Annotated in this window: 32 protein-coding genes and 5 pseudogenes (1 of these 37 cut by a window edge); 16 read left to right on the top strand and 21 right to left on the bottom strand. The window is 44.9% G+C overall.

Going from position 1 to position 56,208, the window contains the following annotated elements; translation table 11 throughout:
- Nucleotides 1-329 precede the first annotated feature (329 nt).
- Entirely contained in the window at nucleotides 330-581 is a 252-nt protein-coding gene (locus ABF638_RS03905) for a hypothetical protein (protein WP_435020441.1), read from the top strand.
- On the opposite strand, the gene ABF638_RS03900 is transcribed toward ABF638_RS03905, so the two are convergent.
- The 7 genes and pseudogenes from ABF638_RS03900 to ABF638_RS03870 form a co-directional block, all read right to left on the bottom strand.
- Nucleotides 574-1,692 (bottom strand): M48 family peptidase, encoded by a 1,119-nt coding sequence (locus tag ABF638_RS03900; protein WP_435020439.1) that lies wholly within the window; start codon nucleotides 1,690-1,692, stop codon nucleotides 574-576. The two genes, ABF638_RS03905 and ABF638_RS03900, sit on opposite strands and share 8 nt — an antisense overlap.
- 62 nt (nucleotides 1,693-1,754) lie before the next feature.
- Nucleotides 1,755-3,107 carry a cytochrome P450 gene (locus ABF638_RS03895; protein ID WP_435020437.1) on the bottom strand — a complete coding sequence of 451 codons (1,353 nt, stop codon included), beginning with the start codon at nucleotides 3,105-3,107 and terminating at the stop codon, nucleotides 1,755-1,757.
- Between the two features lie 117 nt (nucleotides 3,108-3,224).
- A pseudogene (locus tag ABF638_RS03890) lies at nucleotides 3,225-3,709 on the bottom strand (transposase); the annotation flags it as partial.
- 404 nt (nucleotides 3,710-4,113) lie between these two features.
- Nucleotides 4,114-4,623, bottom strand: coding sequence for a hypothetical protein (locus tag ABF638_RS03885; RefSeq protein WP_435020435.1), 510 nt, complete (start codon nucleotides 4,621-4,623; stop codon nucleotides 4,114-4,116).
- Between the two features lie 29 nt (nucleotides 4,624-4,652).
- Nucleotides 4,653-5,567: a homoserine kinase gene (gene thrB / locus ABF638_RS03880; RefSeq protein ID WP_435020433.1), complete on the bottom strand. Its 915-nt coding sequence runs from the start codon at nucleotides 5,565-5,567 to the stop codon at nucleotides 4,653-4,655.
- 248 nt (nucleotides 5,568-5,815) lie between these two features.
- Nucleotides 5,816-7,504 (bottom strand): NAD(P)H-quinone oxidoreductase subunit 4, encoded by a 1,689-nt coding sequence (locus tag ABF638_RS03875; RefSeq protein ID WP_435020431.1) that lies wholly within the window; start codon nucleotides 7,502-7,504, stop codon nucleotides 5,816-5,818.
- A 427-nt stretch (nucleotides 7,505-7,931) separates the two neighbouring features.
- Nucleotides 7,932-8,651, bottom strand: coding sequence for a response regulator (locus ABF638_RS03870; RefSeq protein WP_069073764.1), 720 nt, complete (start codon nucleotides 8,649-8,651; stop codon nucleotides 7,932-7,934).
- 547 nt (nucleotides 8,652-9,198) lie between these two features.
- Here ABF638_RS03870 and ABF638_RS03865 point away from each other — a divergent pair.
- From ABF638_RS03865 to opcA, 5 genes are all read left to right on the top strand, one after another.
- Nucleotides 9,199-10,293, top strand: a complete 1,095-nt coding sequence (locus ABF638_RS03865; protein ID WP_435020429.1) for a hybrid sensor histidine kinase/response regulator — start codon at nucleotides 9,199-9,201, stop codon at nucleotides 10,291-10,293.
- Nucleotides 10,294-10,547: 254 nt separating this feature from the next.
- Nucleotides 10,548-11,597, top strand: a complete 1,050-nt coding sequence (fbp, locus tag ABF638_RS03860) for a class 1 fructose-bisphosphatase (RefSeq protein ID WP_181931171.1) — start codon at nucleotides 10,548-10,550, stop codon at nucleotides 11,595-11,597.
- A 293-nt stretch (nucleotides 11,598-11,890) separates the two neighbouring features.
- Nucleotides 11,891-13,036 carry a transaldolase gene (tal, locus tag ABF638_RS03855; protein ID WP_435020427.1) on the top strand — a complete coding sequence of 382 codons (1,146 nt, stop codon included), beginning with the start codon at nucleotides 11,891-11,893 and terminating at the stop codon, nucleotides 13,034-13,036.
- Between the two features lie 140 nt (nucleotides 13,037-13,176).
- Nucleotides 13,177-14,706 (top strand): glucose-6-phosphate dehydrogenase, encoded by a 1,530-nt coding sequence (zwf, locus tag ABF638_RS03850; RefSeq protein ID WP_069073762.1) that lies wholly within the window; start codon nucleotides 13,177-13,179, stop codon nucleotides 14,704-14,706.
- Between the two features lie 110 nt (nucleotides 14,707-14,816).
- Nucleotides 14,817-16,190, top strand: coding sequence for a glucose-6-phosphate dehydrogenase assembly protein OpcA (gene opcA, locus ABF638_RS03845; protein ID WP_435020424.1), 1,374 nt, complete (start codon nucleotides 14,817-14,819; stop codon nucleotides 16,188-16,190).
- A 709-nt stretch (nucleotides 16,191-16,899) separates the two neighbouring features.
- Here opcA and ABF638_RS03840 read toward each other — a convergent pair.
- Nucleotides 16,900-17,547 carry a response regulator gene (locus ABF638_RS03840; RefSeq protein WP_435020422.1) on the bottom strand — a complete coding sequence of 216 codons (648 nt, stop codon included), beginning with the start codon at nucleotides 17,545-17,547 and terminating at the stop codon, nucleotides 16,900-16,902.
- Nucleotides 17,548-17,844: 297 nt separating this feature from the next.
- The gene (locus tag ABF638_RS03835; RefSeq protein WP_435020420.1) at nucleotides 17,845-19,224 is read right to left on the bottom strand and encodes a histidine kinase; all 1,380 of its coding nucleotides are present in this window, start codon (nucleotides 19,222-19,224) and stop codon (nucleotides 17,845-17,847) included.
- A 391-nt stretch (nucleotides 19,225-19,615) separates the two neighbouring features.
- Here ABF638_RS03835 and ABF638_RS03830 point away from each other — a divergent pair, with 391 nt between their 5' ends.
- The 5 genes from ABF638_RS03830 to ABF638_RS03810 all read left to right on the top strand — a co-directional run bounded on the left by ABF638_RS03830 (nucleotide 19,616) and on the right by ABF638_RS03810 (nucleotide 28,695).
- Nucleotides 19,616-20,452, top strand: coding sequence for a sulfotransferase family protein (locus tag ABF638_RS03830; RefSeq protein ID WP_435020418.1), 837 nt, complete (start codon nucleotides 19,616-19,618; stop codon nucleotides 20,450-20,452).
- A 232-nt stretch (nucleotides 20,453-20,684) separates the two neighbouring features.
- The gene (locus ABF638_RS03825; protein ID WP_435020416.1) at nucleotides 20,685-21,191 is read left to right on the top strand and encodes a CAP family protein; all 507 of its coding nucleotides are present in this window, start codon (nucleotides 20,685-20,687) and stop codon (nucleotides 21,189-21,191) included.
- Between the two features lie 140 nt (nucleotides 21,192-21,331).
- Nucleotides 21,332-23,002: a TIGR03032 family protein gene (locus ABF638_RS03820; protein ID WP_435020414.1), complete on the top strand. Its 1,671-nt coding sequence runs from the start codon at nucleotides 21,332-21,334 to the stop codon at nucleotides 23,000-23,002.
- 97 nt (nucleotides 23,003-23,099) lie between these two features.
- Nucleotides 23,100-26,591: an FG-GAP-like repeat-containing protein gene (locus ABF638_RS03815; RefSeq protein WP_435020412.1), complete on the top strand. Its 3,492-nt coding sequence runs from the start codon at nucleotides 23,100-23,102 to the stop codon at nucleotides 26,589-26,591.
- A gap of 508 nt (nucleotides 26,592-27,099) precedes the next feature.
- Complete coding sequence (locus tag ABF638_RS03810) at nucleotides 27,100-28,695, top strand: calcium-binding protein (protein ID WP_435020410.1); 1,596 nt, start codon at nucleotides 27,100-27,102, stop codon at nucleotides 28,693-28,695.
- Nucleotides 28,696-29,286: 591 nt separating this feature from the next.
- Here the strand turns inward: ABF638_RS03810 and ABF638_RS03805 are convergent.
- Nucleotides 29,287-29,547 (bottom strand): annotated as a pseudogene (locus tag ABF638_RS03805) (DinB/UmuC family translesion DNA polymerase); the annotation flags it as partial.
- A 199-nt stretch (nucleotides 29,548-29,746) separates the two neighbouring features.
- On the opposite strand from ABF638_RS03805, the pseudogene ABF638_RS03800 reads away from it, so the two are divergent.
- The 3 genes and pseudogenes from ABF638_RS03800 to ABF638_RS03790 form a co-directional block, all read left to right on the top strand.
- Nucleotides 29,747-29,863: pseudogene (locus ABF638_RS03800) on the top strand (transposase); the annotation flags it as partial.
- A gap of 75 nt (nucleotides 29,864-29,938) precedes the next feature.
- A pseudogene (locus tag ABF638_RS03795) lies at nucleotides 29,939-30,037 on the top strand (IS5/IS1182 family transposase); the annotation flags it as partial.
- A gap of 292 nt (nucleotides 30,038-30,329) precedes the next feature.
- The gene (locus ABF638_RS03790; protein ID WP_435020408.1) at nucleotides 30,330-31,949 is read left to right on the top strand and encodes a tetratricopeptide repeat protein; all 1,620 of its coding nucleotides are present in this window, start codon (nucleotides 30,330-30,332) and stop codon (nucleotides 31,947-31,949) included.
- A gap of 185 nt (nucleotides 31,950-32,134) precedes the next feature.
- On the opposite strand, the gene ABF638_RS03785 is transcribed toward ABF638_RS03790, so the two are convergent.
- Both ABF638_RS03785 and ABF638_RS03780 read right to left on the bottom strand, forming a co-directional pair.
- Nucleotides 32,135-32,800 carry a pentapeptide repeat-containing protein gene (locus ABF638_RS03785; RefSeq protein WP_435020406.1) on the bottom strand — a complete coding sequence of 222 codons (666 nt, stop codon included), beginning with the start codon at nucleotides 32,798-32,800 and terminating at the stop codon, nucleotides 32,135-32,137.
- 224 nt (nucleotides 32,801-33,024) lie between these two features.
- Entirely contained in the window at nucleotides 33,025-34,419 is a 1,395-nt protein-coding gene (locus ABF638_RS03780) for a TldD/PmbA family protein (RefSeq protein ID WP_435020404.1), read from the bottom strand.
- A gap of 347 nt (nucleotides 34,420-34,766) precedes the next feature.
- On the opposite strand from ABF638_RS03780, the gene ABF638_RS03775 reads away from it, so the two are divergent.
- Complete coding sequence (locus tag ABF638_RS03775) at nucleotides 34,767-35,087, top strand: RNA recognition motif domain-containing protein (protein ID WP_069073773.1); 321 nt, start codon at nucleotides 34,767-34,769, stop codon at nucleotides 35,085-35,087.
- A 215-nt stretch (nucleotides 35,088-35,302) separates the two neighbouring features.
- Nucleotides 35,303-35,494, top strand: coding sequence for a 30S ribosomal protein S21 (rpsU, locus tag ABF638_RS03770; RefSeq protein WP_069073774.1), 192 nt, complete (start codon nucleotides 35,303-35,305; stop codon nucleotides 35,492-35,494).
- 108 nt (nucleotides 35,495-35,602) lie between these two features.
- Here rpsU and ABF638_RS03765 read toward each other — a convergent pair whose 3' ends face one another.
- From ABF638_RS03765 to ABF638_RS03725, 9 genes and pseudogenes are all read right to left on the bottom strand, one after another.
- Nucleotides 35,603-36,904: a hybrid sensor histidine kinase/response regulator gene (locus ABF638_RS03765; protein WP_435020401.1), complete on the bottom strand. Its 1,302-nt coding sequence runs from the start codon at nucleotides 36,902-36,904 to the stop codon at nucleotides 35,603-35,605.
- The gene (locus ABF638_RS03760) at nucleotides 36,901-39,732 is read right to left on the bottom strand and encodes a CHASE2 domain-containing protein (protein ID WP_435020399.1); all 2,832 of its coding nucleotides are present in this window, start codon (nucleotides 39,730-39,732) and stop codon (nucleotides 36,901-36,903) included. Before ABF638_RS03760 ends, ABF638_RS03765 begins: the two co-directional genes overlap by 4 nt.
- Before the next feature lie 153 nt (nucleotides 39,733-39,885).
- A complete protein-coding gene (locus tag ABF638_RS03755) occupies nucleotides 39,886-40,806 on the bottom strand; it encodes a DUF928 domain-containing protein (protein ID WP_435020397.1) in 921 nt (306 codons plus the stop codon).
- A 190-nt stretch (nucleotides 40,807-40,996) separates the two neighbouring features.
- A complete protein-coding gene (locus tag ABF638_RS03750) occupies nucleotides 40,997-43,663 on the bottom strand; it encodes a CHAT domain-containing protein (protein ID WP_435020395.1) in 2,667 nt (888 codons plus the stop codon).
- 86 nt (nucleotides 43,664-43,749) lie between these two features.
- A complete protein-coding gene (locus tag ABF638_RS03745) occupies nucleotides 43,750-46,524 on the bottom strand; it encodes a filamentous hemagglutinin N-terminal domain-containing protein (RefSeq protein WP_435020393.1) in 2,775 nt (924 codons plus the stop codon).
- A 126-nt stretch (nucleotides 46,525-46,650) separates the two neighbouring features.
- Nucleotides 46,651-49,077 (bottom strand): filamentous hemagglutinin N-terminal domain-containing protein, encoded by a 2,427-nt coding sequence (locus tag ABF638_RS03740; RefSeq protein ID WP_435020445.1) that lies wholly within the window; start codon nucleotides 49,075-49,077, stop codon nucleotides 46,651-46,653.
- Nucleotides 49,078-49,395: 318 nt separating this feature from the next.
- Nucleotides 49,396-51,867 carry a filamentous hemagglutinin N-terminal domain-containing protein gene (locus tag ABF638_RS03735; RefSeq protein WP_435020391.1) on the bottom strand — a complete coding sequence of 824 codons (2,472 nt, stop codon included), beginning with the start codon at nucleotides 51,865-51,867 and terminating at the stop codon, nucleotides 49,396-49,398.
- Nucleotides 51,868-51,996: 129 nt separating this feature from the next.
- Nucleotides 51,997-54,918, bottom strand: coding sequence for a filamentous hemagglutinin N-terminal domain-containing protein (locus ABF638_RS03730; RefSeq protein WP_435020389.1), 2,922 nt, complete (start codon nucleotides 54,916-54,918; stop codon nucleotides 51,997-51,999).
- Nucleotides 54,919-54,939: 21 nt separating this feature from the next.
- A pseudogene (locus ABF638_RS03725) lies at nucleotides 54,940-56,208 on the bottom strand (filamentous hemagglutinin N-terminal domain-containing protein) (it continues 1,185 nt past the right edge of the window).

The raw sequence follows: 56,208 nt of genomic DNA, 5'->3' as shown, positions 1-56,208 counted from the left end.
GAGTTGCGTAGGGCAATACTTAGGACAATTCTGTACTCTACAATATTTTCAATTAAAACAAGGCTTAATTTAACCGATAGGTTCACCCACTTGGAAAAGATATTGGACAAAGACAATTTTTTGTGGCAAGAGCTTTTCAAGCTGTTCTTGTGTTTGCTTGGGAGTTTATTTTTTGCTTGGTTAATTCAAATAATCATATTGTATTTGTCAACTAAATATTGCAAGCCGATAAAAAAGATGGAATTATACAATGAGAATTACTAATATTTACGTCAAAAACAATTGCTTAGTATTTTGTACGGATTATGGATGTAAGTCAGTTTATCCTTTTGTCAAATATTGTTATAGATACAGGCTTATCAATAGATTCCCTCTCTCCCAATAACCTGACAGAATCGAGAGTAAAAGCAATTATTGAAGCTGAAGGCGAACAAATATCAATAGTCGAAAGAAAAGATCCAATCGGTAGGCTAGAAAATGCCGAAAATTGCCTTGATGTTGATTATAACGAAGTTTCTCATAGCTGCGTTTATTATAATTCTTGGCAAGTCAATGATATCCTAAATCAAGTTTTTACTTAAAGAAAAATTCAGATGTTTCAATTCTTGTTAATTTGTCTAACCATCTTGATGCTTCGTTATAAAATTTGAACTGGTTTTCACTAATACGAAACTCTTTAGTGTGAACCATTCTTCTTCCTTTAACCCACTTCGTGCCGTGGTACTTGTGCAACAATTCATGATACAACACAAACTCAACTACGAACCCAGGTACTTTCGCATCATCTAGGGTCAAACTCATCACTATTCTGTCTCTGGCTGACTCGTAGTGTCCGAATTTACGGTAAGTGTTAACTCGGCTCCATGCTAAACGTGGTTTGGCAAGACTTGCTGCGAAATATTCATGATTGACTTTATCAAATAACTCATTTAGATTATAAAACTTGCCTTGCGGATTTTCTGCAACTACCTCGGCAATCAAATCAAGCTCTAACAATACAGCAATGTATTCTTCTGTACTAGCAAATGACCTGATGAGTCGTGTATTATCTTGACTCTTGCCAAAAAGAGCAGATTCCACTAACGCTTGCAAAACTGCTTTTGGTGCATTTATAAACCCCTCACTAATTATAATCTTCGCTGTGCTAGCAGACTTTCTAACCTGATATAGCCCAGCTAAATTAGTTATTTCAATCATTAGTTTAAATGATTTTTGACCATGTATACCAAGAAGTTGTTTAGCACTTTCCAACAAATAGCCAGTAGTTTTCAGGTGAAGTTGTAGATATTGTTCATCTGTCAAAAACTTGACCCATGAGTAGATTTTACGGGATAAAGTAGTCAGATTTGATGGCGTTGCTTGTTGATGAGAACAGATGTTTTCAATTTTTGTTGCTGTTTGAATTAAAGTCTGATTTAGTTGTTGTATTTGAGTGTAATCATAATTAAGATTTGAAGATAAAGTAAAAATTTCCTGTAATATGCTGTTTTGTTGAACTTTAATATTTTTTAAACTAATACTCTTAACGCTCATTTGATTTTTATAACTATCAGGAATATGCCAGTTCTTACACCTCAATATTACTATTTCGTCTGAGGCAATGATTCCTTGTAAGATGCGCCGCAGTGGACTGAATGGATGGGGTGATTTTTCGGAACAGATTGCGATCGCTAAAAGGTCAGTTCCTCCCAAGCAAAAAAAACTAACTTTTATCCAGAATGACTTTCAAAATTTATAGAATCGCTCTTATGTCCTTACAATCTGTGTATTCGTTTTTTAATCATCATCCGAACTCCACCTTCAGGAGCAAGGGTAAACCCACGTCTTTGCAATTTAAGAGGTTTATTTTCCACCAATGCAAGTTGATAATTAGATAAAATGGTTGCCAAGACTAACTTCATTTCTAACAAAGCTAGGGCATATCCTAAACATCGCCGACTTCCACCACCAAAAGGAATGAACTCCCAAGGGGAATACTGCCGTCCTAAAAAACGTTCCGGATTAAATTGTTGAGGATTAGGATACAAATCTTCCCGATAATGCAGGAGGTAGATACTTGCCATTAAAGTTGTGTCAGGAGGAAACTGGTATCCTGCAATATTTATGGATGATTTGGTAATGCGTGGGAAAAGCCCTGGAATGACTGGATACATCCGCAGGGTTTCTTGGCAAACTGCGGTTAAATAAGGAAGTTGGGCAATTTCCATCGGGTTTGGATTTTCTCCCAAGCTGTCAAGTTCCTGCTGCAATTTTAAGAGGACATCTGGATTTCGGTGAATTTGATAGAAAGCCCACGCTAGCGTTGTTGCAGTAGTTTCATGTCCAGCAAATAAAATTGTGAGCAATTCATCTTTTAATTCATCATCGGTCATTGCTTGCCCATTTTCATCCCGTGCTGCCATCATCAAGCTCAGAACATCGCCCTGGTTCTGATTGTTCTTTGTTCTTTTCTCTTCAATTTCTGCTTGAAGTAGCTGATAAATAGAGTTTTGTCTACTTTTCATCTGCCCCCAAGGAGTCCATTTTCCCCAATCTTGTTGTAAGAATCGGAAAAATAGCATACTGGAACGCAAAGGAGAATCAGTCATATTCAACCAACTAGTAAGGAGAGGTAAAATTAGTTGATAGCGTTCCCCTTCACTTAAACCAAAGACAATTTGTAAAATTACTTCTAGACTCACTTTCTGCATAGCAGACCGAGCTACAAAAGGTTGATCGATTTGCCATTGACTGGCGATTTGCTCGGTAATTAAGCAGATTTGTTGACCATAGGCCTGTAGCCTTTCTCCATGAAAGGGGGGCATTAATAATTTTCGTTCTCGTCGATGGCGGGCACCATCTATTAACATAAGAGAATTTCGCCCAATCAGAGGCTCTGCAAGTTTATTACCACGACCAACATCAAATTTAGAATCTTGACTGAAAATTTCTTGAATGGCCTGGGGATGGCTAAGAATTACATAAGAACCCAGTCCGCTCAGTCGCATGGAAAAAATGTCTCCATACTTTTGACTATACTTTTGCTGAAATCCAATCGGATCGGCAATCCACTTTATCAGTTGCCACCACGAAGGACTAGTAATGCAATTCGGTAATTGACTAAGCATAATATTTACTTGTATATTCCACTTTCTAATCTCAAACAAATACAACCACTTTCGTGCGTTCACACAGAAGTTACGGGAGCAAGCTGGATCTCAATTGGACTAGGGCGTGTTTTCAAACTATAACCACAACAAAATGCAGGTGATCGTAATCATAGCTGTATAATTGGCTGCAAGTTTATCATATCGGGTGGCGATGCGGCGAAATTGTTTGAGTCTGTTGATAGCGCGTTCGACAATGTTGCGTTGACGGTAGATTTCACGGTTAAAAGGGCCGCGTCGTGGTTCATTTGAGAGTCGTGGAATGGTGAGGCGGATACCACGGCGGCGAAGGTAATTATGTAGTTAATCGGCGAGCGCTTGCAGGTGTTCTAAGATTTGCTGCCAAATTCCCGCCTTTTGCCAACGATAAAACCGCGTTGCAATACTCTCCCACTTTCCATAACGTTCTGGGAGGTCTCGCCACGCTGCTCCTGTTCTCAGTATCCAGAGAATGCCACTCACAACCCTACGATAGCGTAGCGTTAGCGAGGAACGAGCGTCTGGTCATGATTAGGCTTGCCTGTTCGCGGTTTTTCTGATGGTAGTAACGATTTTAACCTCTCCTACTGCTAGTTACTTAAGTCTCCTCGGTTGATCATGACTAGACAGCGATCGCCTTTTTTTATAGGATATACGAGTTTGAAAACACGCCCTAGGTGGTAGGGTTCCCTTTCAAGGGTGTTTCATTCCCTAAAAGGCTATGATTTACAAGTGTTTCAAGCAAAAAAGTCAGGTGACTAAAAAACCTGATTGGGCAAGAAAATCGCGTTCGCACTGAAATTTACTCGTTGAGGTGGTAGCTTTTCTTTTTTCCAATCAAGCAAATTTCTGACTCATACACTTGACAAAATATCTAAGAGATCGAATGAAATAGCTCTGCTACCCTTGAAAGGGGTTCCTCTCTCTTGAACTGCCTTGTCTACGACACGCTCTTGCGTTCGACCTCCTGCCTCCTGAATCTAAAGCATTAAATGATTCTGTTGACAATTGTCCAAACTTCCCCATCAGAGCGGACATAGGGAACAGAGATTGTTTTGAATCCAGTGATGAAGGGTTTGTAATAAATCTGCCAATACATTGGACTCAGTTGATTGGCACAAGCCTTAAGAAAACGGACTTCTGCCGCCAGTTCACTTGCTAGTTGATTAATGCGTTGAGCATGAACCTGTGCCACTTCTTTCGCTTCCTCTAGCTGCTGCTGTTGAATAAGTTGTTTTGATTGACCTTCCCAACGCACTAATTTAGTTTGTTTTTGTTTTATCTGGCCTTCCAAAGCGGCGATCGCTGCATCTATGCCCTGGAGTTCAACTGATAATTGGGCATTTTCTCTGGCTTGACGGCGGTAAGCTTCCACCATTGCCTGGGGTGATTCATTCTCGCCAGAGATGACATTATTAGTAGTGAGTGCAGCGCGTTCTTCTAAAAGAATCTGAATTTGAGAGTTAAGTGCTGCTATTTCAGCCTGAGTTTGCTCCATAAATCGAGTTTTAAGTGCTGAGTAAAATATTAAAAGCTTTTTGCGCCTTGGGTATCGAGAGAAAGCGATCGCACCTCGGCTGTAATTCCTTCTTCTTGCCAAGCAGCTAACATCGCCGCCTCCACAGCCTCTGAGTGTAATTTATCCGCCAAAGCTAACAGTGTCGGCCCCGCACCACTAATTACCATACCATAAGCACCAGCACTAACAGCTGCGATGTTGAGAGCATCATAACCAGGAATCAAAGCTTTGCGATATGGCTGATGCAATCTATCTTGCAAAGCTGTCTTTAACCATTGTCCGTTACCAGTTTCCAAGCCGCGCAACAATAATCCCAAATGTGCTGTATTGAAAATCGCATCGGCCCGACTCACTTCAGTGGGGAGAACACCCCGCGCCTCTGAAGTAGAAAGTTCAAAATTAGGAATAGCCACAACTGGTACAACATCTTTATGCCAGGGGACATCACAAATTTCCCAAGCTGTACCACTGGTAGCAGCAAGACGACATCCTCCCAATAAAGCTGGAACTACATTATCAGGATGTCCTTCCATTGCGATCGCTAACTCCATCACCTGCAACTGACTCATCGGCGTACCTTCAAGTTGATTAGCAGCAACCAACCCACCAACGATTGCTGTGGCCGAACTACCCAAACCCCGCGCCAACGGGACACCTAATTTAATCTCTATTTTCACAGTCGGCGGCGTCTGCTCTATATGTTGATAGAACTTGACAAACGCTTGGTAAAGGAGATTGCTCTCATCAGTTTGGACTCGTTCAGCTTCTGTACCAGTGACATGAATAGTTAGCCCGCCTTCTTCCAGGCGAGTGAACTTGAACTCGTTGTACAGCTTTAATGCTGCACCGATGCAATCAAAACCAGGCCCCAAATTCGCAGTTGTGGCGGGAACGGTAACAGTGATGCTAGAAACAACAGACATTGGTAAAACTCAGTAATCATCAACTAGCATCCCATGTATTGGTATCACTTTGAGGCTAGTTTTTTAACCTAATAAAAACGCATATAGTGATCCTAAATGAGTTGTGAAAATCGATAGACTAAGATCCCCGACTTCTCAAAGAAGTCGGGGATCTTATTTATTGTTCACGAATGATTTAGGACTGCTATAGACGGGTAGTACTTAGTTGTAGGCATCGCTCTTTTCGACAAGCTTAGTGGTCAAAAAACTTACTTCAAAGTTCCCAAAACGGGCGCTACCTCAACCTCGGAAATTTGCGGAACCAAGAGTCCCTTTGCATAAATCTGGGGATTGGTTTGTGAGACTATGGCATAAGACTGGCGAAGATTAGCATTGACTGCGACTGTCTTCACGTCGTACATCTGCATCGCCATCTTGGGATAAAAACCAATGCCAACAATCATCAGCAGAAAACAGGCAGCGATAAACACCTCACGGGGTCTAGCATCCTCGTAGACTGCATCTTCTGGCACGAAACAGTCTGTACCAAAACAAACTGTTCCGTCATCTTCTTGATTTTCCAAGCCTGCATTATTAATGTCGCAGATGAGTGCTGCACCTTTACCATAAAACACTTCTCGCAGCATGGAAAGTAGATAAATCGGTGTAAGGATGACTCCAACTGCGGCAAGAAAAACTGTAACGGTGCAGAAAGTCGAACTGTAAACGTCACTGCTTGTCATCCCAACAAATACCGAGAGTTCGCCAGCAAAGCCGCTCATACCGGGAAGCGCCAGGGATGCCATTGCTCCGATTGTAAACAGGGCAAAGACTTTGGGCATGGCTTGACCAATACCGCCCATATCTTTCATTACCATTGTGTGGGTGCGATCGTAAGTAACGCCCGCTAAGAAAAACAGCACCGATGCAATCAAACCATGCGAAATCATTTGCAACATTGCGCCGTTGATTCCCAAATCAGTGAATGAGGCAATCCCAAGCAGTACAAACCCCATGTGAGAAATCGACGAATAAGCCAAACGCCGCTTCATATTGGTCTGAGCAAAGGAGTTCAATGCACCATAAATGATGTTGACAACACCCAGAATAGCTAGAACCGGCGCAAAGTAAATATGTGCATCGGGAAGCAACTCAAGATTTAGGCGAATTAGTCCATATCCGCCCATCTTCAGCAACACACCAGCCAGAATCATCGACACAGGAGACGATGCTTCGCCGTGAGCATCAGGCAACCAAGTATGCATGGGGAAAACAGCAAGCTTGACACCAAATGCAATCAACAACCCTGCATAAAGTAGCAGTTGTAGACTAAGGGGATATTCCTTGTTGGCCAGGGCGGTGATGTCAAATGTCATATTACCGCCGCCGTATAGCCCCATTGCCAGGGCTGCTACCAAAATAAATATAGAAGCTGCTGCGGTATACAATAAAAATTTCGTAGCCGCATAACGACGCCTTTGCCCACCCCAAATACAGACTAGTAGGTAGACGGGAATCAGCTCTACTTCCCACATGATGAAAAATAGCAGCAAGTCTTTGGCCACAAACACCCCTACCTGTGCCGAATACAGCACCAGCATCAAAAAATAGAAAAGGCGGGGTCGGTGATCAACTTGCCAAGCTGAAAATATCGAGAGTGTGGTGACAAATCCTGCTAAAAGCACAAGTGGCGCTGAAAGCCCATCAACTGATACCGCCCAGTTAAAACCTAACTGAGGCACCCAGGCATAATTTTCCACCATTTGAAAACTAGCACTGCTGGCATCGTAATGCTTCCAAAAGGCGTAGCACATTAATGCAAAGTCTGCAATACCTACACCCAATGCATACCACCGCACGCGCTTGCCATCTTTATCAGGCAGCACAGGGATAAGCAGGGAAGCAACGAGTGGCAGCAAGACAATTGCGGTAAGCCAAGGAAATTGATCCGCTATCATGTATATGAGAAAAAATACTTATTCGTCAATTATGTCATTCTACTAAACTTTGTAACAATTTCTTAATAAATCTTTGTCCCGGTTAAATGCTTTTAGGGAATGGGGACTGGGGAAGAAAGATTATAATCTGGTCTTGTGTAGGCAGTTCATGATGGCTATTTACAAAGAAAGGCAGAGGGCAGAAGGAAAGAAGTATTAATAAAAACTTTAGTTGTGGGTCTAGCAGCCCACTAGTATAAAAAAAATTGTGTCGAGATGCCTAGCACGAGAAAACTTGGCGTCCTTACTTCAATCCCACCTTTTTAAACATGGGTTCCCTTCTGCCTCCTGCCTTCTGCCTCCTGCCTTCTGCCTCCTGCCTTCTGCCTCCTGCCTCCTGCCTTCTGCCTCCTGCCTTCTGCCTCCTGCCTCCTGCCTTCTGAATTGCTCACGGGACTAATCCAGCCCGCAAAGCACGGACAGCAGCCTGTGTACGGTCAGCAACACAGAGTTTATTGAGAATACCTCGAACATGAGTTTTGACAGTACCGACTGTTAAATAGAGTCTTTTGGCAATTTCTGCATTATCACAGCCAGCGACAATCAACTCTAAAACATCCATTTCTCTGTGAGTTAAAGGATAGCTGACTATACTTTTCTCAGTATCTGGGTCAATACCTTCAATCAAGACTCTTTTTCCAGAGGCACCTCTGCTGCCATCGGGGAAATCTTGACGTATTTGTTGTAGTACAAGGTCTGCGATCGCTGGATCAATCCACGAGCTACCTGAGTATGTTGTTTGCACAGCCTCTACTAGTTTCTCAGTTTCGATATCCTTCATGCAATAAGAATCTGCACCTGCTGCAAACGCTGCTAAAACTGCCTGTTCACTATTCTGCATCGTTAAAATTAGCAGCTTTGTTGTATAGTCTTCATTCTCTGCTTGGTATTGCCTAAATGTGCGTGTTAGCTCAATACCATCCATGTCAGGCAAACCAATGTCAATAGTAGCAACATCCGGCTTGAGACTTTTCAGAAGCTTGATGCCATCAGTTGCATTGGCTGCTTCACCAACAATGTTAAACTCTGGCTGGGTTTGTAAGGCAGATCGTAAACCGATTCTTGTCAGGTTGTGATCTTCAATCACAAGGATCTTGATTTCACTCATAGTTGCTTAACTTTACTGTTATTTATCTCAAAGTACAGATTAAAATAATCTCGTTCTTCTATTCGGTATCTTATACAAAAAGCAATGCCTTTGGTATTGTTCCCTGAACTTCATCTACCATTAGACATAAATATGGCAGTTCTTGCTTGAGTTAGGTACAAAAACCCCACCCCCAACCCCTTCACCTTAGCAAGAGGAGAAGACTATGATATACCTCATGTAATTAACGCCATAACCTTATCCCCTGACATCCTCCCACGGAAGATACCCAATAGGATTCCAATAATTACTTCTTGGTTTTTCTCTTTCCATGACTCTACTTACTTGGAGGAATTTATCCAGCACGCAGAGGTCGATGTCTCCAAAGGCAATCAACATTGCTATGTGCTGCATATTGCAATAACGTATACGTTTAATTACTTAAAAAGAGATTAAACTTGGGAAACTTTAAAGGAAAATGTGAATCCTTAATCATCTCAGCGCTGGTGAAGTAAGCTATTACTAGATTTGCTAGCGATAGCCAAGCACTTCTTTTTTTTATTTAGCCATGTCTTTAACTAAAACTGTCAAAAAAGATAAAATTCTCGTTGTCGATGATGTTTTTGACAATCTACTGGTGTTAGAAGCAGTCCTAGAAGATGAGGACTATGAAATTAGCTTGGTGGAAGATAGCAAAATTGCTCTGGCTATGGTTGAGGAGTTACTCCCAGACATAATTCTCTTAGATGTGATGATGCCGGAGATCGATGGCTATGAATTTACTCGCCGCGTCCGACAGAATCAGGCGTTGCCATTTATCCCCATTCTGCTGCTCACGGCTCACTATCAGTCTAGCGTTGTGGAAGGACTCGATGCTGGTGCAGATGACTTCATTCGCAAACCATTTGATCCTGATGAACTACATGCACGGGTGCGATCGCTCCTGCGCCTCAAACATAGTATCGACGAACGAGATCAGATGGCTAACCTCCGAGCAGATTTTGTCTCGCGTTTTACTCACGATTTACGTATACCGCTGGTAGCCTCCAACCGCGTATTAAAATTATTGCTGGAAGGCAGATTTTGCGAAGTTTCGCCACAATTGCAAGAAATAATTGATACCATGATCGGCAGCAATCAAGACCTGCTGGAAATGGTAAATACCTTGCTAGAAGTTTATCGTCATGAAGCAGGCTGTAAAACCTTAAAAATTTCTCCCTGCAATATTCAGGAATTAGTTAGTGAAGTTTCCCTAGAATTAACTCCCTTAGCTGAAGAAAAAGGATTAGCTGTAAATATTGATCGAGATGAAACTGCAATCACCATCATGGGCGATCGCGTAGAACTGCGACGAGTATTGACAAATCTCATCGGTAATGCTATCAAATTTACAGACAAAGGCTCTGTAGATATTCACTGCTATCTCACTCCGGCAGATGTGACTATTGATATCCAAGATACGGGGCCAGGAATTTCTAAACCAGATCAGGCAAGATTATTCGAGCGATTTCGTCAAGGGAAACACCAACGTTCTGGTAGTGGTTTGGGACTATATCTATCTCGCTACATTATCGAAGCACATCAAGGCACAATCGATGTCATATCTGAACCAGGGCAGGGTAGTACATTCACTATCCGTCTACCTATAGCTGGCGAAAACTAAAAGTGGGGATTCATAGAAAAATCTCGTCTTGGCTAAAGAGGAGAAATCCTGATGAGCAAAGTCGTGGGTTGAACTTTCTAGAGATGAGTAACGTTTTAGGAGAATCGCTCTCTAAAATAAAGATTCATTTCTTTAGTTTATCTAAAGTCGCATCTAAGTTATCAAATTACCTTTCTAAGATAGAAGCAGCAACTATAAGTTGCCATACACGACTAAAACCCAACTAACAGCTAGTGGCTGCGGAGAACATAAAAATGGCTAAAACGCCAGAATCCTTAGAATCGCCTATCAATGAAATTACAGACAGAGCCTTAGATCGTGATTGTACAACCTTATCCCGTCACGTCCTCCAACAACTTCAGAGTTTTTCGCCAGATGCACAAGATTTAAGTGCGCTGATGAATCGCATCGCCTTGGCCGGCAAACTGGTTGCTCGGCGCATGAGTCGCGCTGGTTTAATGGAAGGTGTTCTCGGATTTACTGGAGAAGTTAATGTCCAAGGCGAATCCGTCAAAAAGATGGATGTCTACGCCAATGATGTATTTATCTCAGTGTTTAAGCAAAGCGGCTTAGTCTGTCGCCTCGCTTCTGAGGAAATGGAAAATCCCTATTACATCCCCGAAAATTGCCCCATTGGTCGCTATACCCTGCTGTATGACCCAATTGATGGCTCATCTAACACTGATAACAATCTCAGCTTAGGTTCCATTTTCGCCATTCGCCAGCAAGAAGGAACTGATAGCGATGGTAAAGCAACTGACCTCCTCACCAACGGACGTAAGCAGCTTGCTGCTGGATACATCCTGTATGGTCCCTGCACGATGTTGGTTTATACTATAGGTAAGGGCGTTCATTCCTTTGTCCTCGATCCCAGCTTAGGAGAGTTTATTCTCACAGAAGAGAATATTCAGATTCCTAAACATGGTTCTGTTTACAGCGTGAACGAAGGTAACTTCTGGCAGTGGGAAGAATCGATTCGAGAATACATCCGCTACGTTCATCGCACAGAAGGCTACAGCGCTCGTTATAGCGGCGCAATGGTTAGCGACATCCATAGAATTTTGGTTCAAGGCGGTGTGTTTCTCTACCCAGGGACAATTCAAAACCCAGAAGGGAAATTACGCTTGCTTTATGAAACCGCTCCTCTCGCCTTTTTGATTGAGCAAGCAGGTGGTCGTGCGACTACAGGACTGGTAAATATCTTGGATGTGGTGCCAAAAAAACTGCATCAACGCACGCCTTTAATTATTGGTAGCAAAGAGGATGTCGCAAAGGTGGAATCTTTTATTCAAAACGGACACTAGAAGACAATTCGTAATTCGTAATTACTGTTACGTAAGGGTCTTAGACGTTTTATAAGGGTGACTCATTTTCTCTATGCTGTACTCTCATCTGCCATTAATTAAACGTTAATCATGGTGATTTAGGATTGGGGATGCAAAATAGCGCTTTTTGAAGATCAATTAAGGATTATCTCAGCTGGCCGATGTAATAAGTGATTGGCAACGCCACAATTCAAAAGTAACCATCAATAATTTGATGCGTTTTGCCAACTTTACTTAGAAGCATCACAATACAGGAGTGAAATAAACTAGCTATGTCTACCAATCATCTACTAGAAATTAAGCAATACGGTCAAAGTATCTGGATGGATAATTTGACCCGTGACATTATTCAATCAGGCGAACTCAAAGACCTGGTGGAAAATCAAGGTATATCTGGGATAACTTCTAACCCAGCTATCTTTGAAAAAGCGATCGCTGGTAACGTTATTTATGATGCCGATATCGAAGCCGGAGTTCGGGCTGGCTTACCGACATACAAAATTTACGAATCCCTAGTTTTTAAAGATATCCGTAATGCCTGTGATATTTTACGCCCTGTTTATGAAGCCTCGGATAGACTAGATGGTTATGTGAGTATTGAAGTCCCGCCAACCATTGCCCATGATACTGAAGCAACCATAACCGAAGCCCGCCGCTATTTCCAAGAAATTGGTCGGGAAAATCTGATGATTAAAATTCCTGGTACAGAACCTGGTTTGCCAGCAGTAGAACAGGTAATAGCCGAAGGGATGAATGTTAATATTACGCTGCTGTTTTCTGTAGAAAGCTATATCAACACAGCTTTGGCTTATATTCGTGGCTTAGAAAAACGGGTGGCTGAAGGTAAGGACATTAGTAAAATTGCATCAGTTGCTAGTTTCTTCCTCAGCCGGATCGATAGCAACATTGATGGCAAGATTGATGCTAAGTTGAAAAAAGGCGTTGATGATATTTCCGTGGAAGCAAAGCTAAGAGCTGTTAAAGGGAAAGTAGCGATCGCTAACGCTAAGATTGCGTATCAAGAATACAAGAAAATCATTAGAAGCGAGCGTTGGCAAGATTTGGCAGCAAAAGGAGCCACAGTACAACGGCTACTTTGGGCTAGCACCAGTACCAAAGACCCCAACTACAGAGACGTGATGTATATCGAAGAGTTGATTGGTCATGATACTGTCAACACCGTACCACCAGCGACCATTAAAGCTTGTGCCGATCATTGTAACGTAAGCGATCGCTTAGAAACAGATTTAGATAATGCTTACACGCTGATCGAAAACCTCAAAGATCCCGACATCAACATCGATCTCGATAACGTAATGGATGAACTGTTAGTCGATGGTATTGACAAGTTCATCCAGCCCTTCCAGTCCTTGATGAACTCTTTAGAAGACAAGATCAAGGTATTGTCACCAGTGTAGGGACTAGTGACTGGGGACTGGGGACTGGGGACTGGGGACTAGGGACTGGTAAACAATTTTCCTAATACCCAATACCCAATACCCAATACCCAGTCCCTAATCCCCAATCCAAAACCCAAAATCCAAAATCCAAAATTGTTATGGTTAGTCTGCTAGAAAATCCCTTGCGCGTTGGTCTGCAACAACAAGGGATGCCTGAACCCCAGATTATAGTCATTTTTGGCGCTTCTGGTGATCTCACCTGGCGCAAACTAGTGCCAGCGCTTTACAAATTGCGGCGAGAACGGCGTATTCCCCCAGAAACGACAATTGTCGGTGTGGCACGTCGAGAATGGAGCCACGAGTACTTCCGTGAACAAATGCAAAAGGGCATGGAAGAGGCGCATCCTGATGTCGATTTAGGGGAACTCTGGCAAGACTTCTCTCAAGGTCTGTTTTACAGTCCTGGGGATATAGACAACCCCGAAGGCTATCAGAAACTAAAAAACTTATTGAGTGAATTAGACGAAAAACGGGGCACGCGAGGTAATCGCATGTTCTACCTCTCAGTTGCTCCCTCATTCTTTCCCGAAGCGATTAAGCAGCTAGGAAGCGCCGGGATGCTAGAAGATCCCTACAAACATCGTCTAGTAGTTGAAAAACCCTTTGGTCGGGACTTGGCTTCTGCCCAGAGTCTTAACCAAGTGGTACAGAAATATTGTAAAGAAAACCAAGTATACCGGATTGACCACTACTTGGGTAAAGAAACAGTCCAGAATTTGCTGGTGTTTCGCTTTGCCAATGCGATTTTTGAGCCGTTGTGGAATCGTCAATTTGTTGACCACGTGCAAATTACCGTGGCAGAAACCGTGGGAGTAGAAGACCGGGCTGGTTACTATGAAAGCGCCGGCGCACTACGGGATATGTTGCAAAATCACCTCATGCAACTTTACTGCCTAACGGCGATGGAAGCACCCAACGCAATGGATGCCGACAGCATCCGCACAGAAAAAGTGAAGGTACTCCAAGCTACTCGTTTAGCTGATGTTCACAATCTGTCGCGGTCAGCAGTCCGTGGTCAATATAGTGCTGGCTGGATGAAAGGTCAAGCAGTGCCAGGGTATCGAGTAGAACCAGGCGTTGATCCCAACTCCACCACACCCACCTACGTCGCAATGAAGTTTTTGGTGGATAACTGGCGTTGGAAAGGTGTTCCTTTCTACTTGCGTACCGGAAAGCGGATGCCGAAAAAAGTCAGTGAGATTGCCATTCACTTCCGCGAAGTTCCGTCTCGGATGTTCCAATCGGCTGCCCAACAGACAAACGCCAACATTTTGACGATGCGGATTCAGCCAAATGAAGGTATTTCCCTGCGTTTTGATGTCAAAATGCCAGGGGCAGAATTCCGTACCCGTTCCGTTGATATGGACTTTAGTTATGGTTCCTTTGGCATCCAAGCAACATCCGATGCCTACGATCGCTTATTCCTTGATTGTATGATGGGCGATCAAACATTGTTCACTCGCGCAGACGAAGTAGAAGCAGCTTGGCAGGTAGTAACACCAGCCCTTTCCGTTTGGGATGCACCCGCTGACGCAAATACTATTCCCCAGTATGAAGCCGGTACCTGGGAACCAGCGGAAGCAGAATTGTTAATTAACCAAGATGGCCGTCGCTGGCGCAGACTTTAAATATTAGTCATTAGTCATTGGTCATTAGTCACTAGTAAAAACACAAATGACAGATGACAAATGACAAATGACAAAATCCAAAATCCAAAATCCAAAATCCAAAACTTCCTATGGCTCCCCAAGCTTCTACAATTTTTTCACTTCAGGCGCCAAAAGATATTTCGCTTAATGAAATAGAAGCGGAACTTAATCAAATTTGGCAAAGTTACGGCATTACCGGCGAGGACGGGGGACTTCCTGCTGCGACTCGGGCCACGACATTTACCTTAGTGGTTTACGAACCAGAAGAAACCCAATATCTTTTGGCTAGTTTGGGATTTTACAACGGCCCGCTTGACGGAATTTTAGGGCCTCAGATGGTAGCTGCTTTGCGGCAAGTGCAGACAAAATATGGACTGCCAGATACTGGCACAGCAACACCTGAAACTTTGGCTATCTTGAGAGAAGAATTCGTCAAACGTCAAGGAAACGGGGCTGGTGGGGATAATGGTTCTATTGAACTTCCCAGCTTAAATGCCCCAAGCCCCAGAATTGCCGATGAAATCGCCCTCCGCAACCCTTGCCGGATTATTGCGCTGTTTCCCATTGCTGGCGAAGATGAAGGAGTCAAGGCTCAAGTTTCTGCCTATTGCCCCATCCAAAAGCAATCGTCAAGTACACTAATTTGCTGCGAATACATAACTCTTAGTGGAACTGCTGCTGCCTTGGAACGCATAGGTGGCATGATTCCAGCATTGTTAATTGGCGGCTTACCAAAGTTTCTTTGGTGGAAAGCAACTCCAGTCCCCAACAACACTCTATTCAAGCGGCTGGCAGCAGTTTGTAATAATGTAATTGTGGATTCTTGCCGCTTTAACGAGCCAGAAAGTGATTTACTGCGCCTCCAAGAATTGGTGGAAAGTGGTGTTCCTCTGGCTGACCTCAACTGGCGTCGCCTCTCAGCATGGCAGGAATTGACAGCTGAAGCCTACGACTCACCTCACCGTCGGGCGGCCCTCAGAGAAGTTGACCGAGTAACTATTGATTACGAAAAAGGCAACCCCGCCCAAGCTTTGCTGTTTTTGGGTTGGCTGGCAAGTCGTCTAGAATGGCAGCCAGTTTCATATCAAAAGGAAACGGGAGATTATGACATCACTCGCATTCGTTTTATTGCCCAAGACCAACGGCAAGTAGAAACCGAATTAGCGGGTGTTCCCCTTGCTGATGTAGGTGAGATTGCTGGCGACTTGATTGCCTTGCGCCTCAGTTCGACAAATCCGAAGGCAGACTCTGGTACTGTAATTTGCTCGGAAACTGGTGGCTGTATGCGGATGGAAACCCACGGTGGCGCCCAATCTGCCGGTCTGTTTCAACAGGTGACTTCACTTTCGGAACAAAAGGCGGAAGCATTGCTGAGTCAGCAGGTACAACGTTGGGGACGCGAATCACTTTTTGAAGAAAGCCTGGGAGTGACAGCGAGTATTTTCAAATTGGAAACAAACTAGTACTCTGTCCCATTAGTTCTGAAGGGTTATAAAAGTTTGTAGTAAGGACTTTAGTCCTGTATTTTTAAGCACTTAAGTGCTTACTACAAACCTTGCAAAATTAATGGGACAGACCACTAGTACTCTGACAAGAAAACAATGCTTGCTTTGTAGTGAGCGCTAAAACGCTCAAGTCAAGGACTAAAATCCTGACCCCTCTCCTAACGGAGACGCTGGCGTAGCCTGTTGTAGATAAGACTCGCTAACGCTGCGCTATTGTTAGTCACTCATGGGGGAAACCCCCTTCTCTATGAGACGCTCCGCGTTGGCAGCCTCTCACTTTGGGCTACGAGTTACCAAATGCGAAAATCAAACACAAACTCTTCAGATTTTTGGATATTTCAATAATCTGGAGGGTTTTTTTATTTTCCTTGGTTTTTGAGACGCGATAAATCGCCGTCTCTACAAGTGTTTTGGTCTTATCTGAACTGTATTGAGATACCAAAGTCCTGAGTTATCGCGTCTCTTGCCTTAACCGAGAGCTATTGCCCCCTACTAGGCTGCAACTTTGATGCATCGACCTGCAAAAATTAATTAGCCTATTGGCGTGACAAGAGTAGTAGCGTTGGCGTAGCCCAGCGTAGGTATCGCTACTACTCTTGTTAAAATCAATTATCTTAAAACTTTGCAATATAAAATATTCAAAAGTAACTAAGTTGATTCACCAATACTAAACACATCCGACTCGCACTGCTGTAGTTGCAGCCTCGGTGCGGTTTGTTACTCCTAACTTATTTAGTACCTGGCTGACATGATGCCTGATGGTAGAAGGACTCAATTTCATTCGTTGAGCGATCGCTTCATTACTCAATCCTAAAGCCAGCAGTGCTAAAACCTCTCCCTGGCGTTTGCTCAGTTCATAGACAGGTTGGGATGATAGTTTGTTTGGTTGCATCAATGCCTGAATCACCTCTGCTGCTAACATCGACCGACCGATCGCAGCGGCTCGTATGGCATCCGCCAACTCATCAATCGAGATACCCTTGAGCAGGTAGCCAATAGCTCCGGCTTGCATTGCTTGTTGTACCAAGTCATTCGCTAGAAAACTCGTCAAAATTAAAACTTGAATTTCTGGGTATTTTTTGCGGATAGCTCTTGTTGCTTCTGCCCCATTCATTCCCACCATCATCAAATCCATTAACACTACATCTGGTTGCAACTGTTCGCACAAATGTACTGCTTCATCTGCATTACGCGCTTCACCCACTAATTCAATGTCATCAAACGCCAGTAAGACAAATTTAATACCTCCCCGCAGGATTTCATGATCGTCAACAGTAATCACCCGAATTGGCTTCAATGATTTATCTTTTTCCATATATAAATCCGGGATATTAAAACTATTTTTAATACATTTACATTACATTATTCTTCCATTTTCAGTATTTATATGTGAGATTCTTAATCTTTAATTTTTTATTTATCGCCAGTCAATCACGGAAAAATCTTACATTATATATAAGCTTGTCTTTTCTCAGTAAGTCGGTTGAAATAAACATAACTATATTACAAAAAGCAAATACGTCTAAAGCCCTTACCAATAAGCAATAAAAAAGAACAAATCACGCTTTTAATAGTTAACTTTATTTATGCCCAATGCTTAACGCCTAATTTTCTACTCCCCACTCCCTATTTTATTGATAGCGATTGACCAACTCAGGACAATCTCAGTCCCCTTCCCTGGATAGCTTGACAAATAAAAAATAGCGCCAATGGACTTAGCTCGTTCTTTCATAATTGCTATGCCCAGATGACCAGATGGTATTTTGTTGGAGTCAAAACCACAGCCATTATCGCTAATACGCAAGACTATTGCCTGTGAATCACCGTGGAGGCTGACTGATACAAGCGAAGCTTTGGCATATTTAATAATATTATTTAGTGCCTCTTGAGTAATTCGGTAGAAAACAAGCTTCACTTCATTAGACAAAGAGCGATCGCTTTCCCCTTCCACCGTTGTTATTACTTGTAAACTTGCCCGTCCTTGAACTCCCTTGGTTAACTGGTGTAGCAATTCACCTAAAGGTTTCTCTACCAAACCATTAGGACGCAACTCAACTAGTAAATTCCGCATTTCTGCTAACGCCCCTTGTGTCAATTGGGCAAGTTCTTCTAATCCCTGTTGGGCTGTCTCTGGGTTGCGTTTCCAGACTCTAGGCAAAGCTTCGGCAATTGTTGCCACAGTAAACAATGTCTGCGATACTGAATCGTGTAAGTCACGAGCAAGGCGATTTCGCTCCAGTTCCACAGCAATCTTGCGTAGCCGTTCGCTTTCAATCAATTGTTCGTGTAGCTTCACCGCTTGCATCAACTCCTTCGTCAGGCGTAGACTCATAATCACCACGAAGGACAGAAATCCATATTCGCTGAGGTATAGAGATTTGAACACTCCCAAATCCATTAGGCGATCGTATTGAATAGTTGCGACAAAAATCGCCAGACTTAAACCCAAAATCAGTGCAGCTTGCTTTTCGCCACGTTGATATTGACGGTAACAGGCGTAAAAAGCGAAAACTACATTACTGATAATACCTAAGAATTGGAACCCGAATAGAGGATTGAGTGTACCTTCTGGGTGGGTAATCGGTTCGCCCCAAGGCAAAGAGATGCTTGATAAGCTGCTAATCTTCGAGTAGAGAATCCCAGTTGGTGAAACTTCGTTAATTAAGATGCAGATGATGTAGAGGCTATTCAGTGCCAACAGTAGGCGTACTGGCTTAAATTTAGTATATAAAGCCACAAACCAGACACAAGCAATTGTAAAAAGAAACCCTAAGGAAGATGCCAACTTTCTGGCATTTATATAATCTTCTACATCAGTGACTTTATATTTAGCTATAAGAGCCAAGATATAGCTAGCACACAGCAAGCAGGTTAACCCAAACCAGAAGTGCAGCGCAGATTTTAATCGCGCAGAAGCAATTAGCAGGTGTAATAGACCAACATATAGGCAAATGCCAGCAAATATACCCAAAATGCTTGAAATAATAGTCATTACCCGATTTGATGAGAAACTTTTTTTATAGATAACGCAGTAATTTCACCGTACTTTACTGCTACTCACGCAGATGAATGTTGATTCTGCAAATCAGAAAACAGAACAAAAATTATACATATATAGGATCAATGACCTAGTGCATTATAGGTCATTGATCCTAGTCAAAAATAGGACAACCATCCGATGCATTGATCAAGGCGATCGCTGTACAATTCATTACGCCAATGATTAAGCAAAGTTTTAGCGATGGCGTACCCGCCCGCCGTAGGCGTTCGCCTTGCGTCTACGATCAAAGCCCACAGGTGCAGAAGGTTATGCACCAATACGGTAGGCGAGAGGGATGGAAGCGAGGTTTTCCAGATCCTATGAAAACTTTTTTATAACTAATATGACTCCCAAAATCCACTTTATCTCCGGCTTACCTCGTTCTGGTTCCACCTTACTCGGAGCCTTACTGCGACAAAACCCCCGATTTCATGCCAGCATGACTAGTCCTGTTGGTAGTCTGGTGAACCGAATGCTAGAAGCGATGAGTGAAGAGAATGAATATTCAGTCTTTATCACTCCTGAGCAAAAGCGGGCATTAACCTTAACTATATTTTCCACATTTTACGAACCCCAAGCCGAAAAAGAGGTGATCTTCGATACTAATCGGCTGTGGTGTAGCAAATTGTCTCTAATTCAAGAGCTATTTCCTGGCTCAAAGGTGATTTGCTGCGTGCGGAATGTCGCTTGGATTATGGATAGCATCGAACGGCTGATTAGAAAAAATGCTTTTGATGTGTCGCGGATGTTTAATGCTAGCGAACGCTCGACAGTCTACACTCGCACCGAAGCCTTAAGTCAAGGGGGACGGTTAGTGGGGTTTGCTTATAACGCTCTCAAAGAAGCATTCTATAGCGAATACAGCGCCTCTTTGCTTTTGGTGGACTATGACTTATTGACTCAAGCACCTGATAAAACCCTATCGCTGATTTATCAATTTTTACAAGAGAAACCCTTTGAGCATGATTTTGCCAATGTGGAATACGAAGCTGAGGAATTTGATAATCGGCTGAATACTAAGGGACTACATCAGGTACGTCGCAAAGTCGAGTTTCAACCGCGACTGACAATTTTACCACCGGACTTATTTACTCAGTATGATGCGTTGTCTTTTTGGAAGAACCCTAGCAATAGTCTGGCAAATGTAATTGTCGCCCAGCCGTTAGAAGCGGTGAAGTAATGAAGTTTTAAATTGTTCCTCTTTCCTACCAAGCTGCAACTTTGATACATCGACCTGCACCTTTGTTGCATCAAAGAGCAACTTTGATGTATTGACTTGCACCTTTGTTGCATCAAAGAGCAACTTTGATACATTGACCTGCACCTTTGTTGCAGGTCAGTACAGCAAAGTTACATTGACCTGCAACTTTGATACATTGACCTGCAAAACATAACCCAAGATATACAAAACCATGAATAAATTATTTTCAACTCTAACTCTAACAACAGCTACAGCTTTAACCATTGTGATCGCAGGAGGAGTAATGAGCAATAACTCAGTTTTTGGAGAAACATCTATTGACTTAGCAAAGTTACGTAGCGCCGCTGTGTCTAAACACAACGCTTATCGAGCCACACATAAAAGTCCTAACCTCACCATCAGTGATTCCCTGAATACCAGCGCTCAAGCTTGGGCTGAGAACATTGCCAGTACTGGGCAGTTTGAACACAGTACTAATCGCAACAATGTGGGAGAGAACATATACGCTTCTTACACCACGGAAAGCACCGTAGACCCAACCACACTTGGCAACGGAGCATCTGAAGACTGGTACAGCGAAATTAAAGATTATAAGTACGAGAGTCCAGGGTTTTCTAGCGATACCGGGCATTTTACTCAAGTAGTCTGGAAAGGCAGTACGCAATTAGGCTGTGGTGCAGCACAAGGCACTGAAACAATCCAAGGTACTAAATTATAACGCCTTTTATGTGGTCTGCCAGTATGCTCCTGCTGGGAATGTGCAAGGGCAGTTTCCTGATAACGTGCTGAAACCTTAGTACTTTGTCAAGTTTAAATTCATGCGTCAGCAAGTTCTAGTTTTTGCTTTGCAGTAAGCCCATGTCACCTTTAACTGTGCCCAAATTAGAGATTACCTGCTCACCAGACTTTGTACCTTGGCTGCAAACCCAGTTTGTAAGCCTTGCCTTCACTACCTATCAAACAAATCGCCTGTTTTTTATCGGCTGTAATCAGCAAGGTAGAGTCGCAGCACACGAGCGGTTATTTGACAAACCAATGGGGATGTATGGGATAAATAACAGTCTGTTTGTTAGCACACGTTATCAAATTTGGCGTTTTGATAATTGTCTGGCACCAGAGGAGATTTATCAACAAAGCGTAGACGCAAAGCGGCTTGTCGATAGAGATCGCCTTTACATTCCCCGCACCGCCTACACCACTGGCGATCTCAATGTCCACGATGTTGTCTTAGACAAATCACAAAAACTGATATTTGTCAACACAGATTTTAGTTGTCTAGCCACCATCAGCAACGACTACAGTTTTGTTCCCCTGTGGCAACCGCCCTTTATCTCCAAATTGGTGGCAGAAGACCGTTGTCATCTCAACGGGTTAGCGATGCGTGACGGTGAACCAGCCTACGTCACCGCCTGTAGCAGCACGGACACTGCTGCCGGATGGCGCGACCACCGCGTCAAAGGTGGGGTTGTCATCGACGTGCAAACCAACGACATCATTGCCACCGGGTTATCCATGCCCCACTCACCGCGTTGGTATGGCGGTAAGTTGTGGCTACTCAATTCCGGCACGGGGGAGTTGGGGTATATCGAAGCTGGTCAATTTGTGCCGTTAACCTTCTGTCCTGGTTTTGGGCGGGGGTTGGCATTTTGGGACAAATATGCAGTGGTGGGTTTATCGAAACTCCGGGCGCGTCCCTTTAGCGGGTTAGCCTTAGAAGCCAGATTGACACAAGAAAACAAAGTCGCCCAGTGCGGACTGATGGTGATTGACATTAGTAATGGCGAAATCGTCCATTGGCTGCGTTTCGATGGCGTAGTCGAAGAACTATTTGATGTAGTAGTGCTGCCTGGGGTACGTCAACCCAAAGCCTTGGGGTTACAGGGAGATGAAATCGAACGCCTGGTTACTTTTCCCGGCTCTAGCGGCATCGTCATTACCAAACCCACCGTCAAACGTCCCAGTATGGGGGTGAAAGCGCCTGTGGCGGGGTTGCCTAAAGTGGAGGTGGAGGGGGCAGGGGGAGCAGGGGAGGTAGGAGAGGTGGGGAGGAAGGAAGAACTGACTACAACTGTTTCTCCTCTTTCCCCCTTACCCTTTCCCCCTTCCCCCATCAAATACCAACGCGTCTATCACCTCAACCCCACCAATGTTGCCGCATACAATGCGCTGACCTTTCCTAGCCTGCAACAGCGTTGGCTCACCCAGTCGCAACGGGGGGAAATGTTCGGGATTTCGGCATCGGTGATGGGGGAAATTGTGGGCATGGTTATTGCCGAACGGCTCAGTGAGCAAACGGCAGAATTAATTTCCCTGTTGGTAGTACCATCCTATCGCCAGCAGGGAGTGGGGACGCACTTGGTGCATTACTTAGAGCAAGAACTGGCACGCCAGGGTTGCCAACGAATGCAGGCAATTTATCAGACTAGCGACCTGACAAATGCAGCAATGGATGCATTATTGCGAAAGTTGAACTGGCAATGGCAGCAGCAGAATGAAACTGTTTCAACTGTGTTTAAAGCCATTACTTAAGGATGCATTCAAAACCTTTCCCCTTTCCCCGAACCGTATTGGAAGTCTTCCCAGTCTTTAATTCCCAAACAAATCATTTACTTAAAGGAAAAAAACAATGACTGACCCGAACTTTTTAAATTCTGTTACCAACCCCTTCGGTCTGACTGATGTGGGGAGTCGTACCGCGCCCACCTTTGCCGATATCGATGGCGATGGCGACCTTGATGCTTTTGTGGGGAATTTTGACGGCAATACGTTGTTCTACCGCAACACGGGCAGTGCCACCAATCCGCTCTTCGCCGCCCCCACTACCAACGACTTCGGTCTGACTGATGTGGGGTTTAATGCCAGGCCCACCTTTGCCGATATCGATGGCGATGGGGACCTCGATGCTTTTGTGGGGAATTTTGACGGAAATACGTTGTTCTACCGCAACACGGGCAGTGCCACCAATCCGGTCTTTGCCGCCCCCACCACCAACGACTTCGGTCTGACTGATGTGGGGGTCTCTGCCGCGCCCACCTTAGCCGATATCGATGGCGATGGCGACCTCGATGCTTTTGTAGGAAATGTTGAAGGCAATACGTTGTTCTACCGCAACACGGGCAGTGCCACCAATCCGCTCTTCGCCGCCCCCATTACCAACAACTTCGGTCTGATTAATAATGTGGGGTTTTATGCCGCGCCCACCTTTGCCGATATCGATGGCGATGGCGACCTCGATGCTTTTGTGGGGGATAGTTTCGGCAATACGTTTTTCTACCGCAACACGGGCAGTGCCACCAATCTGCTCTTCGCCGCCCCCATTACCAACAACTTCGGTCTGACTGATGTGGGGTTTTCTGCCGCGCCCACCTTTGCCGATATCGATGGCGATGGCGACCTCGATGCTTTTGTGGGCAATGGAAGCGGCAATACGTTGTTCTACGAGAACCAGCCTGCTCCTCCCATAGTCAGCAACTTCCTCCCCCCCACTACCAACCCCTTCGGTCTGACTGATGGAGGGGATGTTGCCAAGCCCACCTTAGCCGATATCGATGGCGATGGCGACCTCGATGCTTTTGTGGGGGATTATAACGGCAATACATTGTTCTACCGCAACACGGGCAGTGCCAGCAATCCGGTTTTCGCAGCCCCCACTACCAACTCCTTCGGTCTGACTGATGTGGGGTATTTTGCCGCGCCTACCTTTGCCGATATCGATGGCGATGGCGACCTCGATGCTTTTGTGGGGATTAATAATGGCAATACGTTATTCTACCGCAACACGGGCAGTGCCAGCAATCCGGTCTTTGCCGCCCCCACTACCAACTCCTTCGGTCTGACTGATGTGGGGTCTGTTGCCGCGCCTACCTTAGCCGATATCGATGGCGATGGCGACCTCGATGCTTTTGTGGGTAATGGAAGCGGCAATACGTTATTCTACCGCAACACGGGCAGTGCCAGCAATCCGGTCTTTGCCGCTCCCACTACCAACAACTTCGGTCTGACTAATGTGGGGTATAATTCTTCGCCCACCTTTGCCGATATCGATGGCGATGGCGACCTCGATGCTTTTGTGGGGAATTTTGACGGCAATACGTTGTTCTACCGCAACACAGGCAGTGTCACCAATCCTGTCTTTGCCGCCCCCACTAGCAACCCCTTCGGTCTGACTGATGTGGAGTATTTTGCCGCGCCTACCTTTGCCGATATCGATGGCGATGGCGACCTCGATGCTTTTGTGGGGATTAGTAATGGCAATATATTGTTCTACGAGAACCAGCCTGCCTCTGCTAATTTGCCTCCTGTAGCTGTTGACGATGCTGTAAGCACGAACGAAAACACTATACTCAATGGTAACGTTCTCGCCGCCAACCCAACCACACCCGACAGCGACCCTGACAGCAACCCCTTAACCGTTACCGCAGTCAATGGTCAACTCAGCAACGTTGGCACGGCAATTAATCTGGGTAATGGCTTATTAACCGTCAATAGCAACGGCACCTTTAGCTTTGACCCCAACAACGGCTATGACACTTTAGCAGCAGGAACCTCTAGCAGCGAAAGCTTCAATTACACTATCTCTGATGGCAACGGCGGAACGGATACTGCTACCGTTAACGTTACCATCAACGGTGTGAATGATGCAGCGATTATTACTGGTACAGCCACAGCAGCAGTTACCGAAGATGCAAGTACCCCCGACCTCACTGCCACAGGTTCCCTCGCCGTCAGCGATGTAGATGCAGGTGAAAGCCTATTCAACACCACGGTAACATCAGCTATGGGTAATCTTGGTAGCTTGAGTATCACTGATGCGGGAGCCTACAGCTACAGTGTTGCTAACAGTGCGGTGCAGTTCTTGGGTGCCGGCCAAACCAAAGCTGAAACCTTTACAGTACAATCTCGTGACGGTTCAGCCACTCAAGATATTGTCGTTACCATCAACGGCGTGAACGATGCACCAACTGTAGCAAATGCGATCGCAGACCAAACTACCCTAGAAGATGGCTTCTTCAGCTTTACCGTTCCAACTAATACTTTTGCTGATGTCGATGCTAGTGACAGTTTAACTTATACTGCCACCCTCGCTAACGGCAACGCCCTACCTAGTTGGTTAAGCTTCAACCCCAATACCCGCATTTTTAGCGGCACCCCCAATGACGCAGATAACGGCACAGTTAGCATCAAAGTTACCGCAACTGACACCAGCAATGCTAGTGTTAACGATACTTTTAACCTGACGGTAACTCCCGTCAACGATGCACCTGTAGCAGGTGATGACTCTGCCAGCGCCAATCAAAATACACCTTTGACTCTGTTGGCTGCTGAGTTGTTAGCTAACGATACAGATGTAGACAGTTCTACTTTGAGCATCTCTGCTGTGAGTAACGGTGTTAACGGTACTGTCACCTTAAATGGCAGTGGCAATGTCGTCTTTACTCCCACAGTCAATTTCACTGGCAATGGCAGCTTTAACTATACCGTCAGCGATGGCAATGGTGGCACTGACTTGGCAATGGTAACGGTGGCAGTTGGGGTCAACCTCAACGGTACTAATAATAACGATAACCTCAACGGCACATCCGGCAACGACATCATTAACGGACTCAACGCTCAAGATACCATTTCCGGCAATGCTGGCAATGATAACCTTGTGGGTGACAATGGTGATGATTTACTCTTTGGCGGTACTGGCAACGATCAACTTTATGGCGGTAACGGTCAAGACACACTTTATGGTGATGCTGATAACGACCGTCTTGAAGGCGATAACGGTGATGACAAACTCTATGGCGGTGACGGTAACGACAGTCTAATTGGTGGTAACGGTCAAGATTTACTTGTCGGCGGTGCGGGGAATGATTTCCTCGACGGTGACAAGGGAGATGATAACTTGACTGGCGGGACTGGTAGCGACATCTTTGTGTTGGAGAAAGCCGCAGGGCGGGAAACGATTACTGACTTTAGTTTAGGTCAGGGCGATAAAATCGGCTTGTCTGGCTTGAGTTTCAATCAGTTGTCCTTCTCTGGCAATCAGATTAGTTTAGGCAATCAAACTCTAGCGGTGCTGAGTGGGTTTAATACCACTACGCTGACACAGAACGATTTTATCTCTGTTTAAGAGTGTTGGGTGGGCAAATGTTTGCCCACTCTACAAATTGCTTAGTTGCATTGCCCTGCAACAAGCAATTTTGTAGTAAGGACTTTAGTCGTTATTTTCTAAGCACTAAAGTGCTTACTACAAACCCTCTAAACATCTGAATTTGTAGGGTGCGTTATGGAAATACAGCACCATCTTAATCTCATTTGTCACAGTGCATTAGCCAGAAGCATAACGCGTCCTACAAATAACTGCTTATCTACGACTTAAAACAAAGGAAAAAAATCAAATGACAAACTTCATCGTTAATCAAACTACTGATGACGGCACTGGCTTAACCGCAGGCACCTTCAGTTATGCAATTCTCCAAGCGAACCAACTAGCAGGGGATGACACCATTACCGTCAATAATAATGTGCGTGTGACTGGGGTAATGCAAACCCAAATTAATAGCAACATTACTATTGTGGGCAACAGCTACAGCATCAGCGGCGATGCCAATAACAACGGCATCAACGACAATGGCGACGTGCGCCCCCTATTCATCCAGTCGGGAACCGTCGGGATTTCTGACTTGACTATCACCAACGGACGGGCTAAAGGCGGCGATGGTAGCGGCGGCGGCGCTGGAATGGGCGGCGGCTTGTTTATCTATGATGGCAGTGTCTCCTTAACTAATGTCGCTTTTAGTAATAACACAGCCCAAGGCGGCAACGGCAGCAGTTATAGTGGTCCTGGCGGTGCTGGCAGTTCTGGTGGTGCTGGCGGTGCTGACGGTGCTGGCAATTCTGGCGGCAACGGAGACTTTGGCGGCGGCGGCGGCTACGGCGGCGGCTACTTTCCCCCCTCCGGCACCGTAGGCGGCGATGGTGGCTACGGCGGTGGCGGCGGTGGCGCCGTAGGTTTCAATGGCGGCTTCGGCGGCTTCGGCGGTGGCCGCGGCTTGTCCGTCAACCCCGGCTACAGCGGTGACCGCGGCTTGGGCGGCGGCGGTGCTGGATTCGGAGGCGGCATCTTCGTCCGCAGTGGCTCTTTAACCCTCAGCGACACCAGCTTTACCAACAACACCGCTACAGGTGGGACGGGTTATCAAGGTGGTCAAGGCTTAGGTGGAGGGATTTTCATCATGCAGTCCCTCACCAATCCCAACGGCAATAACCAGGGAATGCCTACGGTGCTTCCTACCGTCAATTCTGTAGGTAATCCTACCTTTAGTGGCAACAATGCGGCAACCGATGCAGAAACAGCCACCAATAACGATAATGTCTACGGCACAATTAACATCACTGCCAGCAACCAACCCCCCGTCGCTAACCCCGACAGTGCTACCACTGCCTTTAATACTGCCGTGACCATCTCGGCAAGTACCCTGTTAGCTAACGATACCGATCCCGACAGCAACCCCCTCAGCATCACTGGTGTCAGTAATGCTACCAACGGTTCCGCAGTCCTGAATAATAACGGTACAGCCAGCAACACGGCAGATGACTTTATTGTTTTTACCCCAACGACTGGATTTAGTGGTAATGCCAGTTTTAACTACACCCTCAGCGATGGCAGCCTCACTGACACTGGTAATGTCACCGTCGCCGTGGGGACTAACCTTTGTGGTGGTAACGGGGACGACTTGCTCAACGGCACAGCAGGCAATGATAGCCTCTGTGGTGGCAATGGCAAAGACACCCTCGACGGCTATGGTGGCGATGACACCTTAACAGGTGGCAACGGCAAAGACATCCTCAACGGTGGCGACGGCAACGATTTGTTGCACGGCGACGACAGCGACGATAGCACCAACGGCAAAGACATCCTCACTGGCGGTGCTGGCAATGATACGCTCTATGGCGGTAACGGCAAGGATGATTTGACTGGCGGTCTTGGCAACGACATCTTAATTGGTGGCAGTGCTTCTGATACTTTCATCTTCGCTGCCCTAGACGGCACTGATACGATTACCGATTTTAACGATGGACTCGATTACATTGGTCTGTCCGGCGGTCTGACTTTTAGCGCTCTGTCTTTCTCTGGCAGCAACATCATTATTACCAGCAGCAATGAAATCCTGGCAACGCTGACGGGTATTAATACCACTACCCTCACATCTGCTGATTTCTTAACGGTCTAGGATTATAGCCTTTTTGGGTGATTAGTGATGCGATCGCGTTTTCGTCCATAAAACTTACTGGCATAAATACCACGACTCTCACCAGTGCCGATTTCGTGATTGTTTAATTTCAATTCGCCCAAACCCCCCTGTAATATCGTGTCCGGTTAAAGACTTATCATTAAGACTGCAAGGGGGCAGGGAGCAGGGAGCAGGGGGAGAAAGAATTTTCAGGTTTTTGCACAGAGGCGGAAATTATAACTAATCAGCCGGGCATGATATAAAAGGCGCTCTTGATTGGTTACAGGTTATCTCATAACTAAAGTGCGTCTTTCGATAGCGTAACGTAACTACAGCATTCACGCGAATACCTTCATCTAGTTAAAAAACTTCTCATGATGTTCTTTTACCACAAAATATACTATTTTGGAGATGTCTATTATGAAGGTAATTAATACAGATAACATAACCCTGCTCGGCAGCAAGATAAGCCATTGCAGCACCAATGCCACGACTACTACCTGTAATCAGCATGACTTTTTCCATTTTTATTAGGATTTACAAATTACTTCATTTAAAATACAGTGTTTTCTTCAACTCAACAAATAACTTTTAACAATTGCCACTTTCCACATATTCAAACAATGGCAGTTGCATGACTTGTGTCTGTTTCGCATTTTTCAGATTGGACAATGCAATTCCTAACAACCTAACACTGCGGTTTTCCAGTGAAATCGACTCAAACAGCGCTTTGGCTATCTCAAAAATCGTAGATAGTTCACTGATGGGAGCAAGCATTGTCTTACTGCGGGTTAACTGGCGATAATCGGAGAACTTGACTTTCAGAGTTAATGTGCGGCCTCGCGTTTCGTGCTGCTCTAGGGCGTGTTTTCAAACTCGTATATCCTATAAAAAAAGGCGATCGCTGTCTAGTCATGATCAACCGAGGAGACTTAAGTAACGAGCAGTGGGAGAGGTTAAAATCGTTACTACCATCAGAAAAACCGCGAACGGGCAAGCCTAATCATGACCAGACGCTCGTTCCTCGCTAACGCTACGCTATCGTAGGGTTGTGAATGGCATTCTCTGGATACTGAGAACAGGAGCAGCGTGGCGAGACCTCCCAGAACGTTATGGAAAGTGGGAGAGTATTGCAACGCGGTTTTATCGTTGGCAAAAGGCGGGAATTTGGCAGCAAATCTTAGAACACCTGCAAGCGCTCGCCGATGAACAAGGAAAACTTGATTGGGAAATACATTACGTCAGACTCAAACAATTTCGCCGCATCGCCACCCGATATGATAAACTTGCAGCCAATTATACAGCTATGATTACGATCGCCTGCATTTTGTTGTGGTTATAGTTTGAAAACACGCCCTAACCCTCTCCTCGCTTGCGAGGAGAGGCTAATGGAGTCGGTGAGAGGCTTTAGCTTGGGGTTGTGATTTGGGGTCATTTGCGATCTTGGTGGTTAGCTAATTAATATTTCATGTATTATTCCCAGCGATCGCACTCTCCCATCTCCTCAAACTCTGGCATAATCAGACATAGTTGCACCTTTAAAACTGATGTAAATCCTGCAAGGTAATTAAAAGGTTTACGCCGAATGGATATTTTAATAGAATAATCTCATCAAAAGATTCGCAGAAATATAAATGGACTGGATTACACTACTGCGATCGCTACAGTCTGATTTTATTAAAAGGTTAACATCTGGTTCTCTGCTTCATTGTGAAACAGAAGGTCAATATAGTGAATTAACTGTGATCTCTGGAGAAAGGTTAAGGGCATTACGGGAATTTTGCTGGCTGATGGCTGAGAAATATAAGCGTGTTTTACCAGTCCGTGATGTTTTTATTAGTTATCTCAAAGGTAAGTTGGGTGAGGAAGTTGTCAAAGAACGTTTAGCTGATTTTATTACCGAAGTCGATTATGAAAAGCGATTCGGCGGTGATGGCAATATAGATTTTACCTTGACTTCTGACCCATCTATTGGTATTGAGGTTAAATCTCGTCATGGTCGAATTGACAGAGTAAGATGGTCAATTAGTTCTGAAGAGGTCGAAAAAAATGCAGTTGTAGTTTGCATTTTGATTCAAGAGGATGTGAGTGAAGCACAATCTGAGTATCACCTTTTTTTGGCTGGCTTTCTCCCAACCCGGATGATTAAGTTGAAAACTGGTAAAATTTCCTTTGGAATAGAACAATTACTATATGGTGGTGGTTTATGGTGCTATTTAGAACAGTTACAATCTTCTATAAATAATTATTCTAGGCAACAACCACCAATTTATAAATATCTTCCGAAACAGGAAATTCTATCTAAACCAACTAATAATCATTTAATAAAATCTTCTTTCCAACCTGAATATCGTGATGAAGATTTAAATATACTTTATGCAAAATTAGGTGATGAATGTTTTGAAAAAGGAGAGTATACGAACGCAATTACCAATTACAATGAAGTTTTGAAAGCTAATTTTACTGATTTTAATTTATATTACAAAAGAGGTTTATCACACTATCAAATAGGAGATTATGAAGCTGCGATCGCAGATTATTCTCAGGCAATCCAGATAAATATTCATGATGCAAAATCTTACAACAAACGAGGTTTAGCCCTATATCAATTGGGTCGATTAGAAGAAGCAATTAATGATTATACCCAAGCTATTAGAATTAATCCTAATGTTGCCGTAGCCTATAAAAATCGGGCTGAAGCTCGTTCTCATGTAGGAGATAACCAAGGAGCAATTGAGGATTATACCCAAGCCATTAAAATTAACCCCCATTATGCTGATGCTTATAAAAACCGTGGAATTGCTCGTTATTTATTAGGATCTCAACCGGGATTTCCTCAAGCGATCAAGATTAATCCTCAAGATGCCATAGCTTATAAAAAACGTGGTAATGCTCGTTCAGATTTAGGAGATTTTGAGGGAGCAATTGAAGATTATACTCAAGCAATTCAGATGAATCCTAATTATGCCGATGCTTTTTATAACCGTGGTAATGCTCGTTCAGATTTAGGAGATTTTGAGAAAGCAATTGAAGATTATACTCAGGCAATCCAGATTAATTCAAATTATGCTGACGCTTATTACAATCGTGGCAATATTCGTTTAGCAATCACAGATAAACAGGGAGCAATTGAAGACTTTCAAAAAGCAGCAGATATATATCGTAAAGAAGGTAAGCTAGAAGCACTCAAAGATACACGAGAAAGAATCGTAGATTTAGAAATCGAAGAATCATTAGATATTTTAAACTTCTAGACAATTGCCTAAATACCACTTATACCAATTCTCTGTGAAGCCGCACATTATTTTGACCCCTCCCAACCTCCCCAAAGCATCGGGGAGGTGCCACAGGCGGTGGGGTTCTTTCTATGCATCTTCATACAGAATTGGTATTATGTCTCGCCGCTATTGTTGGTAATGCGATTTAGCAGTGAGAAATGTTACACATTCTCATCTAAGATTGTTCCTTCTGTATTGGCTCCCTCCAAATTTGTTCCGCTCAAATTTGTCTGGTTCAAATCTGCTTGAGTGAGATTAGCCTGGGATAAGTCGGCTACAGTTAAGTCTGCACCACTCAAATCAGCTCCATCTAGATTTGCAGCTATCAAGCTTGCTTCCTGCAAATCCGCCTCACTCAAGTTAGTGTCAATCAGTTTAGCAACCGTCAAATTAGCCTGACTCAAATTAGCTCCTTCCATTGCTGCTCCATCCAAGATAGCTCCATCCAAGATAGCTCCGCTCAAATTGCTACCACTGAGGTTAGCATTGCTCAAATCTGCTCCATTTAAGTCCGTCTCAATCAAACTAGCGTGGGCTAAATTAGCGTGACTCAGATTAGCTCCATCTAAAATTGCTCTATCTAAAATTACGCCACTGAGATTCGCTTCCCTTAAGTTTGCCTCGCTCAAGTTGACACCAGTAAAATCTCTGACACCTGCGGCATAGTTTTTCAGGAGTTGATCTGCTTTCATATTCTGTCGCTGTGCTAAGGAACGTTTAATTAAGGCTATCCAGACAGGCAGTAAATCCCCAGCACGCGCCACGGAGGATTGATGTAGTGAATTAAGCCAGAGTGAATGTCTAATACCTCTATCTAGGTTAGCCATCTTCAACTACTGGCGCTACTACCTAGAGTTGTGAGTTTTTTTCATACTTGGGGGGGATGTTGAGGCATTTAAAAACTTCAGCATTAGTGCAAAATTAGAGGATATTAAAACCTATGTGCGTAACGTCGCTTTTTGACTAGCAAATTGATTAAGTAGTCATTGGTCATTGGGTCAACCGTAAGTCCACCGCGATACGTAGTATTTTCAGTATCGCGGTGGATAGTTCACGTTTCCCCGCCAACCACTACATCTCGAATTCGGAGACTAGGGCCACCACAACCCACTGACAAGCCGTTTTGCCCTCCCTTTCCACAACCGCCGGATTCATCCCAGTAAAAATCATCACCAAGTGCCTCAATATCCGCTAAAGTTTGGAATACATTTCCCGAAAGCGTCACGTCCCGCACAGGTTCAGCAATTTTGCCGTTCCTAATCATCCACGCTTCCCCAGCACTAAAGGTGAACATTTCTCCATTCGTCATCCCACCCAACCAATTACGAGCATAAACTCCTTCTTTGATATCGGTGAATAAGTCTTCGACTGGTGTTTTACCCCGTTCAATCCAGGTATTTGTCATCCGCACAATGGGAGTAAAGTGATAGTTGAGACAACGTGCGTTCCCCGTGGGTGCTTCCTCCAATTTGCCAGCGGTTTCACGAGAATGTAAACGTCCAACTAAAACTCCATCTTTAATTAGTTGAGTTGTAGTAGCAGGTGTACCTTCATCGTCATAAAAATAGCTGCCGCGATGTCCCTCTGGAGCCGCACCATCAAAAATTTGGAGTTCGTCTGGGCCAAACCGCCGTCCAATGGTCATAACTTCCAGGAGATCGGGGTTTTCGTAAGCCATATCAGCTTCAGAAAGATGTCCGAAGGCTTCGTGGACAAATAAACCCGTGAGAATTGGGTCAATGACTACGGTGTAAGTATTACCTTTCACCGATGGTAGAGATAAAGCGGCGATCGCTCTTTGAGCTGCACTTTTTACCTGTTCATCCAAATCAGTTAAATCTTCGTAAGCTTTGCGAGAGCCAGTAGTTTCCCGTCCAGTTTGTACGGTTTCGCCATTTCTGGCGGTGGCGGCAAAGCGCATTTCCATATCCACCCAAGATTGCTCGATCAAAGTGCCTTCTGAGGTAGCTATGATCACTTTTTGGGCGCTATCTCCATAGCGTACCGAGGTAGTGGTAACCCGGTCATCAACGCTTTTGAGCAATTGGCCATAGCGATCGCACAATTGTTTTTTCTTCGAGAGGGGGATTTTGCGAGGATCAGTACCTTTTAGTGGGAGAATGCATACTGCTTGCACCGGGTCAATGGGTGCAAGTAAAGTTTCTTCATCACCAACCAACCGCGCAGCTGCGATCGCTTCTTCAATACGATCCTTAATTGTCGCTAGCTCGTTAAAGCAGCTCAAACCCCATCCACCTTTATAACAAGCGCGAATATGTCCACCAATGGAGATGCCTTCACTGAGAGTTTCTACCTTGTCGCCACGCAACAAGATATCAGTCCCTTCTGCTTCTTCAAGGCGAATCATCAGATAATCTACACGCTGTGAATAGCGGGCGATCAGGTCAGAAAGTAAATTTTGGGCGTCAGCAAGTGTAGTCGGCATTTCCAGGTAGTAACAATGACGAACTGCATTTATTTTGCAATTATTTGGGGAATTTCTGCTAATTATATTGAGGGGATTCGGGACTGGAGATTAGGGACTAAATTCTTCCTAATCCCCATGCCCAATGCCCCATGCCCCATGCCCAATCCCGCCCGTAGCCCTCTGAACTCTTAGTACTTCCTTTTTTACGGTGGGTAAGAACTGAATGATGTGCTAAGGTAATCAAGTGAGAATAAAATTCGGTTACAGTGTTTGTTTTTAGTATTGACAGGCTTTTCCCTTTTGGTCTTAACAAGCTTGTCTCCGAAATCTAAATCTCTACACACCTATGATTTTGGAGATAACGCATGTCAATTTATGTAGGTAATCTATCCTACGAGGTCACACAAGAAGACCTCAATTCTGTTTTCGCCGAACACGGTACTGTAAAACGGGTTCAGTTGCCTACTGACCGTGAAACAGGACGTCCACGCGGCTTTGCTTTTGTAGAGATGGGCACAGAAGCTGAAGAAACAGCTGCCATTGATGCTCTTGATGGTGCTGAGTGGATGGGACGCGATCTCAAAGTAAATAAGGCTAAACCAAAAGAAGATAGAGGCGGTTCCTTTGGTGGTGGAAACCGAGGCAACAGTGGTGGTGGCGGCGGATATAACAGAAATCGCTACTAAACTTTAAGATCAAAAATTAAGTTTTAACGTCTTAAGGGCAGAATTATTATCTGCCCTTTTTGCGCTCCGGTCTACTGGATGGCATGAAGGAGGCAGAAGGCAGATCGCTTTTAGCGTCTCCCCTTGGGAGAAGGCAGAAGTCAGGAGGTAGGAGGCAGGAGGAAAAGTGCCTTTCCTGTTAAAAGTGCCTAGTATCAATTAAGTAGGAGATAAAAATGACCCAAGTATTTGTGGGCGAAAATGAAGGAATTGAGTCAGCCTTGCGTCGATTTAAGAGGGAAGTTTCCAAAGCTGGTATTTTTCCAGATATGAGAAAGAATCGTCACTTTGAAACGCCTTTGGAAAAACACAAGCGCAAGGAAGTCGCAAGGCACAAACAACGCAAGAGAAATTTCCGTCGGAATTGAGAATTAGCCATACCTACACTGACGCACTTCTCATTTAGATTCTTAATTGTCCCAGAGGCGATCGCTATAATCCTAAATAAGAATCTAAAGGGTATTTTTCTGTTTCGGTCAAATGGGCAGAGTAATAATAAACTTTGTCCCCTCACCGGGGATTGACAAGCATTTCACTTGTCCATTGTGTTTTTCAACAATAATTTGGTGGCTAATAGCTAATCCTAGCCCGGTTCCCTTACCCACAGCCTTGGTTGTGAAAGATTGCTCAAAAATTCTAGCTTGCACCTCAGCAAGCATACCGGGGCCGTTATCTTGGATGCAAATTGTGACGGTTTGTTGCTGAGAATCAACTGATGTGGTGATGGTGATGGTGTTCGGATAAGCAGTAATATTTTGATCGGAGTAATTTTGATCGAGTTCATCAAATGCATCAACGGCATTGGCGATGATATTCATGAACACCTGGTTCAGTTGTCCGGGATAGCAACTAATTGCAGGTAATTCACCGTATTGTGTTACAACTTGGATTTTAGGGCGATCGCCATTGCCTTTGAGTCGATGTTTCAACAGCATTAAGGTGCTATCGATTCCTTGGTGAATCTGAAACTCCACCTGAGATGAAATATCTGTGCGAGTAAAAGTTCTCAGAGAAAGGCTGATATCTTTAAGACGGGTAATTCCCTGGCGCATTGATGATAGTAGCTTCGGCAGATCCTCTGTCAGATACTCCAAATCGATTTCTTCAACAAGCTCTTGAATTTCCGGGTCTAGCTGCGCTAGCTTCTGCTGTTGGAGGCTCACCAGGCGAAGCAAATTATTGACATATTCCTCGATATAAGATATGTTTCCGCCAATAAAACCAACCGGATTATTAATCTCATGACCAATACCTGCAACCATCTGTCCGAGAGTGGACATTTTCTCACTCTGGATCATTTGTAGTTGGGTTTGTTGTAACTGCTCTAGAGATTGAGTTAATTCTGCGGTGCGGTTTTGCACACGTTCTTCTAATGTCCGGGTGAGATGGGAAATTTTTAGGTGTAATTTTAAACGGGCAATGACTTCTTCCTGTTGAAAGGGTTTGGTAATGTAGTCAACTGCACCAATTTCCAATCCTGTCACCTTATCTGTAGAATCAGCCAGGGCAGTCATGAAAATCACCGGAATATTCTGAGTGATGGGATTGGTTTTCAGCCTGCGACAAGTTTCAAATCCATCAATACCTGCCATCATCACATCTAAAAGAATCAGATCGGGACGGGCATATTCTGTTTGTTCGATCGCTGACTCCCCATCTGTTGCCATGAGGGCTTTCCAGCCACACCCCTGAATCGCTTCAGATAGTACCTTGAGATTGTTTGGATTGTCATCCACCAACAAAATATGTATGGGTTTCGAGACAGAAACAGCGATCATGGATGTAACTCCGTTGTGACAAATGATTTGAGGAACTTACGGATTTTTCCGGTTTGGAAATTGGCAGTGAGTTTGTTTAACTCTGCCGCGAAAGGAGCTAACTGACTGTTGTGCTCAACCAGCTCCTCTAACATTCCCTCGATCGCTGAGATATCTCCCATCATTGCCAGATGATAGAGTTGTTGCAAAACATCCTGGGATGGTAGAACCCATTCAGCTTTGGGAGACGACTGCTGATACGAAGATTTGGCATACATCCACTCCACTCCCAACAGCGATCGCAGTCTATTAAGTAGTTCGTCAATCTGGAGGGGTTTGGGCAGGAATGCTGTTGCCCCTGCCTCTAAACTCCGCTGGCGATTTTCTTCAAAGACACTGGCACTAGAGACAATAATGGGAATAGAGCGGGTTTGTGGATTTCCTTGCAAGTGAACCATTAGCTCAAAACCATCCATATTGGGCATGGCTAAATCGAGCAGAATCACATCTGGATTGTGTTCAGTTGCCATCTGTAGCCCATTTTTGCCATCGCTCGCTTCTAAGGTTCGACAACCAATTTCTTGCAACAAACTGGTCAACATAGAACAGTGGTTGCGATCGTCATCAACAATGAGAATCTGAGGCGCACTACCCCGAATTCCGGTAATTTTCTGGGTAGTTGGGGCGATTGCTCCTCCATGCCAGTCATGAGTGATTGGCACTGATACCGTCAAATCTAGCCAAAATAAACTTCCTTCACCTAGGTGACTCTGCACCTGAATTCCGCTCCCCATCAATGCCGCAATTCTTTGGCTAATGGCCAATCCCAAGCCAGTACCTTCAGATCGCTGCCCTGCTTTACCCACTTGCTCAAAGGGCAAAAAGATTTTTTCCAGTTGGTCTGGTGACATCCCAATACCCGTGTCTTCAATCTGAAAACGAATCTTGATTGTTGGGGATTGGGGGTTGGTGATTGGTGAAAAATTACCCCTCTGCCCCTCTACCCCTCTGCCCCTCTGCTCCTCTGCTTCTCTGCTCCCCAGCACCTCTACCTTGAACGTTACGCTACCGCTATCTGTAAATTTGATCGCGTTGCCCAGCAAGTTAATCAACACTTGCCGTAGGCGTTTTTCATCGACTTCAATGGCAAGTGGTAGGCGATCGCTAATTAATACGTTAAATCCAATCCCTTTCTGTTCAGCACGGATACCACAAATCTCAGTCACACCATGTAAGAAATTAGGCAGATGAACACTGGTGACAACCAAATCCAATTTCCTCGCTTCTATCTTCGAGAGATCGAGAATGTCATTAATCAGCATTAGGAGGTGCGATCCGCATTGGTAGATGATGCTGACTCCTTCGAGGTTTTTAGCCGTCATATTTGGCGATCCTTCTAGTACTTGGGCAAAACCAAGGATGCCATTGAGAGGTGTACGTAGTTCGTGGCTCATGTTGGCGAGAAATTCACTCTTGGCCTGATTGGCAGCATCAGCAGCTTGCTTTGCCTCAACCAATTCATGAGTGCGTTCTTCGACTTTTGTCTCCAGGGTTTTGGAATAATCCAAGAGTTGACTGTTGGCAATTTCTAGTTGGCGATTTGTTTCTTCTAACTTCCGCTGTTTATAGGCATTTGTTGTGGCAATCACACTACCGATAAACGCAGCTAAGGCAGGTGTTACCGGAATTAAAACACCATGCAAAAACATCCCATAGCCACCCCATACACAGGTTCCACTGATGCCTACAGTTGCCCAAAGAATTTTGCCACCGGGAATTCGCAGCTTGCTATTGGATAACAACCAACTACCAGTAGAACCAGCAACAGACCACAAAACAATCCACAGCGACAAGAAAGTGCCAGAAACGCCATGTAGGCTGGCTTTTCCTGCTTTTGCCCCTCGTACTAGTTGATGAGCAATATTGGCATGAATAACGACACCTGGAGTCGGTTTTTGAGCAGATATCCAGGAAGAGAAGGGTGTGCTGAAGAAATCATTGGTACTGGAGGCAACTGAACCAATAAATACCATGCGATCGCGCATCAAATTTGCTGGAATTTTCCCTGCTAACACATCGCGCATCGCAACTGTACGAAATGCTGCTTCTGAACCATGCCAATTGAGCAGAATTTGGTAGCCTCCTAAATCGGCATCGGTGTAACCTGCTTCTTGATTTTGCAGTGGCAGGTAAATTTCCTTGCCCAACTGGAACTTTTGTTTTTGGGGGTCAATGCTTTCTAAGCTAATGCCTTCAGCTTCGAGGTACTTCAGGGCTACAAGGGTTGCCAGTCCGGCTTTAATGGTGTTTTGCTCTTTGGCATCTTCAGCTGTCAGGAGCGCACGACGCACAAAGCGATCGCCATCCAACACTAAATCTGCTAATCCTACCTGATCCTTTTTTTTCAATTCCGGTGGGGGATTGACTCGTTCACCAGTAATTTTCTCAACTCCGATTAAATTGGGAGTGTTGCCAAAGACTTGAACAAGTTGATCGTGTCCGCTTCCTTCCGGTAAATCTCGATAGAGATCCAGTCCAATGGCGCGGGGTTGTTGCGCCCGAATTTTTTCTAGTAATCTTGCCAGCGCCCAGTCTGGAACTGGCCATTTACGTACCGATTGGATATCGCGCTCATCAATTGTAACAATCACAATTTCATCAGCGTAGGCGTAGCCCGCCATAGGCATCGCCTGTGAAGAACGCTGACGAACCCATTCGTCGCGGATTTTCCATTCCGGTAAATTGAAAAGTCCCAAAGATTGCCCAACCATAACCGTTAAAGCAACGCTGGGAGTAATAATCAAAACGCTACGAGTGCGTTGGATTAAAGCCTGGAATCTGCGCCACATATTTGTGCCATACAAGGGGGATGGGGATTGGGGATTGGGGATTGGGGACTGGGGACTGGAGACTGGGGAAGAAGCAAGGGAGCAAGGGAGAAAAGTTTCCCCCTCTGCCTCTTTTCAATGCCCCATACCCCATGCCCAATACCCAAATTGGCATTAGTTGTTAGATGCCAATAAGCTCGCTGTTACAATCTCCTTCAAACTCACTGAAGACAGAAGTTCTTCCCATTGTTTGCGGAGAGTTGCATTGTTAGGTTGGGCTGTGTATGTCGCTGCAAGTGTTGCTACACAGTCATACCAAACACCGTTTTTGCCCAAAGCTGTAGCCTGTTTCAGAGCATCTTTTTCTTGCATTGCTGTTACCAACTCAGCATTGGGCTGGATACGCTGAACCCAACCATCGACATAAGGCGTACTGGGGCTGAGTTGTCCATCTACTTTGAGCGCTAGGAACCATTGATAGTTTTTACCAACAGCTAAAGCGGGCGCATTCGCTGGTAATTTGATCGCGATTATCCCAGTTTTTCCCGCAACTGGAATATTCATCTGATGTTGCATATTGCCAGCTTCATCCTTGAGGCTGAACAAGGCTTCTTGGGCATTGGAAGACGGGAGATACACCAGAATTGTGGGACGTTCAGACACTGTTGTGCCATAGAAGCTTTGGGGCAAGAGGGCGATTAGTGCTGCTGGTTCTGTTGTCCTTACAGTTGATGGATTCAAGTAGTAAGTACCAACGCGAGAAGCACCCCCACTTGCTTGTTGGGGAGCGCCTTTTCCGGCGACAGGTGTAAAGAGCTTGCCACGAGAAGCTCCTCCGGTTGCTTGTCTGGGCGCGCCTTTCCCGGCACTAGGTGTAAAGAGCTTGCCGCGAGACGCTCCTCCTGTTGCTTGTCTAGGCGCACCTTTCCCGGCAGCAGGTGTAAAGATGCTACCTCTAGAAGCTCCTCCTGTTGCTTGTCTGGGCGCACCATTGTTGGTGGGCGGGGTAAAGGATACTGCATGGGCAGTAGTCCATGCACTGCTAGTGATCAGAGCGATGACGCTCAATGTACTAGCTAAATATCGACGTTTCATAATGTTTGACCTCATTTAATTGCAACGTGATGCAAAATACGTTTCCTTCGACTATGGACAGAAGCTTAGAGAATAAGTCTAAGTAACAGTCAAGTTAGGTAACTTCTACCATCAGTATAAGCGATGACTGCTAAAAAAGTGTAAAAAAACAGCATAATTAAGTTACTTCATAAGCCGTGTTATTACTTAGCTAAATCCAGTTGCCGATCAAAACAAAGCCAGACCAAAAGAACGGATCGTGGAAATCAGTTTGGCGAATTAAGTTAATTTGTGCTTGTCTTAGTGCTTCGGCTTTAGTTATTTTAGGTTGTCGCAGTTGGTCATAAAAACGAGTCATCAGCATTGCAGCTGCCCGATCTTTGACGGGCCATAGGGTGGCAATAGTTGAGCGAGCGCCGGATTTGACAGCCAATCCCGCCAATCCCAAGACGGCGCGATCGTCTCCAGCGGCTGTATCGCAGGCACTTAATACCAGCAACTCTATGGCTTTCGATGGATCGCTACCCCGATTTTTCAAGAGTTCAGATAACTCTTTAACATTGACTTGTCCATCCCAAGTGAGCAAGAAGGTATCTTCGAGGCGGGAGCTAAACTGTCCGTGGGTTGCTAGGTGGACAATACCTGCGCTACTCGATTTTACCCGTTCAGCAAGGGCTTGACTGGTGAATTCCTGGTTCAGCAACAGAGAGGAGGACATCGCCTTGGAAATTTGTTTCACTTCTGATTCCACAGCGGGCAAAGCACTAAAACCAGCGCGGGATTGGCTGATACCACCCACGATCGCACTGATGTGGTTTGATCGCGTAGCCATCAATTGCAATCCTGGTGAGAGCGCTACAGCATACTTCTCGATCAGATATTGCTTACCGTCAAAAAGAGCTGCTATAGGAATATTTCGCAACCGACCATCCAAAACAAACACCAATGTCTTAGTATCAATGAATGCTTGATCCACCTCTGCTGGACGAATCAACCAATCATAAATCTGTTGGGATAATCGATCCCGATCTTTGGAATCCGAAACAGGGTTAAGAGTAACCAAAAAGTTTTCCAGAGTTTGCTCAATTTCAGCTTGAGATTTGTGAATGACATAGGAACGTAGTGGTTGCCCTGCTTTCGAGAGGATTACTGTTAAACGATCTGGCAGAATAATTGGATAAACGACAGTTGCAGTGGGATCAACTTGATCAATCTGTTGAGTTCTATCTAAACAGGCTTCCCGAAAAAAGTTATCGAGTTCGGCAATTTGGAGTGCCTCAATCAATTCACGAGCTTGCATCAGTGCTGCTTGACTGGGTTGATCAGAGGCAGGGGAGCGGGGTGCAGAGGCGAATGCCTTGGGTTTGTACTCTTGCCCCAATTCCTCTTTATTCTCCCTGCTCCCTGCTCCCTGCTCCCCTGCTTTTTCACTCTCTAGAAGTAAATCAACCAGCTCCCGGTAAACAGGCTCCACACTGGTGCGAAAAGAGAACTGGACATCAGGGTTGATAGCAACCAAATCCCCCCGCAGTGCCTTTAATGCATTGACTGCTTCTGTATAGGCAGTAATTGCTTTATCGCGATCGCCTTGTTGTTTATATAACTGTCCCACCTGCCAAGCCGATTGAGCAATGATATCGTTAGCTTGGAGTTGACGGGCAATGTTGAGGGATTTCTGAGTTAACTCCTGTGCTTGTGATATCTGCTGTGTACGACGATAGAGTTTTCCCCACTGATGCAATGCATAAGCTTCTGCTTGAGTATCTTGGATTTGCTGTGCAGACTTGACTGTGACTGCCATCAGTTGCGCCAAATCTTTGAGTGGTAGAATTTCGTCAGAATTTGACTGGTGATGATTGACGGTGGAAACAAAATTGATTGCTGCGTAGAGAGATGTATGACTGGGGGGTAGTTCTCGGAGTTGTTGGAGTAGTTGAGGTGCGAGTGGGTTAGCAAACTCCGGTTTGTCGTAATTGAGGAAAAGTTTAAACTGAGCTAAACGCGCTTGCAACTGATCGCTTGGATTGGTGGCTAAGAGTTGAGCCTGCTCAAAGTAATCTAATCCTGTTTCTGGATCTTCCAAGTCAACGGCAGTTTGGCCCAGGCTGATCAGAATAGAACTTAACTGGGGTTGGGCTGAAATTTGGCGAGCGATCGCTAAACTTTGCTCTAAAACCTGTTGACTTTTACTAGAGTCGCCAATTATTTGCAAGGCTAAACCAAGCGATCGCAATCCGCTAACTTTGATTTCATTATCTGGCATCTCTTGGAGTTTTTCAGTCAGCGCCTCCAATTGTTGTTTAGAACGCCGATAAAATCCTAAACTTTGTAAAGCTTGTGCCTGGTTGATTTGACTGCCCAGGCTTCCCATTGTGTCGCCTGCTTGGTCATAATATTTTTGAGCTTGTTGCCAACTGGCGATCGCAATTTCGGCTTTGCCAGTATGTAATTGCAAATTTGCTTGGGTATTGAGTGCTTGTGCCCAAAGAATCGCATCAGCAGAGGGAATAGAGGTTTGCAATAGTTTCAGACTTTTCTCAATAGACTGTTGGGCTGCTTCCCATTGATTAAGTTCCTGTTGTGCCAGTGAAAGGTAACTCAAGCTTAGAGCTTCGTTCAGGCGATCGCCTTGGGTATGATACTGTTGTGCTGCCGTTTGCCAAACTGTAACAGCTTCCGCAAAGCGTCCTGAATGGTAGAGATTTCGTCCCTGTTCTAGCCAATTGATGGGTTGGGAAGTGGATGCAGACACATTCAGGGTAGAAGTTGTTGGTACTTGCAGAGATGCTCTAGCAGGTGTAATGGTCACTGCCAAACACAAGCTCAAAATACTTAGGCTGATATATAGCCAACGACGTTGTTTAATTGGAAAACTCATAAGTAATTACCGATAGTTTTCTCTGATAGATTGTCTATTATACTACTTTAATCTTGATGAGCTTGGTTACAAAATTCCTGGGTAAATTAACTCTTAGGAACCGCAGCACAACTTAATGTTTGTTGCACCTGAGTAGAAGATTTATCTGCAATTAACTCGATTTTCCCTTGGGCGTTGAGATGCCAGGAAGTAGCTGGGACGAGAACTTCTGGAGCAGTGTGTATTTGTGCCGTGACTCCCCCGCTTTCCCGGTACGCAGACAAATCTCGCACATCATCCCAAGTGCGTAGGCGTAGCCCGTCGTAGACATCGCTCGTTACTTCCTGATTGGGATTTTGCGGCACACCACCCCGCCCCGTTGCCACAAACCGACTGCCTTCATTGCCCGCGCAACCTGTAGCAATTTGCTGGGATGGATCGGTGACATTTGCTGGTAGTTCAACTAAGCCGGAATTTGGATCAACGCCGATAGTATTAACTTGAACAGTACCACTCACTCCAAATTGAGAACTGGCGGTGATGTCACTATCTGGTGTGAGTTGGTCGCGAAATTGCAATCCGAAGATACCTTGAGTGGTAATTTGGATGCTGCCACCTTGTCCGAGTACAGCATTAGCCGAAATATCGCTGTTTTCTTTTGGGACAGCAACAATAGACCCCGCACTAATTTCAATGTTGCCTCCTGTAGAAACACCACGGGCATTAGTGATAATGCTACTGCCACGCCGCAGCAAGAGAAAATCACTTGCTTGAAGACGGATGTTACCACGGCTACCTCCATTCACTTCGGCCCGCAGGTTTGCTCCATTATCCAAGAAGATATTACGGGCGTTGATATTGAGATTACCCGCATCCCCTGTTCCAGAATTGCTGACGGTGATTTCTGCCCCATCACGGACACGCAAGCTATCAGCCGTGATATTCACTGATCGAGCAGTAAAGGCATTTGCTGAGGATGCGGTAATAGTACTGGGCAGTATCCGACCATCAGCTAAAGGTTGAGAGATGCCCTGCACGTCAATATTATTAACCTGTAAATTAACACTGCCAGCAGATCCTTGGCCCAAACTGGATGAGGTGATCTGTCCACCGTTGAAAACACGCAGGCGTTCAGCTTGCAGGTTGATATTTCCACCCTGACCAACTGCATTCTTACCCACTGCAACAGTAATGCCACTAACTGTCTGGCTAAAACTATCGATCACTGGGTCGCTAACCTCTACATCTTTTGCATGAATCTCGATATTTCCAGCTTTGCCAGTACCTGATAACGCACTAGATATAGCCCCACCATCTGCTACTTGCAAATGTCCAGTGTCGATAGTGATATTGCCGCCTGAACCTTCTGCAAAAGGTTGAATTCCACTGATGACAGCACCAGTCAATCCAGAAGGTGTGACCCCCTTAATTTCGAGACTCTCAGCAGCTCGGATCGAGATGTTCCCTGCATTGCCAGTAGTCATGAACTCAAAACCAGGGAAGTTAAAGCCAATGATATTTGTACTGATGCGACCTCCGTTGAGCAGATGAACTCGATCTGCATCAATGGTGATACTGCCACTATTATTACTGTTACCACCATTTACCAAAGTAGTAATAGCGCTAGGTCGGAAATTAGCAATACCAGTAAAAGGCGAAGGAAATGGGTTGTATCCGTTCACTTCCACATCTTTAGCACGAACAGTAATATTTCCAGTACTAGTATCGTTGATTGGGGTTGACTGAAAAGTCGAAAAGTCAAAGGCAAAGCCATTATTAATGGACTGCAACCAAGCTCCATTCAGAATCCGTAAACGTTCAGTTTCGATGGTAATGTCTCCTGCTTTTGCCCCAGTTCCCGATACATTAGTGAATAATCCAGGGGTGTCATAATTCTGTGGAGCAGAGACTCCCAACAAATCTACAAATTCTGTGGTTTTGACGGTGATACCCTGCCCTTGTCCAAAATTACCAGTAGCAGAACTAATTCCTGAACCATCGGCAAGCGTCAAACCCCGCCCCCGAATGTTGATTGCTCCGCCATTAATCCCACTAGTATCAATGAGCGAGGATTGGCGTAGTGCAATTGTTCCCCAATCAGCAGAAATCGGGCTAGTTAGTTGCAATCCGGTTTGATTATTCAACCCAACTTCAGCATTCCGCAATGCCCATAATTCAAATCTTCCGTCTGGATTAGCAAGACTAGTCTGATTGATGTCGATTTCACCACCCACCAAAGCCACAGTTTGAGCCTTGAATATTTGCGAGGGGCGAAAAAGGAAATTGAGTGCTGGCGTTCCTTGGGTGCGAATTGTTCCGGCATTAGCTCCGAGTTGCAGCCCAACAGGTACGCTCATAGTTAATAAGGGAGGTGGTGTGGCATAGTTTGCATTAAACTTAAACCCATCGGCAAATACTACGCTGTCGGCAGTTGTACCAACGAATGAACCGCCAATATTTAGCCTGGAATTGCGCCCAAATACAATTCCACTGGGGTTGAGCAGAAATAAACTAACAGGGTTGCTGCTATTAAGAGTCCGAATTAAGCCATCAATATTGGAAACACTTCCACCCGTAACTCGACTAAATATAGTTGTAATATTTGGTGTATTGACTAAATCAAAGCTAGCGGAACCACCAGTGGGTATCGAAAAATTACTGAAACTATGAAATAAATTATCACCTTTTTCAATACCATTAAGAATAGTAAAATTATTACCGTTTTGATTGATAATACTATTGGTAGTACTATCGGATATGACTTGAGCATTTGCGTAGCCACTCCAAAGGAGTATCGCAGGTAATACCATCCCGGAAGCCAAAAATTCTGTTGTGAGTGCAGATAGAAAAGCGTAGACGCTTTGCGGCTTGTCGTTAGGCATCGCTCTCATGGCATAAATACTTACTTTTAACTGATAGTCTTAAGATTCCCGGAATAGTCGCGTTGAGAACAACTATTGCTTAGAATCAAAACAATCTGAATTTACCATTTCCAGCATCGGGACTGATTAGTTTGACATCGCAGCACAGGTTAAAGATGGTTGTAAGTTGGCTGGTTGAGCCGCAATTAACTCAACTTTGCCCTTTGCGTTGCGATGCCAAGTTGTGGCTTCGATGAGAACCTGCGGTGATGCTGGAATTTGGGCATTTAAATCACCCGTTTTGCGGTATGCAGAGATATTGCGGATGTCAGACCAAGTGCGATTGCTCCTCGCTTCCTGATTAGGATTTTGCGGCACACCACCCCGTCCCGTTGCCACAAACCTACTGCCTTCACTGCCAGCACAACCTGTAGCAATTTGCTGCGATGTATCAGTGACATTGACTGGTAGCTGGAATAAACCCGAATTTGGATCAACACCGATAGTATTAACTTGAACAGTGCCACTTACGCCAAATTGCGAACTGGCGGTGATGTCATTTTCGGGAGTAAGTTCGGGACGGAACTTTAGTCCGATAATCCCCTGAGTTGCAATTTGAATATTGCCACCCCTTCCTTGAAATGCATTGGCAATAATGTCACTGTTTTCTAAACCCACAATGATCGGAGCATTGATCGTAATATTGCCGCCATTACCGCTGCCACCAGCTTCTGCATTAATGAAACTGCCATGACGCATCAGTAGTAGATCCCGCAGTTGGAAATTAATATTACCACCTTCGCCTGCTTTTGTGGATGCTGAAATGCTTGCCCCATTGTCGAGTCGTAGGGTGTTGGCATTAATCTTCAGGGTACTAGCGTTACCGGAGCCAAGATTCTGGACAAAAACCGTTGCACCATTACTGATGTTAAGAACTGGGGTGTTAATCGTGGTACTACCGGAATTAGCCCTAGAAACTCGAAAAACAGGACGAACCGCCGTACCAATATAGCTGGGATTTTGTGCATCTTTTACACCATTGACATCAATCGATTCAGACGCATTGATAGTCAGTGAACCCGCATTTCCTAAAACTATGCTAGAAGCAGACACTCTGCCGCCAGCTTGAATCGACAGGGTGCGGGTATCGATTTTCAAATCCCCTGCGTTACCAGAGCCGAATGTGGCAGTAGACAACAGACTAAAATAAAGACCGTTTGGCGCTCCTTCATTTGTCACCTGAATCGTATCTGCCTTCACGGTGACATCGCCGCCATTGCCTGAAGCGTAGGGTCTAGCTGCTATATTGCCGCCAGCTAAAATAGACAGGTTTTGAGTGGAGATGGCAACATTTCCACCTTTCCCAGTCCCATAGGAAGCGGCTAATATCTGGCTGACTGCTCGAAAAGGAGAAGGGTCGCCAAATGCAAAACCGTTGACCCGCATTTCACCAGTATTGAGTGCAATGTTGCCACCCAGCCCTGTGTTAAAAGTACGGTTGAAGATATACCCACCTTGATCAATATTCAATTGTGGGGTGGTGATGATAATATTCCCTGCCGCGCCGGAGGATATAGTTTCATTAACTAAACTGCTGGAACTCTTAAAATCAGGAGACTTGCCGATGATCTGGAGGGACTGAGTAGCATTGATTGCAATATTGCCAGCAGTTTGGTTGCTGCGATTTTGCACTAATATCAGCGAACCATCTCGGATACTGACCTGTTTCCCCTGAATTTGGATTGCTCCTCCACTTTCATTACTGAGATCGCGTGTGGATGCTAAAGCTCGTTGGTTGATCTGAATATCGCCAAAACTCGAAGCATTGGGATAACTTAGTGCAAATCCTTGAGGGATGGAATTGAGGGCAACGCTTCCGTTAGTGATGCTACCCAGTTCTATTAGTCCTCCTGGTGCGGAGAGCAACCCTCCATCTAAGGCAACATTCCCACCCAGCAATGCTAGCGTTTTTCCAGGTTGCAACTGTAATCCTCTTGTGCCGATGTTCAGTCCAGAAACCTGAAGCGAGTCGCCTAATTGGGCATTGTGCCCTGACCCTTGGACTGTAATAGCTCCCGGATTGCTGCCAAATTGTAAGCCAACAGGTACGCTCATAGTTAATAAGGGTGGTGTGGCATTGGTGGCATTGGTGGCATTAAACTTCAACCCGTCCGCAAATACTACGCTGTCGGCAGTTGTACCAACAAATGAACCGCTAATATTTAGGCTGGAATTTGGCCCAAATACAATTCCGCTGGGATTGAGCAAAAACAGACTAACGGGGTTGCTGCTATTAAGAGTCCGAATTAAGCCATCAATATTGGAAACACTTCCACCCGTAACTCGACTAAATATAGTTGTAATATTTGGTGTATTGACTAAATCAAAGCTAGCGGAACCACCAGTGGGTACCGAAAAATTACTGAAACTGTGAAATAAATTATCACCTTTTTCAGTACCGTTAAGAATAGTAAAATTATTACCGCTTTGGTTGACAATACTATTGGTAGTACTATCGGATATCACTTGAGCATTGGCGTCGCCACTCCAAAGGAGTATCGCAGGTAATACCATCCCGGAAGTTAAAAATCCTGTTGTGAGTGCAGATAGAAAAGCGTAGACGCTTTGCGGCTTGTCGTTAGGCATCGCTCTCATGGCATAAATACTTACTTTTAACTGATAGTTTTAAGATTCCCGAAATAGTCGCGTTGAGAACAACTATTGCTTAGAATCAAAATAATTTGAATTTACCATTTCCAGCATCGGGACTGATTACTGGTCTGTCCCATTAATTTTGCAGGGTTTGTAGTAAGCACTTAAGTGCTTAAAAATACAGGACTAAAGTCCTTACTACAAACTTTTATAACCCTTCAGAACTAATGGGACAGACCATTAGTTTGATACCGCGGCACAGGTTAAAGATGGTTGTAAGTTGGCTGGTTGAGCTGCAATTAACTCAACGTTACCCTTTGCGTTGCGATGCCAAGTTGTGGCTTCGGTGAGAACCTTCGATGAGGCTGGAATTTGGGCATTTAAATCACCCGTTTTGCGGTATGCAGAGATATTGCGGATGTCAGACCAAGTGCGATTGCTCCTCACTTCCTGACTGGGATTTTGGGGCACACCACCCCGCCCCGTTGCCACAAACCGACTGCCTTCGCTGCCGGCACAATCTGTAGTAATTTGCTGCGATGGATCGGTGACATTTTCTGGTAATTTAACTAAGCCGGAATTTGGATCAACACCGATAGTATTAACTTGAACAGTGCCACTTACGCCAAATTGCGAACTGGCGGTGATGTCGTTTTCTGGGCTGAGTTGAGGACGGAATTGTAAGCCAAATATGCCTTGGGTGGTGATTTGGATGTTACCACCGTTACCTACAACTGCATTGGCGACAATATCACTATTTTCTAATCCGGCGATGATGGGTGCATTGATGCTGATATTACCCCCATTCCCTGAGCCGCCAGCTGTTGAGGTAATCAGGCTATTATTCCGCAGAAGTAACAGGCTTCTGGCGGACAATGCAATATTACCACCATTCCCAGATTCTGTTTGTGCCTGGATAAACCCTTGATTCTTTAATTGGATGGTGTCTGCACTGATGTTTATATTGCCACCATTTCCACTGCCTTGACTGGTGACACTGACTGTCCCCCTATCTGTCAATCTTAGGATTGGTGTGGTAATGCTGACAGTGCCGGCATTCGCTGTTAATCTATCCGGTAGACCAAATCGTTTCCGCAATAACGGATCGGGTCGGATGGTAGAGGCGTTAATGCTGCTATTATTTGTTCGACCTTGACCGCTGATTGTGATTGATTCGGTAGCGTTGATGCTCAAATCTCCCCCATTACCTGCAAAAAATGCGGTGGTGGCAACTGCTCCTCCATCCAAAATTTGCAATTTGGCAATATCTAGGGTCAAGGTTTTGGCACTTCCTGTTGCAAATGTAGTTGAGCTAATGTTGCTGTAAAGTCCAGATGGGCTTTCTCCGATCACCGTGGTATTGGTGTTACGAATTGTCACTTTACCGCTAGAACCACTGCCAAAGGTAGCCGAAGATAGTGAGGCACCACTTGATACTAGTAGACTATTACCATTGACGAAAACATCACCAGCATTTCCAATGCCTAGTGTAGTAGTGTTAATTGTGGTAACGTCAGTAGGATTAGTGGGTGAAAAGCCAGACAATTCAATAGCGATCGCATCAATGTGAATATTGCCACTGGGAGCTGCTCCAAGAGTTGTGCTATTCAACCCCGCTCCCGACTTGATAGTGAGGCTGGGAGTAATAACGCTGATATTCCCACTAGCTCCCATACCCAAAGCATCACTACGCACTCCGCTCCGAATTGTGCCATCAGCTGTTTTGGCAATCAGATTAATGGACTCTGTAGCCTGAAGTTGAATGTCACCACCGGGGAGATTGCCAAAATTTTGTGCCAGCACCAGAGAGCCATCGGTGAATTGAATTTGCCTACCCTGAATTTGAACGGAACCTGCATTCACACCGCTGATATCTAATAGCGATCGCTGTGCCAATTGAATATCACCAAAGCTTTGTACATTTCCATATCCCAGTGTATAGCCCTGTGCGGTTGGTATCAGGTTTACCAATCCTGCACCGCTTAAACTACCCAATTCAACTCGCCCTCTTTCAGCGCTCAGGTTTGCCCCATTTAAATTTAGGTCGCCACCTAGCAAAGCTAGCGTGTTTCCCGGCTGTATCCGCAGTTTTGTAGAACTGGCAATCTGAATCGGGGGAACCAGAGCCAGTCCACTACGATTAATTAAAGAGTGTCCTGTGCCTTGAATGTTGATGGGTGCGGGATTGCTGCCCAATTGCAACCCAATAGGAACATTGATGCTCAACAACGGGGTAGATTGAGAATTGATTGTGCTAAACTCAGCGCCATCAGCAAATTTAATACTGTTGGCAGTTGTACCAATAAACGAACCCCCGATGTTTAGTTGGGCATTGGCTCCAAAGATTATCCCACTAGGGTTGATCAAAAACAGACTAACGAAGTTGTTGCTGTTAATTGTCTGAATCAAGCCATCGATATTAGAGATATTACCGCCAGTAACACGGCTGAAGATGGTAGAAATATTGGGCGTGTTCACTAAATCAAAGGTAGCTGAACCGCCAGTGGGAACCGAAAACTGCTGGAAACTGTGAAATAGGTTACTGTTGGCGGCACTACCGTTAGTAATGGTAAAGTTATTACCGCTTTGGGAGACAGTAGTATTGAGGGTGCCATCAGGAGTTATCTGGGCACTCACAGAGCCACACCAAAGGAACATTCCACCTGTCAGCATTACATTGATCAAACCCCAGCAAACAGATGGTGCTTTCATCGCTCGGTTCCCATTAATACTTATATAAATAGAATTCCCTAAATGGCATTGCGTTTGAACAGCATCAACGTTTTAGTAGTTATCTTGATGAAAACGGAACTTGCTGTAGATATGCCAATGGCTCAGACTTCAGTTGGAAACCGCAGTACAGGTTAAAGACGTTTGCACCTGGGTGGTGGATTTATCTGCAATTAACTCAATTTTTCCTTGAGCGTTGTGATGCCAGGAAGTAGCTTGAATAAGAGTTTCTGGGGAAGTTGTTATTTGGGCAGTTATATTACCTGTTTTGCGGTATGCAGAGATATCGCGGATGTCAGACCAAGTGCGTAGGCGTAGCCCGTCGTAGACACCGCTTGTCACTTCCTGATTAGGATTTTGCGGCACACCACCTCTTCCAGTCGCTACAAAACTACTGCCTTTATTATCAGAACAACCTGCGGTAATTTGCTGAGATGGGTCTGTTATATTTGCTGCTAGTTCTACTAAACCAGAATTGGGATCAACACCGAAATTATTAATATCTACCATACCGTTGATACCCAATTGGGAACTAGCAGTGATGTCACTTTCTGGGGTGAGGCGATCGCGGAATTTTAAGCCAAAGATGCCTTGAGTACTAATCTGAATATTGCCACCATTACCATTCAAAGCATTGGCAATAATATCGCTGTTTTCTAACCCAATAATCACCGGAGCATTGATGTTGATATTGCCACCATTACCATTACCACGTGCTTCGACATTAATTTGACTCCCATTACGAGCCAAAAGTGTATTAGTTAATGCTAGATTGATGTTACCGCCTTTTCCAGATGCCGTAGTTGCAGTAATTGCCCCAGTATCTAAAAATAATCGGCCAGCTTGGATGTTTAACTCTCCTGCATTACCAATACCTTGATGAGTGACGCTGATAATACCTTGATTACGAAGAGTTAATTGCTGAGTACTGATGTTGATAACACCTGTGTTGCCGGTGGGAGAGTCTGGAAGCTTAAACAAGCTACGATTAGTGGCATCCAAAAGGGGGGCATTAGCAACGATCACTGCGAAATTATTTTCACCATCGATCAGAATATCATTGGCTTGGATTGTCAAAGTCCCAGCATCACCAGTTCCCACAGTTGTGTTGCTGATGATGCCACCATTAAGAACGAGCAATTGATTGGTTGTGATTGTGACATCTCCAGGTTTGGCACTGCTATAGTTGACGCTATTGACAACACTACTGCCGCCAGTTATGGGACTGAGACCGCTAACGGTTAAGCGATCAGCTACATTTAAAGTAACAGAGCCATTGCTCCCCAGATTAGTTACCTGGTTGGGGTCTCCAAGTCCACCAACCACTGGCACAGTAATCACTCCCAAGGTAGCACCATCTTGGATGGATAGTATTGGTGTCGTTATTAACACATCGCCAGTATTACCAGAGCCAGTGCTGAGACTGCCAATAAAGCTATTTTGGGAGGGAGAAATGGGTGATACTCCGACTAACTTGCTCGCTTCACGTACAACTAAGGTAACATCTCCAGCGTTACCAATTCCCGTACCAGGTATTCCTGACAAGCGAGAAGTAATGGTGCTAATTGTTCCTCCATCAATGAGATTTAATTTATCTGAAGAAACCCGGATGTTTCCACCATCACCAATTCCAAATGTGGAAGCAGTAATACCACTGGCCTGAAACCCAATGGAATTCACTCGTAAGGCATAAATCTCATCTGCGACATCGACCGAAATATTTCCACCCCGTCCAGTTGCTCCAGGAAATACGGATGTTGTGACTGAAGCACCATCTTCCAGCATGAGTTTTCGAGCTACCAGGGCAACATCTCCCCCATTTCCCGATCCATACACCTGACTGGCGATACGGCTATTAATATTAGTAGATGCAAAGAAAGGAGATTGCAGAGCAACGACACCACTGGCCGCAATGGTATCTGCTACGACTTCCACCTTACCTACGGCTCCCGCACCTAAGCTGAGGGTTTCAATACCTGCACCATCTTGTAAAGTCAAATTACCAGCTTGAATTTTTATTGCTCCCCCGTTTCCAGTTGCCCCTGGAGCCACCTGATTGACAATCCAGGCGCTCGGAGCTTGAGCTTGAGGATTTATACCACCCAAAAAGAGCGATCGCTCTGCACTCACCGTAATATTACCACCCTGCCTAGTTCCTGCTGTGGCGGCGGCAATTTGGGATTGATCCAGGGTAATATCTCGCCCTACGACTTGAATACCCCCAAAAGGATTGCCGACAGGATCGGGATTCCACAGAGAAGAACGCCCCGTAAATTTTATATCTCGAAAATTTTCAACTTGTGTATAACCTAATTGCCATCCTGTGGGCGTGGGAGTCAGATTTACAGCCCCACTAGCCACTGCACCCACTTCAATTCGACCTGCAAGAGCTGTAATTACACCACCTGTAAACGTAACATCTCCTCCAACTAAGGCAATGGTTTTTCCTGGAGAAGCTACTATTCCCAAGTTACTGGTAGGTACAATGCCATCATTACCATTACTCTGCACCTCAATCTGACCAGCAGAAATACCCAGTTGCAAACCAATGGGTACACTCATGGTTAATAATGGTGCTGTCGCTGAATTTACTGCACTAAACTGAGTCCCATCGGCAAACTTAATACTACTCGCCGTTGTCCCTACAAATGAACCACCAATATTCAATTGAGCATAAGTGCCGAAAATAATCCCACTAGGATTGAGCAAAAACAGATTGGCGCTACCGTTGGCTTTAATTAAACCATCAATTTGGGAAACACTCCCCCCAGTGACACGACTGAAGATATTTTGAATATCTGAGGGATTGTTGAAGAATGCCGAGCCGTTGCTGGGAATTGAGAATTGGCTGAAGCTGTGGAAAAGGTTGTTGCCAGCACGATTTCCATTTGTAATAGTGAAATTATTACCATTTGCGGAGACGGTGGTGTTGAGGGTTCCGTCGGGAATAATTTGGGCATTGCTAAAGTCACACCACATCGCACCGATCAATATTCCACCAATTAAACCCAAACAACCAGAATTAACACCCATCGCCAAGTTTCCTTTTATACTCTATATATTAGAGTTCCCATAAATGGTATTATTGCTAACATTGCTAAGACTTGTAAGTAGATCAGCGCAAGTTAATACTTGTTGGGTCTGAGCAGGGTATTTATCTGCAACTAACTCAATTTTGCCCTGGGGGTTGCGATGCCAGGAAGTCGCTTGGCCAATAAGTTTTGGGGATGGGGGAATTTGGGCTGTGATTTCACTATTTGTCCGGTATGCAGAGATATCGCGGATGTCAGACCAAATGCGATTGCTTGTTACTTGCTGCGTTGGATTTTGGGGCACACCACCACGTCCCGTTGCCACAAACCGACTGCCTTGATTACTCGCGCAACCTGTGGCAATTTTCTGCGATGCATCAACCACATTTGCTGGTAGTTGGACTAAGCCGGAATTTGGATCAACACCGATAGTATTAACTTGAACAGTGCCACTCAACCCAAATTGCGAACTGGCGGTGATGTCACTATCAGGTGTGAGTTGGTCGCCCAACTTCAGCCCAAAGATACCTTGGGTGGTGATTTGAATATTGCCCCCCCGACCTTTAATGGCATTAGCAATGATGTCACTGTTTTTTTATCCGGCGATGATGGGTGCATTAATGTTTATATTACCTCCATCACCATTACCGCCTGCTGTTGCTGCGATCGCACTATTGTCACGCAGCAGCAATAAGTTTCCAACTTTTAAGGCGATATTACCTCCATTACCTGATTCTGTTTGTGCCTGGATGCTTCCTTGACGGTCTAATCGGATGGTATTGGCTGCGATCTTGAGACTGCCACCATTGCCACTGCCTTGACTAGTGACACTGACTGTCCCGCCATCTGTCACCGTCAGGTTTGGTGTGGTAATGCTCACACTGCCAGCATTCGCCGTGAGTTTATCTGGTAGACCAAATCTTTGCCGCAGTATTGGAATTAGTCGAGTGGTAGATGAGTTGATACTGCTGTTATTGTTCCGACTACGACCACTGATCTCGATGGATTCCGTGGCGTTAATGTTTATATCTCCCCCATTACCTGCAAAAAATGTGGTGGTGGCAACTGCTCCCCCATCCAGAATTTGCAACTTGGCGGTATCTAGAGTCAAAGTTTTGGCATTTCCGGTTGCAAATGTAGTTGAGCTAATGTTGCTATATGGCCCGCCGGGGCTTTGTCCCATCACAGTAGTGTGATGAGTGCGAATTGCTACTTTACCACTGGAGCCACTACCAAATGTAGCTGAAATCAGTGAGGCACCACTTGACACTAGTAAACTATTGGCATTGAC

Source organism: Nostoc sp. CALU 1950, from assembly GCF_051172895.1.
GTDB lineage: Bacteria > Cyanobacteriota > Cyanobacteriia > Cyanobacteriales > Nostocaceae > Nostoc > Nostoc edaphicum_A.
This window is presented reverse-complemented; position numbering and strand designations above follow the sequence as displayed.

Bases quoted from the DNA above. Each gene is read 5' to 3' on its own strand.
- ABF638_RS03895 (WP_435020437.1), bottom strand. From the start codon at position 3,107: ATGCTTAGTCAATTACCGAATTGCATTACTAGTCCTTCGTGGTGGCAA.
- ABF638_RS03885 (WP_435020435.1), bottom strand. From the start codon at position 4,623: ATGGAGCAAACTCAGGCTGAAATAGCAGCACTTAACTCTCAAATTCAG.
- thrB (WP_435020433.1), bottom strand. From the start codon at position 5,567: ATGTCTGTTGTTTCTAGCATCACTGTTACCGTTCCCGCCACAACTGCG.
- ABF638_RS03875 (WP_435020431.1), bottom strand. From the start codon at position 7,504: ATGATAGCGGATCAATTTCCTTGGCTTACCGCAATTGTCTTGCTGCCA.
- ABF638_RS03870 (WP_069073764.1), bottom strand. From the start codon at position 8,651: ATGAGTGAAATCAAGATCCTTGTGATTGAAGATCACAACCTGACAAGA.
- ABF638_RS03865 (WP_435020429.1), top strand. From the start codon at position 9,199: ATGTCTTTAACTAAAACTGTCAAAAAAGATAAAATTCTCGTTGTCGAT.
- fbp (WP_181931171.1), top strand. From the start codon at position 10,548: ATGGCTAAAACGCCAGAATCCTTAGAATCGCCTATCAATGAAATTACA.
- tal (WP_435020427.1), top strand. From the start codon at position 11,891: ATGTCTACCAATCATCTACTAGAAATTAAGCAATACGGTCAAAGTATC.
- zwf (WP_069073762.1), top strand. From the start codon at position 13,177: ATGGTTAGTCTGCTAGAAAATCCCTTGCGCGTTGGTCTGCAACAACAA.
- opcA (WP_435020424.1), top strand. From the start codon at position 14,817: ATGGCTCCCCAAGCTTCTACAATTTTTTCACTTCAGGCGCCAAAAGAT.
- ABF638_RS03840 (WP_435020422.1), bottom strand. From the start codon at position 17,547: ATGGAAAAAGATAAATCATTGAAGCCAATTCGGGTGATTACTGTTGAC.
- ABF638_RS03835 (WP_435020420.1), bottom strand. From the start codon at position 19,224: ATGACTATTATTTCAAGCATTTTGGGTATATTTGCTGGCATTTGCCTA.
- ABF638_RS03830 (WP_435020418.1), top strand. From the start codon at position 19,616: ATGACTCCCAAAATCCACTTTATCTCCGGCTTACCTCGTTCTGGTTCC.
- ABF638_RS03825 (WP_435020416.1), top strand. From the start codon at position 20,685: ATGAATAAATTATTTTCAACTCTAACTCTAACAACAGCTACAGCTTTA.
- ABF638_RS03820 (WP_435020414.1), top strand. From the start codon at position 21,332: ATGTCACCTTTAACTGTGCCCAAATTAGAGATTACCTGCTCACCAGAC.
- ABF638_RS03815 (WP_435020412.1), top strand. From the start codon at position 23,100: ATGACTGACCCGAACTTTTTAAATTCTGTTACCAACCCCTTCGGTCTG.
- ABF638_RS03790 (WP_435020408.1), top strand. From the start codon at position 30,330: ATGGACTGGATTACACTACTGCGATCGCTACAGTCTGATTTTATTAAA.
- ABF638_RS03785 (WP_435020406.1), bottom strand. From the start codon at position 32,800: ATGGCTAACCTAGATAGAGGTATTAGACATTCACTCTGGCTTAATTCA.
- ABF638_RS03780 (WP_435020404.1), bottom strand. From the start codon at position 34,419: ATGCCGACTACACTTGCTGACGCCCAAAATTTACTTTCTGACCTGATC.
- ABF638_RS03775 (WP_069073773.1), top strand. From the start codon at position 34,767: ATGTCAATTTATGTAGGTAATCTATCCTACGAGGTCACACAAGAAGAC.
- rpsU (WP_069073774.1), top strand. From the start codon at position 35,303: ATGACCCAAGTATTTGTGGGCGAAAATGAAGGAATTGAGTCAGCCTTG.
- ABF638_RS03765 (WP_435020401.1), bottom strand. From the start codon at position 36,904: ATGATCGCTGTTTCTGTCTCGAAACCCATACATATTTTGTTGGTGGAT.
- ABF638_RS03760 (WP_435020399.1), bottom strand. From the start codon at position 39,732: ATGTGGCGCAGATTCCAGGCTTTAATCCAACGCACTCGTAGCGTTTTG.
- ABF638_RS03755 (WP_435020397.1), bottom strand. From the start codon at position 40,806: ATGAAACGTCGATATTTAGCTAGTACATTGAGCGTCATCGCTCTGATC.
- ABF638_RS03750 (WP_435020395.1), bottom strand. From the start codon at position 43,663: ATGAGTTTTCCAATTAAACAACGTCGTTGGCTATATATCAGCCTAAGT.
- ABF638_RS03745 (WP_435020393.1), bottom strand. From the start codon at position 46,524: ATGCCTAACGACAAGCCGCAAAGCGTCTACGCTTTTCTATCTGCACTC.
- ABF638_RS03740 (WP_435020445.1), bottom strand. From the start codon at position 49,077: ATGGTATTACCTGCGATACTCCTTTGGAGTGGCGACGCCAATGCTCAA.
- ABF638_RS03735 (WP_435020391.1), bottom strand. From the start codon at position 51,867: ATGAAAGCACCATCTGTTTGCTGGGGTTTGATCAATGTAATGCTGACA.
- ABF638_RS03730 (WP_435020389.1), bottom strand. From the start codon at position 54,918: ATGGGTGTTAATTCTGGTTGTTTGGGTTTAATTGGTGGAATATTGATC.